Below are 56,189 nucleotides of genomic sequence, written 5' to 3'. Positions count from 1 at the left end.
AAACTTTCCGCCCAAGTGCGAGTTTTCGCCACCGGCAACGGCCGCAAAACCGACCCCGTCGACGCCCACTCGGTCGCGATGGCCGCACTGCACTCACCGAACCTGCGCAGAGTCGAACCCGATCCAGACCTGCTCCTGCTGAGCATGCTCGCCGATCGCCGCGACGAACTCGGACGTGCCCGCACCGACACCATCAACCGACTACACCGGTTCCTGCTCGAACTCTTCCCCGGCGGCGCCGAGAAATACTTGTCCGCCACAAAGGCACGCGCGCTGATCGCGACGATCAGACCACGCGATCCGCTCGGCAAAGCCCGACGCCGGCTGACCGTCGAGCTGATCGGTGAACTCGAAACCATCGACCGGAAAATCAAAGCCGCCGACAAGGAGTTGCGCCAGCTGGTCACCGACCGCGGCTCGACGTTGACCGAGTTGGTCGGCATCGGCCCCTCCAGCGCCGCACGGCTTCTCGCCGACACCGGCGATATTCACCGCTTCGGCAACCGGGACCGATTCGCCTCCTGGAACGGCACCGCACCCCTGGACGCCTCCTCCGGCGAGCAGCAGCGACATCGACTCTCCCGCGCCGGAAACCGGCGCATCAACCGCGTCCTGCACATCATGGCCGTGGTCCAACTCCGCCGTCCTACCCGAGGCCGCGTCTATTTCGACGCACGCAAAGCCGCAGGAAAGACCTCGATGGAATCGATGCGCTCGCTCAAACGGCGACTATCCAACGTCGTCTACGCCCAGATGCTCGCCGACCAGCGCCGATGTGAATTGGCGGGCCCGGGAGGGCAATCGGGGGCGACTACTGGCTCCAGCGCGACCGGCTCCAACCCGCATACCGATCCTTCGGACAAGCCACAACCCGGACCCACCCAACAGGCTAACCCCGCCCCCACGTCGACGGGTTGACAATAAAGGGGAGCCAGTTGAGTGCGTTCGCCGCAGTGCCGGCCCGGGCCCGCCGGACCGAGCGCTCAGCGGCATGTGCGGACGCTCGTGAAACCAGTCGACCCGCACCGACAGCGTTAGCCTACTAAGGCCGTATCACCCGTCCGGTAGTCGTCGCGTCGATGAGTCCGAGATAGGCGGCAACCACTTTCGACACCGGGGTGCCCGCAGCACCGTCACGTCCCATGGACTCGAGCGTCTCCGAAATCCAGCCCGGGCTGACCGAATTCACCCGAATTCCGCGCGGCATCTCCACCGCCGCCGCGGGCACGAACCCATCGAGCCCGCTATTGACCGCGGCAGCAAAGGACAGTCCCGCTTCGGAGGACGGCACGACACCACTCGTGATTGTGACGAACCCGCCATCGTTGACCCGCCGCGCAGCCTGGCGAACCAGGTGTATTTGCCCGAGATACTTGCTGTCGAGGCCGGTGAAGTACTCCACGTCAGAGGAGTCGGCAAGCCCGGCGAGGCGGCCACTGCCCGCGACCGCGATCACCCCATCGACATCGCCGACCGTAGCGAACAACGCCTGGATCGATTTCGGATCGGCCAAATCCACTTGGACCGCACCGCGCCGCGGCGCACGCACGACATCATGATCCGCCGCTAAAGCATCGGCGAGCGCGGCACCGATGGTTCCGGTGGCGCCGATCACAACAATCCTCATAGGTACTCTGTGAGCGCGTTCGCGACCACAGACACCTGAACGCACTCCCCTCGCGGTTATTCCGAGTCCCAGCACGCAGCTACCTCCGGATACGCACGCTCTTCGGCATGAGGTTGCGTCGAGAAGCGGTGTACGCCAAACGGTTTGGATAGCCGACAAACGCGCGGGTCGCGGCACTAGAGGACGCCGCCCTCGCTGTTGCGTGCTGGCCGAGGCGGTTCCGCCCCTGTGGTTGGCGCCGGAGTTTAGCCCCGCTGCTCAGTGTCAAACAATTTGGCGAAGAACTTCGTGATGCGACCCGGGTTCGTGTTTGGTGTACCCCATATACGCGTGGCCCCGCCGATGCCGAAAAGAATCTGCGCGATGACGTTTGTGACGGATAGGTAAAGCCAGCGCCTACCCGACACGGCCACGCCATCCGCGGCCAATGGCCAACTCGCGATATAGATCACGATTACGACTGATCCGCTGGTACCGCTCGAAACTGTCATTGTTCAATTCCATTGTCGCCCCAGGCCTTCTGGCGAACAGCGGCATTTTGGTCGGTGAGCAGTGACCAGAATTGGTCGATATCGAGGCGATCCGAAGACACACCGGCACAGTAGCTTCGAGCACCGACAATACTGTGGCCTTACCCCGTCCACGGGCGCGAGGCGCACGCCGCGACACCGCCCTGCCTTGCCCGCACACTGGTTCGACCAACACCAAACATCGTTCGAACTCCCGAAAAAGGGTGTTGTTGAAGAACTTCTGTCGGCGCCCTCTCGTACAGTCCAGTGCATGACCCTCGACCGGCGCCCGCGCTTACTCTCGACAGCGACTCCTGGATCCCACCGGCGTCGGCACTCCCTTCGGCCAGGCACGCGGTCCAACCACCTGCCAACTGCTCGACCCTCGACTTCACGCGCTCACCATGGCCGGACGCCCGAAGGACTTCCGGGCAGGAAAATCCAGTCGTGACGTCGAACCCGCACAGCTGGCCGAGCGTCTGATGTACCTACCTCCGCCGACACCTTGGTGGCGCCCCCGCGAGCTCATCATCGGTGGCGCCACCAGGGCTCCGGCCGCCGCGCGTGCCCGCAGGCACTCGGCTCGCCGCCAGGATAGACGCCGCGCAGATCGACCAAACCTGCGCGATGCTCATCCGCACATACCGGCAAACAACAACCCTCGGATCCCGACCACCGACAGGAGCGAAGACATGTGCCCCGGCGGCGGTCGCGCCCGAGACAGCACCTATCACAGCGCCGCCCCAAAGGACTGGCTATGACCGAAACCCCCAAGCCTCGGCTGAGCATATGGGATTGGGACGAACCCGCCGAGATCTCCATATCCGACGGCTCCAACATCACAGTGCACGTGCGGAACGGGCACGCCCGGTTGGCCGTGACAGACGCCAGTGGCACCACCGTCGAGGTTCCGCTTGACCGGATGACAGCCTCGAACCTGCGCTCGACGGTGGGATTCGCAGGCGCCGATTCGCGCAAAGCCCACAACCCCAGCCCCCCATGGGTTGAGCAAGTCACGGACGCCTCCCGCCCCGAGCCCGTGGATGATGAGCTGTTCGAAAAAATCGTGACAGCACTGGATAACGTGGTGGGCAACTTGGACGGCATCGACGCGGATCTACTGCGCGAACTGCGGGACCATCTCAGTGACGTCGGTGAGCACGTCGTGGCCGAAATCATGGCGCAAGAACGGGAGCGCGCCTTCCCATGGCCACCCCCAGCGGCCGAATAGAAACAGCCCCGTCACCGCGGCCCGGCAGAAAATGCGACACCCGTGGAATGTCGGCGCCCGATCAGCTCGGGAACGCTTGCCGCGGCATCTGATCTCGACCGTTACCTGAAGGACTGACCATGCCCGAGACCCCCGACCCATGGCTGACCATCTGGGATTGGGACAAACCCACCGAGGTCTGCCTGACCGACGGCTCCGGCGCCACAGTGATCGTGCAGAACGGCCACGTGCGCATGACCGTGACAGACACGGCCGGCACCACCGTCGAAGTCCCGCTCACCTACGTAGAAGCCGCGCTGCTCTGCGAGACACTAGCCGCCGCGGGCAGTGCTTCGTACCGCGCCGAGCATCGTTTGCTCCCGGGGGTTCACGTACGCATTGACGACTCGCTTCTCGACTCCACAGAGGACGAGCTGTTCAAAAGCCTGGTGGAAGTTCTCGACGACGCGATAGCCCGCTTGGGCGGCACCGCCGTCGGCCTGCTCCGCGAGTTCGAGAACCGCCTCGACGTCGCCCACGGGAACATCGCAGCCGAAATCACGCGACAAGACCGCAGGCGCCCCCTATCTGCTCGGTTCTACCAGGTCCGCCGTATCTGGGCTGTGCCGTCGCCCCGAACATGCCCCGACAGCCATCAGGTGGGAATGGAACTCGTCTCTTCGCTGCGTTGCGCAACGGTCGGTCATCACCGGATACATCTATGCCGTGAATGCGCAGCGTCGCAGTACACACCACCCATCACCGAGGCTTGTAAGCACTGAGAGGCTCTGCAAGCGACGAATTCTCCTCAGTCTGGGGGCAGCACGACAGTGCGGCGTGTTATCACGTACTCCGCGCACGGTCCGGTGAAGACGCTCGCCCCGCACGACCGCCGGCCGCGTAACGGCCGCCAGCTCGCGTCGGGCCGCTATAGCGTCCATGTCACCATCGTCGCCGCCGATCCGACCAACGAAGAAAGACACGCAGCAGCGGCCGCACGGTCGCACATCGCCCATTCCAACAGCGATACGGAGGATTGTCTGGCAGCCAGTCAACCGCAGGCCTCAGCGAACAGCAGTCCGCACCTGGCAACACACATACGGTGGCGCGCGCGTCAGGAAGCGCTGTTGGCCAACCTGTTTGGACGGCCGACCAACGCGCGGGTCGCGGCAGAAGAGTACGTCCGTCAGGCTCCACGATCAGGGTGTGCACCTTGGGCCGGGCGTGCGAAGGCTGCGTGCGACACCGCCTGTGTCATGGTGTCGTGAGGTCGTTGGCCAGGCTCGATAACGGGGTGGGTGCCTGGGGAAATCGGTGGCGGCCGAACAGAAGTCACCACGACCGGGTACCGACATACCGGCAGCTCCCACGGATTCGCGGCCGGAATGTGAAGCCTGCGAAGAGGTGATTGGGCCGCCCACGCAGTGTCGATACTCCGGGCATGGCGAATTTCCCGAACGGCCCATTCACCATCACCAACAACGACACCGGCCGCTGCCTGCGAGCCAGGCTCGGCCCCAGCCAAGAAGTCAGCGATCACAAGGAGGGACTGGAGTATCTGCAGACCATCACCTCCAAGCCGTGGCTGGAACTGGGCGAGGCGGACGGCAGCATCGCCACGGCGTGGTATTTCAACACCGTCTACGACCGCACCGAACGGCTCAACCTCGACCAGATAGCCAGCACCGCGGTGCGGGAGTTGCAGAACATCGGCAACTTCTGCGTCGCCGCCTTCACCAACCCCGATTCCTTCGAAGACCTCCACAAACGCCAAATGGCCGCGGCCGATGTCGCGAGGGGGAAGCGGTTGACCGAGGCCATGCCCGCTCAGTGGACCGGCACCCGCCAGGCGTGGGAAGAACTCGTCGAAGCGTCCTTGCCGCTGCTCGAGAAGAACCTGATGTACTTCGAACTCGAAAAACAGGAGCAGTACGAACTCGAGCAGGAACAGAAAGTGATCTCCAGCGCCCCGGCACAGTGGGTAGGCGCGAAAACCACACTGCCGGCGGCGATCCGTGCCTACGACGCAGAACTGGACAAGGGCGACCTGGTTCCCGACGGGGATCCCGATCCGTCCGCGGCGCAGTCGACCATGATGATGTTCGGCTGCGGGTGCGAGCGCGGTGCGGGCACCAACTATCGGTGGACCACCGACGCCACCCGGATCTGGGCTGCGGACAACTGTGAGTTTCTTCCCGCCGCGGGCAGTTACTGGACCGATGAGGGCACCCTGGTCGGGCGCGGCAGGAACAACTCAGCGGCCCAGACCTGGACACTCACACCCTGGACCCCACCCCCGGCGAGCAAGACCGACGGTGAAGCCCTGCTGCGCACCGGCCTGTTCGGCCCGCTCGGCGCAGTCCTGGGCCTCTGACACCAGATTTCAGGCGAGCGCAGGATTAGTCCGCAGAAGCCCGATGTCCTGAGCCTGAGCGGAACCGGCCGGCCGCCAGCCCCGGCTTGGCCGGTTCTGTCGGCGCGCACAGCGGAGATACCGGATGCCAAGCTACGCAGTCGATCTCGGTCCTCCGATCGTTTCTCGGACCTTGCGGCCGAAAGCCTCGCGGTCTTCCACGTAGAGGCGGGCAGCCTCCTCGTTGAGCGCGTCGTCAGGATTCGGGTCGCCGAGCAGCCCAATGAGGGCGACCAATGCCTTGTCGATCGTCAGTGCGGGACTCCACCCCGCCGTGAGGATGTCCAGGGACACTTTGCCCGCCGCGCTGATGTTGGGATGGTAGATCGGCGTCGTGAACGTGATCTTCGGCGCCGAGTAAGGGTAGGTATCGGCAAACTTGATGTTCAGCTCGAACCGGCCGTCTGAGTACCACGTGTCCGGCTGGCCGTTGATGACGCCGCGCCAGTCGAGCAGGTCGTACTCGATGGGCTCCGCCGAGTAGTCGGCTGACGGATTCTCTGCCATCACCTTCGCTTCTTTCAGCAGCCGCTTCTTGGTGGATTCGCTTGGGGCTGACATGGCTTCGCTCCTCCCTGTAGGTGATCTTGGCGTATCCACTGTATGCCCCGTTCAACCCCATTTTCACTCGGGCTGTCCGACGGGTCATATGGTCACCAAGAACACCTACTCGGTGAAAGCCCTTCTCTGACAGCCAGTCTCATCGCACAACAGCCGACACACTCGAAGCCGCGTCCACCACCTCACGGCCACCGAGTCGGCAGAAGCTCACGCACATCGGCAAAGGCGGATGTTCTGAGCTGCGCCTCGGATCCACCGGCCACCGCGGCATGGCCGCTTCTCTCGGCGCGCTCAGCGGCAGAATTGTGCGGTTGGCTCCCCCGTAGCCGTCACTGTAGGGGGAGATCTCCCCTCCGGCGCGCCGTCGACGAGCAGATGGCCCACCCAGCTTGAGTGAAGCATATGACTTCCAATAGAACCTTTCGAACAAAGTCACGGATCGTGGGCGTGGCGGCCGGTGTCACTCTGTTGTCAACTGGGGCCGCCATCGCGATCGGGGTGCTTCAGGCTGCTTCAACTGCCGCGGAACCCGTGTTCGGCATCCACCTCGCTCAGCAGAGCCGAAACCTGGAGAAGGACAGGTGGCCGGAGACGGTCGGCCTTCCCGCGGAAGAGGCCGTCAAGATCATCAAAAGCGAAAGGCCCGACGTCAAGGTTTTCGTCCTCCACGAAGGCACCCCCGTGACCAGGGACTACCGACCTGATCGAGTTCGGGTCTTCGTCGACGATGACGGCAAGGTAGCGGTGCCGCCCGAAATCGGGTAACAACCATCGATGCAGCCAGCTGCCCAGACCGCCCGGCCGATCGCACTCAATTCGGCATGATGGTGCGTTCTGCTGCCTTGAGGTCGCCACGGCCGGCCGGTCTTCCGCGGCTCTTAGGATCGCGCGCTCCGCGGCATGAGAGGACTTCAGCCAGCGGTTTCACGTTCTGTCAGGAATTGACCGAGCCGGTCAGCGATGCCGCAGTGGGTAGCGGTTGAGAAGTGGTGGCCTTCCTGGAGCACCCTGCCTGGTCAGTGTGAACAGAGCTCGAACGTGTCGTCGGGAACCCGTCGAGGTCACCTGCCACCGTCGACATCAGTGCTCGCACCGCGCTATCGAGGAACGCCTGGACTTGCGAAGTCGACGAAGCTCACCCCGTCTGTGTCCCACTCGATTCCCGCCCCCCATTCCGAGGAGAATGCATGCGTATCCGGACATCAAGGTTGATGCGTGCCACGGTCCGTGGTCTGGCGATCGCAGGCTTTGGCACCTTGATCGCCATGTTGCCCACCACAGTGACATCCGCGGCGCCTGAGCCCTCGACAAACCTCACACTGGCTATCGACGGCTTCGACGGAACGACGAGGTCGGTCACGCTGACCTGCAATCCGACCGGCGGCACCCATCCGCGCGCCGAAGCCGCCTGCCAGTACCTCGCAGACGGCGGCAAACTGCAACAGCCTCCCAATTCCATCCCGAAGAAATGCAATACCCTAAAGGTGGATTGCAAGTGCCCGGCCGGCGGTGAAGTCCTCCATCTTCACGTGAACGGAACCCTGAAGGGAAAGCGAGTTGTCGACGGCATGGTCAAGGGCGAACGACGACCTCGGTTCGAACCCGGGCGGGATTGCTGTGTCTGTACCTTCAACAAACCAGACACACCGTTGTGGGACTTTTGACCCACCATCAACGCTCGGCACCGCTGGCCGCCCCCAGCGCTCGCCTGCCGCCTGGCCCGTCCACTACGGGGCCGATAACCCATTGCGCTATAACGTCATTCGGTGCTGCACCCTCGATCCGGAAAACTGAGCACGCGATCGCAGGACCGGCCCGTTAACCCAAGACGTTTCCTCCCTGGGCGTGCCTTCGGTAGTGCACGCAACTCGGCAGATGCGGACATCTGAGCGGCAGTGCCTCTACTCAGCCGGCACTGCGGTGTGGCCGATGCTCCGAGCCCGCTCTGTGGCAGAAGGGGGTGTTTGATGCGTACTCGTAGACTGCCCAGATGCGTATTGAGTGGGCACCTTTCGAGCCGCCAACCTCGTTTTTTCCGTATCATTTCCGTGCTGGGTGCTCTTGCCGTCGGCGGGGCGATGTGGATGCCGATGTTCGGTGGAGACGGCCTCCGCGAAAAGGGCTACTCGATGATGTTCTTGCCGCCGTGGGGCGCGCAGGGGGTTACCGCGCTCGTTGTGGGGGCGGCATTGCTGGGCTTGGTAGGGCTCGCGCCGATACCGCAGCAGTACCTGTCGACTGTCCTGACATGGGCTCTGGCGTTGGCGTTCGTCGAATCGATCGCCGCCGCGGTGATTGTTGCGACCGGGCCGGGAGTAATCGACGACCGCTTCCTGGAGCGGTACAACGAGTCCGCTCCGGATGTCGACTTCCAGGTGGCTTTTGTTGTCCTGATCTGCGGGTTGGCTGCGATCATCACCGCAATACTGATCTGGCTGATACGAGAACTCGTCGACCGCTCAGTCCGCGATCTGCAACGGTCCACTGTGCGATAGCGGGAACAGCGAGGTAGAGACCGGCGACGGATCGTCAACCGTCACGATGGACTGCGGTGTTTGCGAACCGGGTAGCCGAGTTGCACGGAATCGGTGAATCCAGTTTGGGCTTTGTCGACCTCGATCCCCAAGGCTCCGGGGCCGACTCGCCAGGTCTGCAGTTGCTCGGGATTCGGCAATATCGTGCGTTCGCCGGCACCAGAGGGCTTCGGCCCGTCGATCTTCCACACGCCCGCTCAGGCCGGTGCAAACCGCGCGGGTCGCGGCAGGAGAGTACCTTCTGTGCGTGGGCGATTCGGAGGAGCCGTGGGAATACGATGGCCGCTATTACACGGTTACCGGATTCAGTGACGTCGACTGCCGAGACGGGTACGGCTGGGAGTTAGAAGACGTTGCCCCTCTGCCGAACCGAGGCTTGGTGTTGGAGGCGTTCCTGGACGGCACCTCTCTCGGCTTCACCTTCCGAGCCTTCACCGATCAACCATTGCCCCTAGCGTTGGTCCATCGGTTCGTCACCGAAGCAGCGAATGGGATCCCCCGCGCAACCTGATCGCATCGGCATTATGGTGCGTTCGGTCGGCCCCAGATCGACTCGGCCGGTTGATCTTCCGACGCGGCGCGCTGACCGCTTCTGCCAGCGCGCCATGCGGCATTCCCGGATGTTGGTGCGGGGCGCGGCGATCAGGTTAGGGCTCTGTCCAGCAGTCCGGCCAGCTGGGCCTTGCCGACCGCACCGATCTGCTCGCCCACCTTCTCGCCATCCTTAAAGACGATCACGTAGGGAAGCGAGCGCACGTGGTACTTGGCCGCCAGCGCACGATTGTCGTCGACATTGACCTTGGCGACCTTGGCGCGGCCCTCGTAAGCGTCGGCCAGTTCGTCCAGCGCGGGGGCAATCATCTTGGACGGGCCGCTCCACTCGGCCCAGAAATCAACCAGCACCGGCTCCTTGGAGTTCAGTACGGCGCTATCAAAGTCGGCATCGCCGATCTGGAGGACCTTGCCGCTCATCTTCTGCGAACCCCCTACTGGATCGTTTGGCGTGCGGATCAACACAAGACTACGGAGGGGGAGGGGTTACGGAAGGTCGATCCAGCGAAGTGACCGCAAATCGGCAGTTGAGTGCGTTCGCCGCAGTGCCGGCCCGGGCCCGCCGGACCGAGCGCTCAGCGGCAATGTAGTGCGTTCGGTGCTGTAGTAAAGGCCCTGTTGATGGGCTGTACGGCTCGGTTCAGTACGTGCGGGCCAATGTGCAGCCCTCACCAGTGACATCGCCCCACGTCGAAGTAGAGACCGTGACGGCTGTGCAGTCGTAGGTCTTCACGGGCTCGTCCGTCGCCGAGGTAATAGTTCCTGCGATGGCGACGCCGGGCGGCCAGTTTATGTTTGCGCGGTCGGCACAGTTCTGGCCCTTCAGAGTGTCGCCGTCGACGGAGACGGATTCGCAGAACATCTCCGGGACATTTTTGGCAGGCTTGGGGTATGCCTTGCGCGTGTCAGGGTAGTAGTAAGGAGGGGAAAGAGGGGCGCTGTCAGCAGGGGCGGCGAGGGCAGGAGCGGCTGCGGTGGCGGGGGCGGCGAGGAAAACCGCCGCAACGGCCGCGGCGATCAGATACGGAGTCGTTCGCATGCGCTATCTCCTCAGGGTCGAGTCGAACAGAAACGAATGAGATCGAATCCGTGGCCGGTGTGCTCGACGCGGCCTACGCATCCGATGTGGTTCGAGGCTCTGGCGTTTGTCAGCCTGGCATGAACAGATGGAGACCTACGGTAGTGACGGTTGCGAGTCTGGAGCCCCGATGAGGGCTTGACGGTCCAGTGAATTCACTTCCGCGGCCCGAGGCAGGCTGCGAGCTCGCTCATCGGCATTACAGCGCCTTAGACGACTTCGCGATGCCAACCTCTGGGGGGCTGAGGCCCTGGTCGTCCGTTCTCGGCCAGCACAGGACGACGCCCTTGAGCCTGACTCAAGACCCGGCGCGCCTTAGCGCCTCAGCTGGCCTGGATCACCGTATGCGTGCCACTGGTTCGCCAGCCCGACCGCAGAAGAACGCCCTCACAGACACGGTTTTCCGGCGCCGCTACCTCCTTCTTCGGTTGCTTCCGTACAGCGCATACCTCCAGGACACACCCCGCATCCGGGCGGGAAGGGATCGACTTCTCGCCGTCGGCGGCATGGTGTCGGCCTCTTCGGGCATTGTGGTGCAAGAACCGATCAACTAGTTCAGAGAGCCTCATGCCGACATCCTTGTCCGACAACCAGATCCAGCACATCGCAGCCGCTATCGAAGCCGGGCGGCCGACTCGGGTCTACTTCACCGCCGACGCGGTCGGGATGGAAGAAGGCCGTGCGGGAACCGTCGTCTCGATCGCTTCCCGCACCGAGCCGGACTACCTACACGTGCGTCCCGCCGGATCGAAGGACACCTTGGCGTTCTCGCCCGCCGAACTCACCCTCACGAAACCGCGCCGCCACCCCGCTGTCGGCGGTCCTCCGCATCGGGGCGACAGCGACCAGCGCTTGTTCTGACATTTCGCCAGCTCCACCAGAGTCCAGGCCGTTCAGAGACGGTTTCGTGCGGTGGACACGGGGCGAGGGCTACGACCAGGCTTGCATCGGACGCACCTTCGGTCGCATCTCGATCTTCGCGTTGACCACTGCAGTCGCTGTTCGACCAACAAGTGAATTTGCCCATATGCCGGCTGCCAAGTCCAACTCGGTACGGCCCCAACGAGTTCGATTTGTTCACCGGCGTAGTGACGTAGTCGTTGCTACTACAGCTGGGGCAGGCTTCCTGCAGCGGTGCCAGCGAATAACTCAGGTGCGGTGCGCCGCACTGCGGTGAGGGCCTTCGCGGTGCGTGTGGAGTCGATGCTGTGCAGGATCGGCAATGCTGGTCTCCACGTGTTCACGGCAGTCACATAGTCACCGCGCTTCCATTGCAAGCGACCGGCTTGCGCGGTCGACAGCGCCCACACGCGTGCATGGGTTTGCTTGTTCCACATGCTCGCCGCGAGTTCGTAGTGCACGACTGCGTTGGCTTGGTCTCCGAGGGTGAGGAAGGTCTTCGCGGCCTGGTCGACCAGGATCGCTTTGTTCGGTGCCCACATCGAGATCCAGCGGGGTTGCTCGCTGGTCAATTCGGTGCTCATGTACGGCTCGGCGGCACGCAGAGCAGCCAATGCCTCGCTGCGGCGGCCGGTTTCGGCGTAGCAGCGGGCCGCGGCGATCATCAGCAGCGCGGTGGCGTCGGGACCGAGATGGCCTCGGCCACGGTTGAGTGCTGCCTCGGCGAGGGCGGGGCTGAAGGTTGCCTTGTTGATGTCGGCTCCTTGCAGAGCGAGGATCCGCAGGATCCATGCGTCTTGGCCAGGGACCTGGGCGTGCTCGACCAATCCGAGCGCTTTGAGGTAGTAGCGCTGGCCGACCTGATCGGCACCGGCGTCGTGGGCCTTGAAACCGGCGATGTAGGCCAGTTCGGCCGCGGCGGAGAACGCGGCCGTGCGCACGGTCGGATCCGCGAATCGCGAACGCAGCAGTGTCGCCACGTCGGTGGCAAGGAACTCCGCGACCGCGGTGCGACCCATGCCGCCGCCACGCACCTCGTCGAAGCGCAGGAAGGCGTCGGTGACCGCACGAACAGCCTCGACTTCGGGCATCCCGACCACGTGGCTGTCGTTCAGCCCGACGATCCGGGCGACGGCTTCTTTCGGTAGTGCCAGCGCGGTGGCCGAGAGCGCCATCGAGTAGGTCGCGGTGGTCAGGAATGATCTGCGGTCCACGTCGGCCCTTCCCACTGCGGCCATCGACGTCACGGGGTCAGCGGCGAGGTGACCGAACAGTTCTTCGTAGAAGGTTATGACAGCCGCGGGCGGATTGCGGCGTCCGGTTTCGAAATGCCCCAGCGCGGACTTGCTCCACGAGGTCCTGACCGCCAAAGTTCCCAGCGTCATGCCCGCGGCCTCACGGGCCATACGCAGCCGTGCGCCCACCACCGCGGGCGGCAATGCGGTCATCCTTCGATGGTAGGAGCGGTTGTAGACGGCTGTAGCCGATTTCGGATAGCTGCGGCCACATCATCGAAAGCACACCACCTTCCTCAGGAGGCCTTCGATGAGCAGAGTTCTCGTCACCGGCGGCGCCGGTTTCATCGGCTCCCACTATGTTCGCCACCTTCTCGACGCCACAGACGTCGAGAAAGTCACCGTACTCGACGCTCTCACCTACGCCGGCCACGCCGAGAACCTCGGCGCAGCGCTGCTCTCACCGCGGGTTCGGCTGGTGGTCGGTTCCATCCTGGACTCGGACCTGGTGGCCGCGCTGGTGGGACAGCACGACCAGATCGTGCATCTGGCTGCAGAATCCCATGTCGACAATTCCCTGCGCGATGCCGGGCAGTTCGTCACGACCAACGTGGTCGGTACCCAGGTGTTGCTCGACGCGGCGCGCCAGCACGGGATAGGACGGTTCGTCCACGTCTCCACCGATGAGGTGTACGGCCCGCTGTTGGACGGGGTGGCCGCCGAGGACGCGCCCCTGCGCCCGACGGTGCCCTACGCCGCCTCCAAGGCGGCCTCGGATCTGCTGGCTTTGTCCTATCACTACACTCACGGTGTTCCGGTGTGTGTGACGCGCTCGAGCAACAACTTCGGCCCGCACCAGCACCCCGAGAAGATCATCCCGTCCCACATCACCCGACTCCTGCGCGGTGAGAAGGTGCTATTGCACGGCGACGGCGGGCATGTGCGTAACTGGCTGCACGTCGACGACCATTGCGCCGGAATCGATATCGTGCGACGAAACGGTCTCGCCGGCCAGGTTTACAACCTCGGTGGCGGTACCGATCTGACCAACACGGAACTGACCGGACTGCTGCTGGGAGCTTTCGGGGTCGGATGGGATCGGGTGGCGTCGATCCCGGATCGTCGATGCAACGACCGCCGTTATGCGATGAGTATCGACAAGGCCACCGCTCTGGGCTATCGGCCGCGCCGCGACATCCGCATCGAGATCGCCGCGACGATCGACTGGTACCGCCAGCGCCCGGATCGGTGGGCGCCGATGCTGGCCCACGCCTTGTCGGTGACTGCGTGAACGGCCACCGGGTGCTGGTCACCGGGATCGGCGGCCAGCCCGGCTTCGACACCGCGCGCCGACTGCTGGAGCTGGGGTGCGCGGTCGTCGGCGTCGATGCCGACCCCCACGCCAACGGACTGCATCTGCCTGGTGTCGAGGGCCGCGTCGGCCCGACCGCCGGGCATGGCTCCTACACACCGTGGCTACTGCGAACCTGCCAGGAAACGCAGGTGCGGTCACTGATATCGACGGTGGAATCCGAACTGCCGCAGCTGATCACGATCGAGGATGATCTGAAACAGGCGGGGGTGGCGACGTGGCTGCCGTCGCCGGGAACAGCGCTGACCTGCGCCGACAAGGCCCGATTCCATCAGCTCGTCTCCGCGGCCGGAGTGCCTACCCCCGCGTCGTGGCTACCCGAGCAGATCGAGCAGGTCCCCGAGCACACCGATCTGGTGGTCAAACCGCGCCGCAGCCAAGGCTCCCGGGACGTGATCTTCTGCCGCGGCCGCCGCCAAGCTCAGGCTGCGTGCCTGGTGGTGACCGACCCGATCGTGCAGTCCCGGGCGCGTGGGGTCGAGTTTACTGCGGACTGCCTGGTCGACCGGACCGGAAGGATCTCGGTCATCCTGCGCGAGCGCCTGCTCACCAAAGGGGGGCTCGCATTCGTCACCCGAACCATCGTCGACGTCCACGCCGACGCCGTCGTTCGGGCGGCACTGGGCGCAGTCCGGGCAACCGGACTGGTGTGCGTGCAAGGTTTCCGCGCCGAGCATCCCGCGGCCACACCGGTCCTGGTCACCGAGATCAACCATCGGCCCGCCGGAGCCTTTCTGGCTTCCGAGGCGGCCGGTGCCGATCTGATCGGCCAGATGCTGCACGGGCTGATCGGCGATCCGGTCGATCATTCACAACTGACCTACCGGCCTGGCGTGACGCTGACCAAATTCATCGACACCCTCCTCGTCACTGGAGTCGATCATGCTGTCCCCCAATGATTCCGCCCCCGCCTACAGTCGCAATGCGGCCCCGTTCCTGCACGGCCCCGAATCCGAGGCGATGATCCGGGCGGTCGAAGCCGGCCAGTACGGACACCACGACCAGACCGAACGTTTCGAGGCCGAGCTCGCCGAGTTCCTCGGCGTCGCCGATGTGGTGGCTGTGTCCCGCTGCACCGCTGCCATGCACCTGGCCCTGAGCGCGGCCGGAGTCGGGCGCGGTGACGAGGTCGTGGTCCCCTCCCAAACCTTCTGCGCCACCGTGCACGCCATCCGAGCAGCCGGCGCGGTGCCGCGCTTCGCCGACATCGACCCCGACACCCAGTGCGTCACCGCGCAGACCATCGCCGAGGCCATCACCGCCGATACCCGCGCCGTGCTGCCCGTGCACTACGGGGGTCGCGCGGTCGACCTGACCTCACTCAAACCACGGCTGGACGAGGAACGGATCGCGATCGTCGAGGACGCGGCACACTCCTTCGGATCCCGACACCTCGGCGGCAAACGAGTCGGCACCACCGCGGCGTTGACCTGTTTCAGCTTCGGGCCGATCAAAACCATCACCAGCATCGAAGGCGGGGCGATCGTGCCTCGGGACCCCCGCGAAGCCGAGCGACTTCGCACCGTGCGCCTGCTCGGCATCCGCCCCAAACAAGCCGAACGCATCCGCTCCACCCACTATCCGGTAGACGGCGTCGGACTGCCGTATCACCTCTCAGCGGTCCACGCCGCTGTCGGACGCGTGCAGCTGGCCCACTATCGCGTGGTCGCCGACCAACGCCGGATGCTGTGGCAAAGCTATTGCACCGCACTGGCCGACCTTGAGGGTGTTCGGCTGATCGATGTGGATATCGCCCGTACGGTCCCGTTCAACGCCGTGGTCCGCGTCCCTGACCGGGACAGGGTCTTCGCGCGGATGAAAGCCGCCGGGATCGGGGTGGGCGTGCACTACCCGCCCAACCACCTTCAACCGGCCTTCCGGGGCTGGACGCGACCACGGCCACTGCCGGCGACGGAAGCCACAGCGCGCGAGCTTCTGTCGCTCCCTTTCCATCCCGCGATGACCATCCACGACGTCACGGCGGTCGTCGAGGTCCTCGCCACCATGCTGTGATCCCTGCGTGGAGTATCAGCTGGACGCGCGGCCGGACGCGGCGGCAGTAACCACGCCTGCCAGTGCTTTTGCCGCGTCCGGTCGACCGAGCGCGGCAGCGTTGGCGGCGATGCCCCTACGGCGAGCGGGGTCCGACAGCAGGACCTCCAAGCCCGCTTGCACCGTTTCGGTAGTGATCGGCCCGTCCACCGTCACCGCGGCGTCGGCGCGCGCCATCAACTGTGCGGCCGTGGCTTGTTCGCCGCCGGCTGAGGATGCCAGCGGCAGCAGAAGCGCCGGACGCCCCACGGCCGTCAACTCCGCCAGCGTGCCTGCCCCGCTGCGACTGATCACCACATCGGCCAGCGCCAGGACGTCGGCGACGGAGTCGCCGGAGACGAAGCCGACAACCTGATAGCGGGCAGCCAGCTGGTCCGGCAGGCTCGCCGCGGCACGGTGCAACTCGTCCACGTTGGCGGGCCCGGCCTGATGAATGACGTTGGCGCGAACCAACATCCATTCGAGCAACTCGGCGACGACATCGTTGATCTGCTGAGAGCCTTGCGCTCCGCCGGTGATGTAGACCGTCGGCAACAGGGGATCGAAATCCCGACCGAATTCGCTCAAAGCCCGAGCGGGGTCACCGTCCATGATTGCCGCGCGAATAGGGTTGCCGGTGACGACAGCGCGGGCCCGCGCCCGCGAGGGCAGTTCCTCGATGCTTTCCTGGCTGGTCAACGCGACTGCGGTGGCCACCTTGGCCAAGACGCGATTGGCCAGGCCAAGCCCGACAGTCTGCTCGTGCACCACGAGCGGGATCCGCAGTAACCGCGCGGCCAACCCGACCGGCACGGCCACGAACCCGCCGGTCGCCAGTACGACATCAGGCTTGAACCGCGACAGCGCCCGCACAGCCTGCACCGCGCCAACCGGGACACGGACCATATCGATCACATTCGCGCGATTCAGCATCGCCAACGGATTGCGGCTGCGACGGATCTTTCCGACCTGCACCGAGGTGAACTCGATGCTGTCGCCGGCCGCGGTCCGCTGCTCCAGCGACGCGGCCTGTCCGATCCATAACAGCTCGACACCTGCGATGGTCTCGCGCAGCTGCCGAGCTGCGGCTAAGGCAGGAAAGACATGGCCGCCTGTTCCTCCGCCGGTGAGCACGGCACGCAGTTTGTCAGTCACCTCCGCGATGGTATTGCCTGCTCCGTCTCCTCGCCCGCAACACCTCGTTCACTCCACCCCGTTGCCCCGTTGCGCGGGCGGCACAGCAATCTGGATCGGCACAGCAATCTCGAGATTCGCGAACCTACGGAGCTCCCAAGATCGCGCGGTCAGCACCGCCGAGGCCAGCGGGGACCTGCTCGCTCACGCCGCAGCGCGGCGGGTGTGGGCGAACGCGCTACGCCGGGCCGGCACACCGACACCGCTCAGCAACTCGTTGTTGACACCCGGCGCGGGCCGGGCGGGCGAACTCAGCCACCACCCCGATCTCCGCCGTCGAGCACAGCGGCTAAGGATTTCGGGCGAGAATGTAGTAGTGGGCGATCGTCTCCCGCAACTGCCCCGATGGCGCGAAGCCACTCAGCTTAGTCCGCATATCTTTCTCGAATTCCGCTGCCCGCGACGGATTTTCCCGTAGGGGTGCGGTGTACGAAGTCGACCACAGGAAGCCCAGGAATTCGTCCACCGTCCAGGTATGTTGTGTCGGGAACTGATACTCGGTCACCTCGACGAACCCGGTGTCGCACAGTACGTCTTCGTGGGTTCGCCGCGCCCGGCCGCCAACGGGTGCAGCGCTGCTACTGGCCGGGCTTCCCGGCCCGCCGGCCCAGTGGGCGACAACGTCGACCGCGACGTGCTGCCACGGCTGGGAACCGCTCCAGGGTGTGCTGCTGCCCAGGACCGCTGAACACCCACCCGGAGAGAGCCATCCTCGCGCACGCTCGGCGATGAGCGGTCGGTCCAGCCGGTGGAAGGCGTTGCCGATCGTGACGAGGTCGACGGGTGCGGCGACCGCCAGGTCGGCCTTGCCGATACTCCATTCGATATTGCGCACGCCTGCTGCCGCCGCCTTCTGACGGCCCACCTCGACCATGTCGGGCTCGAGATCAACCGCTTGAACCCCGGCGAACCTCGAGGCCAGCGGGATCGCGATCTCGCCTGTGCCGCACGCGAGATCGATCAGGCGCCCGCCGTCGCCTGCGCGACGAATCAGGTCCGCGAACATGGCATCGGGGTAGGCGGGACGGTATTGGCTGTAGAACTCCGCAGTTCCACGAAACAGGTCCTGGCGATAGCTGTGCTGGATGGGCCAGCTCGGTGAGTTTGACGCAGACGACGAGGCCTCGGTCATACCCACACCCTTCCTCAGCTCTCTCCCACCAGCAAGTCACGGTGATCGGGTCGAACACAGGCACGTGCCCCGAGGGCGCGATGCGGTCCGCACCGCCGCGGCGGTGCGGACCCGTGGTTGTCGATCGCGGCAACGCTTGCGGTTCGCCGTCAGCCGGTGTGCGACAGCGCGACCTCGACAGCTTCCGCAGGCGTCGCCACTTCATGGGCAGCCATGACTGGATCGCCTTCGGCATCAAAGACTTTCCAGCCGCCGATACTGATCACCGGCACGCCTCCGCGCCTGTTGGCCAGCGCGAGTTCGGACAGCGTGCCCCACGAGCCGCCGACCACAATCACCGCTGAAGCCGACCACACCAAGATCGCGTTGCGCGCTTCACCCATGTTGGTAAAAAGGACGACCGAGAGGCCTTCGCAAACTCCGTCCGGATCGGTATCCGGACGGACACCGACGACGAGACCGCCCGCACTTGAGGCTCCTTCGGCGACAGCGGCCATTACGCCGTCCCCGCCGCCGCACAACACGACTGCTCCGCGTTCGGCCAGCAGGCGGCCGATCTCGCGGGCATTGTCGGAGTCGGCGGTGGTGCAGTGGCGCGGGCCGCACACCGCGATCTGGATCGGTAGCATAGCTACCTCCTGGACTGACTATTCTCGAGCCGCTTTATGACGTCTTCTGGTGCGAGCTCCCAGTTGTCTTTGTCGTCGATGAAGAGCTCGTACAGTCGCGCCGCCGCGGTCGCGAATTCGTCGGGCAGCCCGTTGATGTCGAGACTTTGAGCGACCTCGTGCAGTTCGGGGATCCATCGCCACGCGCGGGCTGCGACGCTCGGTAGCGCGCCGCGTTCTCCGAGGATGTCGGTGCCGACACGATCGGCCTCAGCGGTGAACGCCTCGGTGACGCCGTAGGAGCCCGCGAGACCGTGGGCGATGGCCGCCAGCAGTCGGGCGGGTCGCTGGTAGGAGATCAGCGCCATCTTGAGAGCGCTTGCGGCACCGATGGTTTCACTCAGCGCATCGACTGCGAACCTGGCTTCCTCGAGCAGCTCTGCCGCTACGCCGACGGCGTGATCTGGGCCAGCGAGGAAGAATTTGGGCGATGATTCGGCATCTGGCGGCGGGCCGGAGATCGTGGCATCGGCGACATCGGCACCGGCGCTGCCGACCAGATCGGCGATGTGCACCATCTGCTTGGGACTGATGGCGTTGGCGTCGATATACACACCGGCGTACTCGCAGCGCGCGACTTCCTCGGCGATGGAGAGCGCGGCCGCTGAGGGGCAGACAGAGAGGACGGTCGCGGCTTGGTTGAGCAGCTCAGTGAGGCTGTCGCATGTGGTCAGTCCGGCTCTGGTTGCCCGGTCCCGGGTTGCTTGGCTGCGGTGTGCGGGGTGCCAGAGCACGGTGTGCCCGCTGGATTTCAGGCGTGCGCCGATAGCTGCGCCCATGTTGCCGGGGTGAAGCAGACCGATGATCATTGCGACTTCCCTGGGGTGAGTGCGCGGACGCTGGCCACGGGTGATTCTTTGATCCGCTCGTTCAATGTCAACGCGAGCGAGGCGGTTTGAAAGTAGGGGCGTTCGAGCGCGATGCGAATTTGGTTGAGTCGTCTCCCGACGCTTTCGATTCGTCGGTTTCCTCCGGTTTCGAGGACCAATTCGATCTGGTGCGCGGCGCCGTCGAGATCTCGCCGGTGCAGACGCGCAACTGCGAGATCGAGTCTGGCCAGTGACATTTCGCCAAGTCGTCGCAGCTCAGGTGGGTCGGCGAGGTAGAGCTGGAGCGACTCGCTGGCCAATCGTTCGGCTTCGACCAAGTTGGCATCGCCACCCACCCACAGTAGTGCGTTGGCAGAGGAGTACGCCTGTTTGGCGACGGGGAAGGCCAGCATGCCTGCGAGTTCGTCGGGTCGTCGAATTCGTTCACGGGCCTGCTCTGCGCGAGCGAGAGCGTCCCTGACGCCTCGCTCGTCGCGCAGGCGTGCCCGTGCTCGGGCCTCGATGGAAGCCAGGCGGACCCGCGCTGTACCGGCCTCGGGTACGTAGTGCCATCCCTGCTCGGCGTAGTCCGCGGCCTCGCGGTAGCGGTCGTCCCAGTAGGCAATAAGGGCTTGTAGGCCGCGCACCCACGCTCGCAGTCCGTTGTGCTGGGCGATTTCACCACACAACATCGCGGTCCGAGCCTGCGTTTTCGCGGCTGGAAGTGATCCGAGGTCGAAGCTGGCGTTGGCCAGGACCGCGCAGGCGGTTCCCGCGATCACGTAGAGATCGATAGTGAGATTGGGCGGCTGGTGGCCTTCGAGGAGAGTGAAGGCGCGATTGCGCAGTGCACGCAACTCGCTGAAGAGCGGGCCGATCGGTCGATTGGGGTACTCGGTGACAATACGCTCCAGATCTGCCATCAGTTGCTCGATCGTAACCGGACCAACGTTGGATTGCTCAGCGAAGGCTCCGAAAGCGGCGGACTCGGCTGCCGCCATTCTGGTCATCTCCTCCATGTCGGTGGGTCCATCCGAGCTCTCTGCCCGGACAGCCTGAGCGGGTAGACACAAGAGCGCCGTCACCTCCTGCCCAAGCAGTTCAGGCGGGCCGGGATCCGAAACGGCCGGCGGTCCGAACAGCTCTTCTGCTGTCACTCGGTGTTCTTGGAACATCACTTCCAGGACGCGGCAGGCGATTGGCTGCGGCAAGCTGGTCTCGCCCTTGAGCCACCGTCGCGCTTGCGGCCAGGAAATGTCTGTTTGTTTGGCTGCCTCGCCGCGTTCGACCATGGCGGCGGAGGTCTCCCTGAAGGCTTTGACGAATTCGGTGGTGGTAAACCTCTTCCGCGCCAACAGCTGACCGAGAAGGTTATGGGCCTGACTTTCCACCCTGGTCACGTCCTCTCCATCACCCACACTGCCCCGAAGTGATGGCTCCAGGCTACGGACGCTCCCGCGCTGTCAGTCCGTGATGCGCACCAGATGCGAACCGGTGCAGACCAGATGATCACCCCGTGATCGGGACCGCTCTACCAGGATTTGAAGCCTCATCTGAACCCGCCCCGCCGGGTTAAGGAGGCTCGATGACGGTCGAAAAGCCCGAACGGCTGATGACCACCGACCAGGCGAATCACCAGGCCCTCAACGGGTACTGCACCTTGTGGCAGACGTCCATGCACCCGCGCCGCCGCGAAGGCTTCCGCGATCAGGCTGAGGAGCGGATGCGCACAGCCGATCGCAATGACGCCCTGCTGGACTCGATCACGCCCTACCTCAAGGGGCTCGACCTGACAGATGCTGAGCAGCTGGAATGGAACTCTGCCCCAGCGCTGTTCGACATCTGCGCGCCTGTTCTGTGCTCAGCTGCCGCCGAGCGCCTTCAAATGGTCGGCGAAGCCGGCAGCCAGACTTTCCAGTGCTGCGCGGCCTTTGGCGGCAGTGGCCGCGGACGGGTTGCCGATGATGCCGCTGGTCGTGTATTCGCCCATGCCGGTGATCAGCAGATACCGGCGATCGACCGCGTCATGATCAGCAGTGCACCAGCTTTCACCCACGAGGTCGGGGCGGGCGTACAGCAGGATCGAGGTTTCGAGTTCGCCCCCGTGCATGTCGTCGTGGGCGTTGGTGGCCATCCCCGCATACTCGCGAGCGGTATTCCACTCCTCCTTGCCCGGGAACACCGCGACGTGCCGGCCGTGCACATTGGCCTGCAAGGCGATGTTCGACAGCACGTAGTTGCCACCGTGGGCGTTGACCAACACCAGTTTGTCCACGCCGGAGCGTTGCAACGATGCGCGGATGTCGTCGATCATGGCGATCAGGGTGGCCGCGCTGATGCTGACGGTGCCGGGGAAGCTTTCGTGTTCGTGCGAGCACGACATTGTGATCGGCGGCAGCAGCATCAACTCGTAGGTCTCGGCCAGGCGTTGGGCGATCAAGCAGGCGATCGCGGTGTCGGTGAACAGCGGCAGGTGATCACCGTGCTGCTCGAAGCTACCGACGGGCAGGACAGCGACCTTCGCGGCCCGGCTCGCTACGTCGGTGGAGGTCGCGGTCGTGATCAGGTCCACTCCATACTCCTTGTCGGTGCGGGTTTGCGCAGGATCTGTGCCAGCGCATGGCCGAGTTCGCTGGCGTGGCCGCGATACCCGAGTGCCTCCAGTCTGCCCGCAGCGATTCGCAGTTGCCGGACGGTGCGCGCCGACCCGGTGTCGATGAGGATATTCAGCGCGTGTCCGGCCACGGTCAGCGCTTCGTCGGGTTGGCCGAGGCCGGCATGAGCGAGCACCAGACGCGCCATTCCCACTCCGAGATCTCGACGACTATCGGGGCGCCAGTTCGCCAGACCGTTCTGCAAGGTTTCCAACGCAAGAGCGGGTTTGCCCAGCTCGACCCAGCAATGAGCTGCTTCCATCGCGACGAAGCCGGTGGTGCAGTAGGCGGCCATGTCGGTCGACGGATGCTCGTCGCCGACCTCGGCGGCCAACTCGTATGCCCGATCCAGTGCCCTCGCACAGGAGACCGGGTCGCCGCTGGATGCGTGACCGTAGGCCTGCTGACGCAGCGCCACGGCACGAACCCGAGGCGTCAGCAGGTCTGGGTCCGAGAGCGCGTCGGTGGCCAGGGCGATCGCCAGCCGGGGATTGCCGGCGTCGCTGGCGATGTTGCTCTTGCGCATCTTCACATACGACAGAAATCGTGGGTCGCCGAACTCCTCGACTTTGTCGAGCGCGGTGTTCGACCACGACATCGCGGCGTTCAAGTCACCTGTGTCTTGGCGCAGCCATCCCATGAATTCCGCGTAACGCGCCGAGACATACAGCAGCCGGTCTCGCCCGCGTCCCGAGCTGCTCGCCAGCAACTGATCGAGGAACACCATCTGCTGTTCGATTACCGGTATCAGCGAGCGCGGACCACAGAGCATGTCAGTGGTCACGTACTGCTCGAGCTGGGCCAGCAGCGAATCGGCGATCGGCACCTGGACAGAGGCGCTCGCCGCGGGCACCGCGCGCCCGCCGGGCAGCCGGACGAGCTCGGGGGGCTGCTCGCGCTGCGGCACTGCAGGTACCTCGCCCAGGTCGAACCACAGCAGCGTGGCAGGAATTCCCAAGCAGCGCGCATAGTGGATGAGGGTGTCGAGATCACGAATCCTGTTGTGCCCGTTCTCGATGCGACTGAGTTGGGCTTGGGTGATGTGCAGCCAACGCGCGAGCCGCACCTGGGGAAGCGGCCGTGGGCCGTGGAACGTGTGGTGGCGGTAGGCGCGCACGACTGCGGCCATGTCACGGGACGCGAGCGCATCCCGCAACCGGCCCTCGCGCCATGCCGAGCGTGGCAGGACCGGGGCATGGTTGCTTCCACTGCACCGTGTGCAGCGCGTTTCGGAGCTGCCGTGAGCCATCCGCGCCCCGCATTCGACGCAATACCGCGCTCGAGGCCCGGACTTTCGGGCCTCTGTCCGATCCTGGGGCTGACGTCGGGCGCTACCGCCGTTCATACCAGCAGGTTAGTCCGCGGCTGGCCGATCACCGCGCGAATATACGCGTCACGTATAGAACTCACACCTGTGACCAGGGGCAACGGCTCCATGTCCGGGCCTACGGTGACTGTCAATCACACCTTCTTCCGACGACCAACAAGCCGCACAGCTGGGCCGGACGCTAAGCCGATGGTCGTAAAGCAGAGGGGTGCAACGCTTTTGAGCGATTCGACTAAAGGGTGGTCCCGATGACCGTCACAGTATCGGCACATCTGATCAGCAGCGATCTGACGAGCCATTACGCCAGCTATTGGGGCTGTGGGTGGTGGGCGGCTTCGATTCTGCCGGGCCGGAAGGTCAGTGCCGAGAACGCCGAATTTCTGATAGGTGCGGCCGATGAGCTCGCGATACTCCTGGACAAGATCGCCCCGTGCGCCGAAGAGGTCGGCCTGACCAACCGCGAACTGCTGGGCCTCATCGCGCGCATGGATACCGACCCGAACCGGCCGCGCGCCGACACGAAGCATTCCAGCAGGTGGTGGCGGCGCGCGGCATGAGATCGCCACACCAGACACATACCTACATCGCCACTCTGCGGTGTCCTACCAACCCTCCCCCACATCTGAAGGGCGAGTTTCGATGAGCAAAAGACGGTCTGCGATCGGCTACCTCCGAACAGACATCAGCCGCGACAACCAGCGCTGGGACGAGGCCCAGATGCGCAGCGCCGCCGCCGACCACGGCTACAACCTGCGCAAGACCATGGCCGTCTCCAGTGAGTCCGAGGCGTCGATGCAGGCCCTGGTCGGCATGGTGAAACGCGTCGGCGCCAGCGCCGTCGTCACCCCGGCCTTGAACCACTTCGCCCGCCGAGAGTTTCCCGCGAACCTGACCGTCGGCATTCTCGCCGCTGACTCCGGCCAGATCTACGACCCGACAACCGGTGGCGTGCTCCGCCGAAGCGCGGGTGAGCACCCATGATCCCGACGCCAGCGTGCCGCCGCCCTAACCCGCGACTGCCTCAACGCTTCCCCTGCCATGTGCGTGTCGATTCCGGCGGTGGCCGACCCTGCCCGCGCGGTCACTACTCCATCACTGCCCCTCAGCTGCAACGTCTTCTCGTCGCCCTCAGGCAGTGGTGATCGCCGTGCCCCAAACAGTCACTCCACCAAAACATCCGACCACCGAGCATCCCGGAGGTGTTGAGGGCGAACCGATCGAAACTCGGTTCCTGAGCTTGACGGGCCTGTGCATCACGGTCGGCATCGACTACTTCAGCCTGTGCCAGCGCAAGTACAACAAGACGCTGTGGGTGCCCGAACCCGACATCAGGATCGGAATACGCCTGGGCTTTTCCAAATATGTTGCCCAGCTGTGGATTCCGGGCGAGCCGCCTTTCGAACGGCCGTCCACCGTCGACTACCTCGGCACCCAAACAGATGGCGCGCCTGCGCGATATCTCGGCGGCGCGCTGGTGGGAACTGGTCCACGTCGGCGAGGTCGTCGGCCCCGCCGTGGGGATCGTCGACGACCTCGACGATCCCGACGCCACCGAAATCTCCGGTTGGGAACCGCCCTCAACCCAGCCCAGCACCGGGAGCCTGCCGTGAACCACAGGACTGAGTCTTACGACCTCGACCAGCAGGCCCCGCAGTGGCTGGCCTGGCGAGCACGCATCGAAAGCGAGGTAACCGATTTCGTGCGCCGGGAGATGCCGGCCTACGCGTCGAATCCGTGGTGCCGCGAGGGCCTGCTGCGTGCGGAAGAGATCGCGCTGCACCACTTCCCGACAGCGCAGTCGCTGTGGCTCCCGCAGCGCCGGGAGATCACCGATCAGCTGAGCATGTACCTCGGAGAGGCACTGCGCCGCACCTTCTGTGGCGAGTGGTCCAACCGCTCCCACCGGGCGCGGTGGCACGACGACCTCGGCCCGACTATCGGGTTCCCGTTCACCACCCTGTTGTGCGAGATCCGCGATGACCTCGAGGTAGCCGTCCAGGACCGAACCGGCCACCACTGGGCGGCGGTGTGGGACGGCTACCTCGGCTACGCACGCGAATGGCGCAAATACGGCTCGCCTCCCCCGGAGCAATGGGAGTTGGCGGGGTGGGAGCCACCCGAGGACAAGGAATCGCGTCGCGACAGCGACGACCAGCAGACACCCGGTGCCTGAACTCCCCCAACGCCTCTACTACGTCGACGCTCCCCTGACCCCGCGCGCGCATTGATGCCCATGGCCGGGCGCTCCGCTTCATGAGTGGGTCGGTATTCGTGCGCGCCGACAGTGCTCACACCGACCATTCACAACCCCTCGAACAGGACAAGACCGTGACTCACATCAGCACCTACACCAGCTGCGCGGGCGGCTTGGCGCCCTTGCAGGCCAGCCTGCTCGACCTCGAGGCCAGCACCGTGCTGCAGCGAACCTACAACCCGCACCTGGTCACCGGATTACTGCAAACCCGCGCCTACGCCACCGCGGTCTTCTCCGCCTGCGTCGACGTGCTCGACGTGCCCGATGACATCGAGCAGGCCGTCACCGCGCGCCTGGCACGTCAGCGCCTGCTGGGAAACCCCGATCACCAGTTCTGTCTCCTGATCGGCGAGGCGGCTCTGCTGCGCACGGTCGGCGGCCCCGAGGTCATGGCCGAGCAAATCCGCCATCTCCAAGCTGTGCTCACCCACGCCGGGCCCAACGTGGAGATCGGGATCGTGCCCGTGGACGCCCCGTTGGTCGCTCCGGGCGCGAATTTCGTTCTCCGCGAGCACAGCGTGGACATCGAGACCGTCATCGGCGTCACCACCTCGACCGATGCGCGCGAACTCGCTTTGGCGACCCGGACTTTCGACCGCCTCTGCCAGATCGCCGCCTACCGCGCCGACGCGCACGCCATCCTGGCCGGCGCTCTGTGCAGCCACACCAGCGAGCCAGAAGGTCCTCTCGACCTGAGCTGACAGACCACCCCGAGATACCGACTCCGCACCAGGAAGAAGCCATTCTTGCTTGCAGCACTCTCCGCGACGCCGGCGGCGACCGACACCGCGGTCGACGAGCGCGCGGTGATCGTCGACACCGACATCTTCCACGATCCCGATGACGCGATCATGCTCATCACCGCGGCCCGCACCGTCGAGTCCCTGATCGTGGTCACCGCCGACGAGGTCCCCGCCCCCGACAGCGGCGACGGCTTACGGGCCCGCGCCGCCCGCCTCCTTCTCGACGGCCTCGGCCGCCACGATGTCCCGGTCATCACCGGCGCAAGTCTCGGTGGGCACCGGATCTCGCTGAGCCACGCACTGCTCACCGAGTTGCCGCGTGCACCTCGTTTCGACCTCGACGACTTGCTCGATCGGCTGCGCGCGCGGATCGAGCAGACGACCCAGCCGGTGCGCTGGCTCGGGTGCGGGACGATGACCAATCTGGCCGAATTGCTGCTGGCCGCACCGCATCTGGCCGAGCAGATCGAGCTGGTGCAGATGGGAGGCTGGCTCGACCCGGACCGCGACCGCCATCCCGGTCGGGCCAGCCATAACCTCTCTCTCGATCCGACCTCGGCCGGGACCGTGCTGCGGATGCTGCCCAAGGTGCGGTTGGTGCTCAGCGAGCACACCGCCGCCGAGCAGATCCGGGTCGGCCCGCAGTGGCCGCTCTACCAGCGCCTCACCGGCCCCAACGCGCCCGGCTGGGCCCAGCTGCCGGGCGCGAACATCGCGATCTGGTGCCTCACACGGTCCGGGTCCTGGATGCACGGCCCGCTGACTCTCAGTGCAGCACTGGATCTGGGATTCGTGAGGTTCCGGCCCGAACGGATCCGCATCGCCGAGGACGCGCACCTCTCCACCGACCCGGCCGGGCGGGCAGTCCAGGTCAGCGACTCGGTCGACTACGACAGCTTCCTGGACTGGCTGGAATCGGAGACCGCGACCACACCGGCCACGCCGGCCGAACCGGCGCACGGGGCAAAGAACACCGACCCCCGCACCAAGCAGCACCGTCGCCATGAGTCGGTGCTGCCACGTATCGGAGCTCGGTCGTGACCTACTCCGTGCCCGCATCGGGCTATCCGCCACCAGCTACACCGCCCGATACCGGCGGCCCACGTATCGCCCTCTACTCCGAGGCCTACGCCGCCGACCCTCAGCGCATCCACGCCGAAATGCGCGCCAGACATCCCTCGCTGGCCGCAGTCGAACTCGCGCCAGGGATTCCCGCGACCTTGGTCATCGCCTACGACACCGCCCGCGCGATCCTGCACGACCCGGACCGCTTCCCCGCCGACCCACGGCGCTGGCAACGCTCGATCCCGCCGCAGTGCCCGATCCTGCCGATGACGGAATGGCGGCCGAACGCGCTGCGCAGCAGCGGATTCGATCACTACCACTACCGCCAACCCACGACCGCCGCCCTGGCCGGGATCGACATGTTCGCCCTGCACGCGAGCGTGGAAACGATCGCGATGGGACTGATCGAGACCTTCGGCGAGCAGGGCGAGGCCGATCTCATCGGCGACTACGCGCACCCGCTGGCCTTCGCCGTGCTCAACTCCCTACTCGGATGTCCGCCCGAGATCGGGCAGCAGGTCGCCGCCGGCGTCCGGGCGATGTTCGACGCAGGCGCCGACGCGGGGCACGGCTCGGCGCTGTTCGAACGGGCCCTGGCCGATCTGGTCGCTCTCAAACGCGTCACCCCGAACGACGACGTCACCTCCCGGATGCTCGCCCATCCTGTCGAGCTGACCGACACCGCGGTGGCCCAGCAGCTGGCAACCATCTACGCCGCCGGGATCGAACCGCTGGTCTATCTGATCGCCAACACGCTGTTGCTGATGCTGACCGACGAGCGTTTCGGCGGGCATCTGCTCGGCGGCAGCCTCCTGACCAGGAACGCCCTCGACGAGGTGCTGTTCCGCAATCCGCCCTTGGCGAACTACTGCATCTCCTATCCACGCCACCCCGTCTTGATCGAGGGCGTGTTGCTGCCCGCCAACCAGCCGGTGGTGATCAGCATGGCGGCCTGCAACGCCGACCCGGCGATCAGCTCCGGCGGGGACTACAGCGCCAACGCCTCGCATTTGGCCTTCAGCGCCGGACCGCACCGCTGCCCAGCGGCCGACGTGTCCTACCTGATCGCCGTCGACGCCATCGACCAGCTCCTCGACGCCCTCCCCGATATGCGACTGCGCGGCACGCCCGGCGAATTACGTTGGCGCCCAGGCCCTTTCCACCGCGCACTGACCGAACTGCCCGTCATCTTCCCCGAGCTCACACCCGTTCCACAGAAATAACAGGAGTACCTGATGGACACCACGATCACGCCCTACGTACTCAACCCCGAGGGCGTCGACATCACCGGCGAAGCCGCGAAACTGCGGGCCCGGGGAGAACTCACCGTCGTCGAGCTACCCGGCGCGGTTCCCGCCTGGTCGATCACCCACCCCGACCTGGCGAGACTGCTGCTGAATCATCCGAAGGTCTCCAAGAACTCCCGCCATTGGCCGGCGTTCGTCAACGGGGAGATCGGTCCGGACTGGCCGCTGTGGCTGTGGGTCGCGGTGAACAACATGTTCACCGCCGACGGCGCCGAGCACCGCAGGCTGCGCAAGCTGCTCTCCCCGGCGTTCACCCGTGACCGTATCGCCGCCCTGCGCCCGCGGATCGAGGCCATCACCTCAGACCTGCTGGACGACCTCGCCACCACACCCACGGGTGAGCCGGCCGATGTGCGGGAACGTTTCGCCTACCCGCTGCCGATCCGGGTCATCGCCGAGTTGATGGGCGTGCCCGAACACCTCTGCAAGGATCTGCGCGCCGCCGTCGACGGGTTGTTCGCCACCGACCTGACTCCCGAGGACGCCGCGACCAGCCACACCCTGATGTACACCGTGCTCAGCGAGCTCGTCGCCCACTGCCGCCGCCATCCCGGCCCCGAGGACCTGACCCGGCTGCTGATCGGCTACACCGACCCCGCCAACCAGCAACTCGACGAACAACAACTCCTCGACACCCTGCTCATGGTGATCAGCGCCGGCCACGAAACCACCGTCAACCTCCTCGACCAAGCCATCCTCGCCCTCCTCGACCACCCCGACCAGTACGCGGCCGTACGCGCAGGCCAAGCCGACTGGTCGGAGGTCATCGAGGAAGCGCTGCGGTTCCGGCCGCCGGTCGCCCACGTGCCGCTGCGGTATGCCGTGGACGACATCCACCTCGACGGCACCACCATCGAACGGGGTGACCCGATCCTGATCTCCTACGCCGCTCTCGCCCTGGACCCCGTCTACGGCCACCAGCCCGATCGGTTCGATCTCACCCGAAAAAACCTGGCGCACTTGTCGTTCGGGTACGGCCCGCACCTGTGCCTCGGCGTGGGTTTGGCCCGCCTCGAGGCCGCTGTCGCCTTGCCCGCCCTGTTCCAGCGCTTCCCCACCATGCGACTAGCCGTGACACCTGAGGAGCTGGGCACCATCCCCAGCTTCATCTCCAACGGACACCGCGCACTGCCCCTCCACCTGACCTAGCCGAAGACGGCCGGCGTCCCGGAACAGCTTGAGGCGCAACGCAACCCGCGCGCAGTGCTGGACCGCGCGGCCTCCCCGATCACGAACGGAGAAACGACGATGACCCCCATCCCGGCCGCCGCAGCGGGCCTTGCCGAGCGCACCCCTGTGCGCGCGGCCAGACCGCTGGGCCGGCTGCCAACCATCGTGTGCACCGACGCCGGACATGACCCCGACAGCCTGCTCGCCCTGGTCGTCGCGGCCATCACCATGCCGTTGCGGCTCGTGGTCACCTGCGACGAATTCGGTGGCGGGCAACGCGCCCGCCTGGTCCGGCACGTGCTGAACCTGTGCGGTCGCACCGGCGTGATCGTGCTCGCCGGCCCGGACGCGCCGGGCGCGGGCGCGCGGTGGGTGTGCGACGGGCTCGTACCCGACGCGGTCCCCACCGAGGCGGGGTTGTCGACGCGCTCGCTCGCCGCGGAAGTTCATGCGGTCCTGGGCGCGACCTCGCGGGCGGTGTGGATCGGGCACGGCCCGATGACCAACCTCGCGCACCTGCTCGCCGTCGCACCGAAGCTGGCCGACCGGCTGGTGATCACCCAAACCGGCGGCACCATGACCGACCGCGAACCCGGCCGCTGCACCCGCCACCTGCGCCTGGACCCCCACAGCGCCACTGCGGCCCTACAGGCGGGCCTGGATATGTCGCTGGTCGCCTCGGAAATGGTCCTGGCGCCGGAGATGCAGGTGCACACTGACAGCGAGGTCTACCAACTACTCGCCGCGCCACACGCACCCCGATGGGCGCGCGCCGTCGCCGAGAACTACGCACGCTTTTTCACCCGCACCCGCCACCACACCTCCCAGGCCGCCGGCGTGCTGGCCGTCGCTACCGCCGCGGGCCTCGATTTCGCCGAGACCGGCGACAAGCGCCTCGACGCCAGTCCCGAGGCGCGAATACGGCTGGCAGCCCGAGGGATTCGGCTCGCTGTCACGACCTCGGTCGACTATCCGGTGTTCTGGTCGTGGGTGGCCACGGTGCTGGGTCATGGGGTGAGCGCGGGAGCGGGCTACGAGCCGTCGCTGACGACCCGCTGGGCCGGTCTCGACCGGACGCCGGGGATCGGGGTGTGGCGGTGAGTGGCTCCTATTTCGATCGCCGAAGCCATCAGCACATGCTGGCTTCGGCCGAGTTGTGGGATTGCCACACCGATCCCGGCCCGCTGACCGCCGAACAGCGAGCGCGTGCCCGCAAGCTGCACCCCGACTGCGGACCCGGCTGCCGCGTGCGACCGCACTGGGACACCCCGACCGCGCCGGCACCCAACCCGGGTGGTGCTGGGTGAGCAAGCAACCCGACCAGACCGCTGTCGTGGCGGCCCTGCCTGACCCGAGCCGCCCACACAGCGGACGCATCCACGACTTCCTGCTGGACGGGAAGGACTATTACTCCGCCGATTCCACGGTGGGCGTGGAATTGGTCGGTGCTGCCAGCGGATTCCGGAATGTCGCGCGAGAGGCGCGAGCATTCCTACTCCGCGCGGTCGGCTACACCGTGCAGCAGGGCGTCACCCAAATCCTGGAACTCGGCAGCGGCTATCCGTGCGAACCGAACGTCCACGAAACCGCGCAGCAGATCAACCCCGAGGCACGCACCCTCTACATCGACAACGACCCGATCGTCGCCGCCCACGGACGAGCGATGCTGGCCGACAAACGAACCCAGGTCGTCGACGCCGATATCACCGACGCCACCGCCATCATCGACGCGATCGAGGAGGCGCTGGATCCCCGAGCTCCGATCACGATGTGCTGCTCGTTCGTGCTCGAATTCGTCGAATCCGCCCAGGTGGTACAGACGCTGATCAAGACGCTACCTGCCGGGTCGGCGGTCGTACTCAGCCATATCACCGCCGACCTCGACGGCGAGATCGCCACCCGCGCGGCACAGGTCTATGCCGCCCACGGCATCGATTTCTATCCCCGCAGCCGTCGAGAGATCGCCGACCTCCTGACGGGATGCGATCTCGCCGAGCCGGGCTTGGTAGCTCCGCAAATGTGGCGTCCCCTGGATGAACTCGCGCGGTGGAAAGACGAGCAATGGCAGCGAACCAACGAGACCGGGCAATGCTGCTACGCCGCGGTCGGGTGGGTCAGGTGAGCATGTGGGGGGACGGAGCGTGACAACTGACAAGCCTCGGTTGCGGCTGGTCGATGCCGTGGGCGATCACACTTCGCGCGCCCCAGCCCCACTGACCGCGGCACAGCGTAGAGCGCGGCCTGCTGTGCCCGCGGATCGATGGCTGCCGCCGGAGCTGGCGGCGAGAGAGGATGAGGCATGAGCGAGCCCACGCCAGCCCGGCTGTCTTCTAGTTCGCTTCGATGGCCGCAGTGAGAGCCTGCGCCTGCACCTCGGGCACCTCGATCTCGAAGCACGGTGCGCTGTTGAGTGCGTGGTCCCAGAGGTCGTTCGGGACGACCAGGGCGTAGGTGTCGGTTCCGGCGTTGTCCCATGCGCCGTTCTCGCGCAGGAACTGCTCGACGGCATCGGTCTCGATCGCGGGCGCGTACTCGGCGGCAGGCCCCCATTCCATTCCGTCGGCCGTGGTGGTGGTGTCGAGGACGACGACGCTCAGGGTGCTCATGATGTTGTTCTCCTGCCCGACTTGTACATCCGGTCCTTCCACCGCCGCCGCCACGCCACGATCTCCCCGTCACCTACCCCAAGCAACGCCTCCACCACCCGTACCGGCAAGCCGTGATCCGCGAAAGCCACATGCAAGCTCTTCACCAGCTCGAACGCCGCATCCTCGTCGCCGTCCAGCACCCGCTTCCATGCCCTCGCGATCGACTCCAGCAGATCCTCGGGCACCTCCGACACCGCTCCACAGCGGCCGACCAAGCGAGGCGGAACGTAGGGAATCGCGCGCCCGGACGGCACCGGTGCAGTCCTCACGGTGCGGTACTGCACCGCCGCAGGACTGATCCCCAGCGGCTCAGCCAGATGCGACAAGGGCCATCCCGCCTGCCGTGCCCGCCGCAGAACCTCGTTCAGCGCGCGCCCCTGGCTGGTGACATACAGCTCCTGCATGTAGGCGACCAGATCCGGCGGCAATTTCAGCACTCCGCCGCGATCACCTCCGCGCATCCCGTAGTCGCGCATGATCTGGGCGACGACCCCCTCGGAGACCGGGACATCGCGGCGAGCCAGCTCGGCCGCGACCCTGCCCGCGCCCCACAGGTGCTGCGCGTGTATCTCCTGCACCAGCTCGACCAGCTCCACGCGCGGCACCGGCAGCCTTTTCGCGTGCAGTCCCTCCCGGCGCATGACCCGGGCGACAGCGGACTTGCTGGCCGGAAAGCCGTCAGCGGTCAACGCCGCGGCGATGCGCGCCGCGCCGACACGGCCGTGCCCGGCAGCGAACGCCTCCGATACCCGGCGCGCGAGTTCGTCGTGGCGGGCAAGGATTTCGCGGCGAGGGACCATGCGCGGCCTTCCGGTCGGTGAGGTCCCCTCGCAGGGGCGATGGTCCGGCATGTGATCCACCGGTCAATCCACGATACCGCGGCACCGGATTCCCTGTCAGGATCTGCCGGCACCTGAACCAAGATCGGCTGACCCCAGGGGCGACTGCCCCGCGAGGGCGGGAACTCGCCCGCCCTCGCGGCAGATCAGCAGGCCCTGCGGGGCACTACTGGATGTAGATATTGATTCGCACCCGCCGCGGCATCGCCATGACCGTCGCCCTGGCCGCCAGCATCACCGCCAGCAATGACCCGGACAGCAGCAGGAGATTGCCTACCGCCTCCCAGGTCGGAGAGGGTTCGAAGACGAACTGGATTGCCGCGCAACTGATCAAGTGCACCCCCAGTACTGCCATGGCCCAGCCATGGCGGTATTTCAAAAACCGCCCGTGATCAGCACGGAACCCACCCTGATTGTTACGGTGTATCTTCATTCATGTCCTCGTTTCTCAATTTGCGAACTTGGAACGGAGACACACCACGCGGTCCGGGATCCCTGGATGGCTCCAATCATTTCGGGACCCGTACCGCGCGGTGGCTCCAGGGGATAGCTTACGTCGATCCCGCATTCTTCCGGTTCGGCGTGTCGAAGAGAGACACGCCGGAATTCGTAATCCGGAGTAGCGCTTGCGAATACACGCTTTCAGCGCGCTCGCAGATGGATTCTTCGAAAGTTCATAAACAGCGCCCGAATTCGCCGGAATCGGTGACCGCCCGAATCCCGGCGCGGAGCGCCGTCGTTCCGCCTGGCAAGCTCGCCCGGGTGAGCGAGTGGCGAGTCGTGGTGGTGGACAACGCGACTGCGGCCGGACCGGCCTACCGGCTGCTGCTGGAGCAGCTACAGGCGTCACATCCCCTGCGAGACAGCAGATTCGACCGCTGGCTCACCAAACCCCGCCGACGGGACGGATAGCTACGCCTGGTCGCGGCCCATGACCGGTCGCTGGCGGGGTTTCTGGCCGGGTCTGCCCGATCAAGGCCATATCGCGCTGCTCGAGTCGCTGGTCGCGCGCCAGGACGGCGGCCCGGCGCTGCTGAAGCGGTTCGGCGAGCACGCCGCCGCGGCCGGCGCGGGCGCGCAGCGATCTGCTCTATCAGCAAAGCCAGCTGGTTATCGCCCCGCAGAAGCAAGCCCCAGGCCTCGCTTAGACGCCTGAGAGACTAGGCCAGCTTTGGGCAATGGCGGCCGAGGATGTGCGCAGCCCAGCGGCCGACGCTGAACAGACCTCATGGGATCCCTACCGTGAACTTCCGAGTTCACCGTACTCGGCTTCAGCCGCGTGTCAGCGCAGGAGAATTGAGCGGTGTCGCCCCTCAATCTCTGCCAGGAGCCGGGGCGACAACCAATCTTTCGTCGGATAGGAAAGATGCAGCTTGCGCTGCGCTGTCAGCCTAGCAAGCCCTCCGTCCTCCAGCCACTCTCCAGCTGCCCCTTCCTGGTCGCTCGCTGAGCTGGCCGGGCCTGGCCGCCAGATCCGCTCGGGTACTGATGGCGATCGCACCGATCCCCCCTGGGTTGTCAGCCCGGTTTCCGTACGTCGGGCTCCGCGCGATGGCATGCGCTTCGGCGGTCGACATACGTGACTACCTCGGGTGAAAGGACTCGGCGACCGGGTGGCGCAGGAACCGTTCGAATTGGCGTACCGATCCCGGCCAGGGGTTGGTCACCGCGCCGGACACGTGCCGGTACCAGCTTCTGCGCACGGTGCCGAAAACCGTGTGCGCAAGCGCTTGCTGGATACGCCAGTCGTATTCTTGTGCGATGTCGGTGTCGACTTCGATTGCGGTCGCGCCGGTTTCGTCGCGCCAGCGCAGGCACTTCGTGATGTAGGCGATCTGGGCTTCCTTCATTTCCGGGTTGCTGCCCGCGGGGTTGAAAGTGTTGGGGCCGGCGATCAGGTAGAGGTTGGGAAAGCCCGGCACCGCCAAGCCAGCGAAGGCCGAGGCGCCATCTCGCCATTGCTCAGCCAGAAGCACTCCATCACGACCGCGAACAGATAGTCCAGATAAGAACTCGCTGGCGCGGAATCCGGTCGCCCACACCACGACTTCGGCGTGGTGATGTTCGCCGTCGACGGTGCGGATGCCCTCGCGGGTCATGTCCTGGATCGGTGCGGTCACGAGCGAGACGTGCGGCTGACTCAAGGCCGAGTAGAAGTCGTTGTCGAGGATGATGCGTTTGGCGCCGATCGGATAGCTGGGGGTGAGGCGCGCGCGTAGTTGCGGGTCCGGTACCTGGCGGCGCAAGTGCGTGCGCGCGATCCATTCAGCGGGGCGCGCGGACCAGCCACGGCGCATGATCGGCGACAGCGCCAGGTCCGCGCCGTGATGCAGGCCGGCCCGGTAGGCGCGGTGGGCTCCAGGTAATCGCAGCGCGCCGCTGGTGACGGGCCCGAATCGCAGGGCAGGCTTGGGCAGCACCCAGTGCGGGTTGCGTTGGAAGACCTCGATGTGGCGGGCGGTCGCGGCCAGGTAGGGCAGGATCTGGGCGGCGCTCGAGCCGGTGCCGATGACCGCTACGGCGCGGTCGGTGAGGTCTTGGTTGTGGTCCCAGCGTGCGGTGTGGAACGCCGCGCCCTCGAACGCGTGGCGTCCGCGGATATCGGGGATGTTTGGCCGGTGCAGTTGGCCGACCGCGAACACGACGGAATCAGTCAGGATCCGGTGGCCGGTGTCGGTCGTCAGGGCCCACCGTCCCTGAGCCTCGAGGTAGGTGGCTTCCCGGATGCCGGTGCCCAGACGCAGGTGCGGTTCGAGTCCTTCGTCTTCGGCGATCCGGCGCAGGTATTCCAGGATCGCCTGCTGTCCTGGGTATCTGGTGTGGCGGTCGCGGTAGGGGGCGAAGGAGAAGGAATAGAGGTGGGCCGGGACATCGCAATTGCAGCCGGGGTAGGTGTTGTCTCGCCACACCCCGCCCAGGTCGCTGGCTTTCTCGAAGATCGCGAAGTTGTCGATCCCGGCGCGTCGCAACGCGACGGCCATGCCGATTCCGCCGAACCCGGCGCCGATGACCGCGACCTCGAGGTCGACAGGGGCACGGCGGGGCGGTAGTCGGCTGCCGGGTCTGTGCCGGTGTTCGGTTGTGCTGGAGTCGGTTTCGGTCATGCGCGGGTTCCGTTTCGTGTCTGGTGTGATGGCGGCTGGTCCGGTGAGCCGGTGGTGTGGTGGCGGTATCTGCTGATCAGTGCCCGATATCGGCGACGGTTGCGTGACAGTGGCGCGTCGGTGACCGCGGCGGGCAGCAGGCGAAACGAGCACCGGAGCACGAAGACCAGGACCGCAGCGCTCACCTGGTGGCGGCGGGTCCAGGCCATCGGCACGAGCGCCCGCACCTGCGGGTGCATGATCGACAAACCCAGCGTGGCCGCCAGCTGGCCCACGATTGGCCGGATCACCCGCCATGCCGGTTCGGCGGCGGCGGGCAGCAACGGCGGAGGCGGCGCTGCGCGCAGCAGGGTCTCGGTGGCGGTGTCGAGGGTCGGTGTCCGCGCCAGCGTGTCGCCGATCATGCGCTCGTAGTGGGCGGTGATTTCCTCGTAGCGGTCGGCGAGCCTGGCTCGGCCGGGCAGGTCCAGTCCCGCGGTCTTGACGCGGTAGTGCTGCCAGAGAACTTGTTGCTCGCTTGTGTCGGGGTGGTGGCCGGTCAGTGCGGTGTAGGCGGCCAGCTGCATGCGGAAGGTGGAGATCAGCACCCAGTGCCACGCCTGGGGCGCGAACGCCGAGTAGCGCAGGCCGGTCGGGGTGACGCCGCGGATGTGCCGGTGCAGACGCAGTAGTCGCTGTGATTCGAGCAGCCGGTCTGCGGGGTGGCCGGCGGTCATGATCTGCGCGGAGGCGGCGGTGGCGACCGCGCGCTGCCACGGTTCGTGCGCGAGCCGGCCGGTGTCTTCCAAGGCCGCGCTGATGGTCGGGAGCATCGCCTGATCGAGCAGGGCGGGCGCGAACAGTTTGATCAGGCGCGACCCGGTCACCCGTTCGAACCGTGCCACGAGCGCGGCGTGCTCGGAGGTCGATATGGCCGACGAGCGACTGTGCCTCAACGCTTTCCGGCGCCACCAGGGAAATGGTGGCCATCGGTGTCGCTGTGCTGACATCCTCATCGCCGCCAGCGGGTTCGCGCGGACTGGAGTGCTCGACGTGTCCGGTAGTCGAGTTCGGCGCGCACGAGATGGGCGATCAACCACGCCGCGGCGCGCCACGTCGGGAGGTCGGTGACCACGCCGGGGTAGCCGATCGGGTGCCGGTGGATTCTGCCGGCACTAGTTGGTATCGCCCTGTTCGGTTGGATTCCTGAGACGCCGATTCGGCGGGTGACGCGTTCGGGGCGGTCGAACCCGTGGGGTCGAGGTGGGTGCATGTCTTCTCCTGACGTGGTGGGGCCGTTGAGGCGACGCCGGGGGCGGAGCGCGGTTATGGCGGTTCGGCGGTGAGCGTTTCGGGGCCGATCGCACGCTGGCTCTCGACGGTCGCGGCGGCGGTTTCGCCGGTGTCGGTCGCGGGCTCCCAGGCCAGGGCCGCGGATTCGCTCAGTCCGGCCGAGATCGCGGCCTCGATCGCCGCGCCACTGCCGGCTTCGGGGCCGGTTGTGATTGCCGCGGCGAGTGCTTGGTGTGCTTGCTCGAGCAGGTTCTCGCTGGCCGGGATCAACGTGTGGTTGCGGTCGGTGTCGCCCGCGGCAGCGCGTAGGTTCTTGATCGACTTGCGCAGGTCCGAACCCATAGCGCGGCTGGTCAGTGGCCACCACAGCGCCTCGAGGTCGGCGAGAGAGTAGGTCAGGTATTGACCGATCTCACCCTCGAGCAGAGCGTTGACTCCTGCGAAGGCGTGGAGGACTTTCGAGGCCGACACCGCAGGTGAAGCCGCGATCGCTGCGGCACGATTGCGCAGAGCATCGAGATTGCGTGTGAAGCGTTGCACCGCAGCGGGATCGGCTTCGACAGTCAGCCCGGCGTTCGCGCGCAGATGGTTGCGGACCGTGTGCACCGCAGCCATGTAGGCCAGCCGTTCGGCGTCGGAGGCGAGCCGATGCGGGGTCCGCCATCCCGGTGCCCGGCTTGTCGGTGGCAGGAGCTGATCGCCGGTCAGGTCCCTGCCTTCGATGCCGCGCATTCGTGCCAGCTCGATCCATTGCGGCGCGAGGCCGTGCTCGCGTGCGGTGATTTCGGTGAGCTCGCGTTGGCGGTGGATTTTGTCCAGGCGTTCGTGCAGGTGGACCCAGTCGGTGACCTGTCGCTCGGTGACTGGTATCTCTCGCCGCAGACGTGCGGATTCGGCTGCCAGGGCGTGGATCTCGTGCAGCATCCGCGCCTTTTCGGGCTCGATGTCGCCCAGCTGGACCGACCGCGTCGCGGGTGAGGTCACCGCTCTGGTCCGATCTCGGGAGCGGCCTGGACGACGGCGTTATCGGGTCCGTCGCCGTCGGTGCTGGGTTCCCAGTCCAGGGCTGCCGGATCCCAGATGGCCGCAGAGATCGCAGTCTCGATCGCCGCGCCGGACCCGAACTCGGGGGTATCGACCGCGACCAGCGCGTGCCGGGCGTGATCGAGCAGAGCTTTGGCGCTGGGGACCCCGTTCGCGCCGGGGCTGTTCGCGGTGGCCGACGGTGAGGCGCGCACGTGCCTGATCGATCTGGCGACCTCGATCAAGATGGCGCTGTCGGTGAGCGGTAGGTAGAGGGCATCCAAAGCTGTGAGGTCGTAGGTGAGGTATTGGTCGATGTGGAAGTTGAGGTGGCGATTGGCGGCGGCGAAGGCGATCGCTGTTTCCCACCGGCCCATCCCGGTCGAGGCGGCGATGACTTCGACGCCCCGCCGGACAGCTTCGAAGTTTCGCCGGAAGCGATGCGCCGCAGCACGATCGGCATCGGTGCCGACGATGCCTGCGGCGGTGCGGAGGTGTTTGCGGACAACGCCTATTGCCGCCATGTGGGCCAGGCGTTGCGCTTCGGCTGCGACCTTTCGGGTGGTCCGTAGCCCTCCTGTCCTTGCCGGGGCCAGCAGCTGATTTGCTGTCCAGGTTTGGCCTTCGGCGCCGTGGGAGCGAGCGGCTTTGATCCAGGGCTCGGGGATGCCTTGGGCGCGCGCGGAGGCTTCGACCGTGCGGCGCTCGCGGTGGATCAAGTCCAGACGCTCACCCAGCCGTTTCCACTGGGCGACCTCACGTCCAGAGCTCGGGGCCGCCAGTCGCATCCGGGTGGATTCGGCGGCGAGTTCATGGACTCTGCGCAGCAGCGCCGCGTGCTCGGGCGCGATGTCTCCGACGCGGACCTGCCGCCTCGCTGGCTCGGTCATAGGTCCACCTCGCGCGCGGCGGCGCGGAATTCCGGGGCCGCCACGGTGTCCGCCTCGTAGACGAGGACTGACTCGGGTGGGTCGGCGGCGCTGAAAACTAGTTCGGCCGAAGTGCGGTCTGCTTCGGCGGCCTCGACTGCGGCGCTGATGTCGGCACCGTTACGGGGGTGATGGAACAAGGACGGTTGCCCCAGGGTGAGCACGCCCAAGCGCGCGGTCAGCAGGTCGTGGTCCGGTAACGCCACCGAGGTGAGGATTTTGATGCGTGCCTGGGCCAAGGTTGTCGCCTGCCAGGCCAGCGATTCCGTGTCGACGCGCGCGGCGGTTTCCCAGCGCTGGATGATCGATTCGGCCGGGTGGTCGGCCAGCAATTGGTAGCCGGTTTCGACCCAGTCGCTAATGGTTCCCCAGAGTTGTTCGCCGTCGCCGGGATTGAGGTCGAGCAGGTTCACCACCCCGGTGAGACGGGACCGCAGCGCGTGGAGGTTGCGGTCGAATGCCTCGCCGGTTTTGGCCGGTACCGGCCCGAGTTGCCGGCGGGCGGTATCGAGGGCGGTCCATTCGCAGAGCTGTCGGGCCTGTGCGGTGAGGTCGCTGAAGACTCGATCCCATTTGGGCGCCGCGGGTTTCGCGAACTCGACCTCGGCCCAGGCGATGCCGCGTTCACCGGCGTCGCGGGCGTGGCCGATCCATTGCGGAGGTACTGCTGCGGCGTGGGCGGCCGAGGTGAGGGCTTCGTGCAGGATGGCGTACTGGTGGTAGCGGTCGAACCATTCTCGGCCTGGAGTCGATCCTGTGGTTTCGCGTTGCTGCTGGGCTTCGCGTGTCAGCTGGCCGAGCTCGGTGGCGTAGGCGTGTAAGCCTTGCAGGACCCGGGTTTGTGCGCGGGTGGGTTTCTTCATGATTGGTCACCGCCAAGTGCCGTGCCCAGGGCGCGGAAGTCGGGTCCGAAGCCCAGCCGCTCGATCGGTGTCTTCTCCCCGGGTGCGCCGAACCAGGCCAGCGGCACGGGTGTCGCGGGCAGGCCCGTCAGGTCGACGTGCTGGCTGGTCGAGCAGCGGTGCAGTGGGCCGTTGGCGGCGTCGAGGATGGCGCGCAGGTGCGGGTCGATGTGGCGGACGAACAGTGTGCTCATCGCCGACTTGTCCTCGGCGCGGCGGGCGGCTTCGAACACCGCGTGCACCGCGGCCAAACGGACGCAGACCTCGTGATGGGTCCACCACTGCCGGCACCAGCTGTAGGTGCCTTCGCGGGCGTTCGAGGTGATCCGGACCGCGGTGACCGGGAGCAGCCAGTGCTCGACCCAGTCGTACCAGCGCTCGAACACCGGGCGCGGCTTCTCCTTCTCGCCTTCCTCGGGTGCGGGGGCGGGTTTGGCCGGTGCCGGGAACCAGCCCTGCGGCACCGGGTCGGCGGTCAGTGCGGCCAGGGCGGTGTGCTGGGTGCGCGAGCAGCGGTGCAGGGGCCCGTTGGCGGCGTCGAGGATGATGCGCAGATGCGGGTCGAAGTGGTTGAGCAGAAACGAGCTCAGCGAATTGCCCGCCTTGGTGCGTCGTGAGGCTTCGAAGGCGTTGTGCAGGTGCGCGATCCGGACCGCGACCGGGCGGTGGCGCCACCATTGACGGCACCAGGTGTAGGTGTTCTCACGCTGGGACTCGGCCAGGCGCACATTGATTCCGGGTAGCAGCCACTTGTGTGTGAACTCGACGAAGTCTCGATACTTCGGAGGCTGGGGAGCTTTCTTCGAGCTGCTCGGCGGCGGCGCGGGGGTGGGGTTGGGAGTGCTCATCGTCGCGGCTCCGCCCCGCCGCCGGTGCCCGGGTCGCCGATTGCCAGGGTCGGCGCACCGTCGTGCTCGAAGTGCGCCAGCGAGCGTGTGACCATGGGCGCGAATTCGGGGTTTTCGAACCATGGGACCTTGCGCAGCAACAGCGGGGCGTAGCCGGGCAGCCGGATCAACGCGCGGTCTTTCGGCAGCGCGCTGAGTTCGGCGACGTCGAGGATGGCCTCGGTACGCCAGGTCATGGAGCGGCTCGGCCCGCCGGGCTGGATACCGCGGGTGCGGTCGGCGACTTCGTGCTGGCCGATGGTGCGTGACCAGTGCTCGAGGTAGTCCAGTTCGGCGATGTTGCCGCCGTAGATCTCGATCGACTGGGCGCGAATGATCGCCAACCCCTTGGCACCCCAGAGGTTTTCGCCCTGTTCGAGCACCTGAACGATCGTCATCAGCAAGATGCCGCAACCACCGCAGTAGGTGTAGTAGTCCGGCAGCTCGGTGATACGGGCGGTGTTGGCGGCCTCGTCCAGCACCGCGAGCAATGGGACTTTCAATCGCCCGTCCGGGCGCGCGCGGGCGACCTCGAGGGCTGCTTCGACGATTTGGCCGACCAGTGCCGAGGTCAGCGGGGTGGCCGAGTCTGCTCCGGCCATCGACAACGCGTAGAGGGTGTCGTTGCTCTCGACGAAGGCGCGCGGGTCGAACTGCGGCAGCGTGTGGGTGATCGGGCCCGCGGTGTTGTGAACGGTGATGCTGCCGTCACGTGCTTCGCTGGCCTTGATCGTTTGCCGCGATGGTGGGGTGATCACCGCGGCGTAGCCCTTGTGGGTGAGGACGTCGAGGTGGCGGCGGGCCATGTCGTAGAGGCCGTCGCGCTGGCGGGCGTAGAGGGCTTGGGCTTCCATGATTCGGCCCGCCGCGCGGGGATGGCCGTGGTGGCGCAGGATCATCGCCGGGGTCGGGTCCTGGTCGCGGCCGAGCCATTCGGTCGTGTGGAGCAGGTCTCCGCCTGCCGCTGCGGCCGCGAAAAGGTAGAGGGCCAGCAGCTCTCGGGCTCCGCCCTCGAAATAGGCGTCCTGTTTGGCGTTTTCGTCCTCGCTGGAGATGAAGAAGCTGGCGAGTTTGCGGGCGGAGGGCAGATGGGCGACCTGGGCGAGCAGGTCGACCCAGAAGCCGATCTCGATGCGGCCGGTGACCGCTTGCAGGTCACACACCCACACCTGGCTGCCCTGCTCGGCGCGGGCGTGCGCGGTCGCGCGATACAGGTCGGGTTTGTTGGAGGTCGCCAGGACACAGCCCCAGGCGGACAGGACCGCGGGGATCGCCCAGGCGACCGTCTTGCCCGAGCGTTGCCCGGCCGCGATGAACACGCCCATCTCCGCAGGCAGATGCAGCCACGTGCCAGTGAGCACGGTGCGGCCCAGCGGCGGGCCTTTCATCGCCTGGACTGCGGCGGGTGCGTCTTTGAGCAGGCGCTGCGCGGCGGCGGCGTTGTCGGCCACGCGTGCGATCTCGAGTTCACCGGGGCGCTGCATGGTGCGTGCGGCGGCGTCGATGCGTCGCCGACCGCGCGCCAGACGGCGTGCGGTCCACGCCGCAGTGGCCACTGGTGCGCACAGCAGCACGACGACCGGCGTGGACTGCCAGGGCCATTGTTGTTGTCCGGTAACGACTTCCAACAACGCGAGAAACGGATGGAGCGTGACGGGTTGTCCGGTCCACCAGCGGCCGATGCTCAACGCCGCCCAGGCCAGCACGACCAGTCCCACCACGCCGCCGAACAGCAGCAGTGCGCTGAATTCGGGCCCGAGGCCCCCGACGCGGCGGCGGCGCGCTTCCCGGGTGCCGGTCATCGCCGTTCACCCGGCCTGGCGTCGTCGGCGGTGCTTCGGCCGCTCACAGGCGGAAGGTTCGGAGTGGTCATCGGTTCAGCTCCTCGCTCGGAAACAGGTGGGGTGAATGCGCCGGGGCCGGCGCGGGGTCTGGGGTTTGGCCGTCCCATCCCGGGGCGGGCTCGTCGGGTAGTGCGGCGTCGATGGCCGCGCCGATCTCGTGGCCGCTCGCGGTGGCCAGGCCCGGATCCGGGTCGTGGGCAGGGACGGGGTCGACGTCTATCGGGACCGAGTCGCGTCCGGCGCGGTAGGCGGCGCTGATCGCCGCGTCCTGGACTCCGGCCGACGCGGCGGAGCGGCGCGCCCCGCGCAGGAGGTTGTTCAGCTCCTCGAGGCGTTCGATCCGGGCGTGGGCGTAGTCGGGATCGGGATCCCAGGCTGCGTTCAGGCGGGCGTGCTGGGCGGCCAGGTCGTATACCTGGGCCAGCAGGTACGCGTGTCGGCTTTGCCGCTCGGCAAGGGCTGCGGCGGCGTCGACTGTGTTCTCTCGCAGCGGATTCGGTGCTCGCGTGGTCTGTCGATCGGTGCCGGGGTCGAGGTCACCTGTTAGTTCCTCGTGGTTCAACAAGGCGTCGGTGTCGGCGATCGTTTTCTCGACCGCGGTCATGTCCAGCAGCCGCAAATCCCGCGGGGCCCCGAGGGCGCGGTCGGCGGCACCGCGGGTTGTCTCGGTGCCGCTGTCGGGGACCGCCCGCAGATGGCGGCCAGGTGTCCTCGCGACGGTGTTGTCGGCGTTGGTGATCGCGCGTAGTTGCGGGCCGGGCAGCCACCAGCCGGCGCGGGCGGAGGGAGAGGAGAGGCCGCCGGTGTGGCCGGTGAGCTCGCGGGCTTGGTGCAGGGTGCGCCAGGCCAGCTCGTCGACGCCGGGCTGACCGGCCTCGCGCGCCTGGGCGAGATCGTCGTAGAGCGCGCGGGTGCGGTCGGGATCGATCTCCCACTGGGTCGCCTCGATGTCGAGCTGGCGCCACAGCCACCGCCAACGGACCTCGGGATGGTTTTCCCAGGGGTGGCTGATCTCGTAGGCGGCGGCGTTGCGTTCGGCGATCCGGTCCGGTGTGTCGGCTTCGGGCTCGATCTCACCCAGCAGATGGAATCGCGCGAACGCCGCGCGCAACTCGCGCTCGGTGTCGGAGGCCGCGTCGGCGTAATACGCCGGGTCCGTGAAGTCGCGGGGCGGGTCCTGCCAGCTCATCGCGGCGCTTCCCCGGCGGGCACGGCGCGGTGTTCAACAGCCGCGTCAATGACTTCACGACGGGCAGAAGGGGTTTCGCGGGATCGCGGGAGGTAGGTGTTGGACATCGTGACCTTGTCGGCAAGCCGCCCGCGGGAATGGTTTTCCTGCTGGGCGGTGGTTTGCTGATGTCCCCGATGGGTTGTTGCCTCCTGGACGGCTGGCACCTACAGCCGACGAGAAGACCTGCACGCGTGTGGGTCTCGGCTACGCGTTCAGGGGCCCGGGCCGGCTCCGAGCTCCGGTGTGGCGCCCTGCACGGTGAGATCGGTGTGTGTGGATGTGGCCGAGCGATCCGCCAACTCGGCAGCGGGTAGGGCGCTTTCGATCGCCTCGGCCGCGGCACGTCCTCCCTCGAGGTCTGCGACGGCGTGGTCGATGAAGTGGGCGCGGATGGCGGCGTAGGCGTCGGCGATCATGGCCTCCGGCGGCGGTGGCCCGGCCTGCGCACCGGTCCTCGCCTCGAAGTCGGCGACCCCGGGCGGGAGCGTCGCGGCTGGATCATCGGTCATGTAGCGGCGCATCTCGCCGACCAACCCCATTTCGTCGTGAGCGCTGACGTAGCTGATATGCAGGGCTTGCCAGCCGGCCGGGCTCGGGCCCCACCACCGCTCGCCTTCGGCGGCGGTGATCCCCGCGCCACGCGCCAGGGCGCTCGCGCGCTCATGGTGGGCGAGCATCCTGTTCCCGAATCGCCCGAGCTGAGCCGGGGTGAAAGTGATGCTCGAACGGCCCGTCGCCACCCGGTCCTGATAGGCCGCCACCAGGAACGACATACGTTGTAAATGCCACACATCCACGCTCATCTTGTCCGCCATGAACTGCTGGTAGGCGGTCGCGGCCGGGGTCGTTGCAGGCGCCGACTCGGGCATACGCGTCATGGGGTCGGTGCGGTGGCCGAGCTCTCGGATGTCCTCGATCCAGGCCGGCTCGAGCCCGGACTCGAGCGCGAGCTCTTCGGCGGTGTCGAGTTGGGCTTGCACCGCGTCCAGTTGGGCAGCCCATTCCTGGGTGGGTCCGATATCGGTGCCGTCGTAGCCGTCGGCCCCGAGTGCGGTGAGGCGGGTGTGCTCGGCGGCCCAGTGCTGGATTCGCCGTAACAGCTCGGCCTGCCACTTCGGGTCCGGCTGCCGGTCCGGTTGCTGGCGTGGTACCGAAAACAGCTGTGCCTGCAGCACTTCGACGCGGTTGTTGTCTGTGCCGATGATGGCGATCGGCTCGGTGGGCGCTTCGTCCATGCTGGGCTCCTCTCAGGGGTCCAGGCCCGGCGGCGTCGGCCCGGCGTCGGTGGATGGGTCGGTGGGATCGGCGGTGCCGAGTTCGGTCGCTTCGGTGCCGGGGTCGGCGGCCTCGATCGCTGAGCTGATCTCGGATCCCCCCGCGGCGGGTTCGAGGTTCGCCTCGCTGCCACGTATCGATAGGCTGGGGCCGAGGGCGTTGATCAGCTCGTCGGGGGTGGGCGGGGACTGCCCGCTCGCGGCGATCGCTGTGCGGGTGATGCCCGCCTCGCGCAACGGTTGCCCGAGCTGGGATTCGCGGTGCCAGATCGCGCCGTTGGCCGTCGTGTCCCAGCGATCGAGCAGGGCTGATTCGGCGCCGTCGAGGTAGTGGGTGGTCAGGGTCTTCACGACATAGTCCGAGTGCCCCCACAGGTATGTCTTCTCGTCAGGGCTCAGGTGCAGTGCGTAGGCGACCGCGCCGATCCGTTGGTGCAACGCGTCCAAGGTGCCTCGGTGATACATCCCCGAATTGCCTTCGGGGGCACCGAAACGCTCCACATAGGCGCGGTGCACGGCGGCCATGTTGTTGTAGCGATGCACCTGATCCAGCAGCCGATCGATCAGCTGACGCCGTTCGACGGTCTTCGTGCGCGGCAGCGGCTGGTTGCGCTGCCATCGTTTTCCCGTCTCTCCGCGCATCATCGCGGCGTCGACCGCGGGCGCTGGTACTCCGATCGCGGCGGCGGAGTCGGTGACGATCTCGCGCAGGTGGGTCAGTCCGAGGACCTGGCGCTGCCAATCCCATTCGTATCGGGCGTCACCGGTCAGCGCGTAACGGCTGTGATCCAGGCGTTGCTGCACGGCATGGCGGTCAGCGCTGAGGTTCTGGAGAGTTTTGAGCAGGTATTCCTGGATCGCGGCGATCGAAGGACGCCGTAGCTCGGGGTCATGCATGATCGCTGCCGGCCGCAGGAGCGTCGGTCGGGCCATGGCCAGACCGGTCTGTGCGGGTGTCGTCGTTCATCGTTGTCCTTTCCGCCTGATCGCGTGTGCGAGGGGGCTTGATCGCGGTCATTTCCAGTCACTCCGGATCGGGGCCGTGTGGCTCGACGTGGGTGCCGGGCTCGTTGCCTGGGCCGGGTTCGAGGTCCGGGCCGGTGTATTCGATGGCGCGGGGGTCTGTGCCGATTCCGGCGGCCTCGATCGCGCGCCCGATCGCCGTCCCCGCCTCGCTGGCGGGGATCGTCGTCGCGCCCGGGTCGCGCAGGTTCGGGGCTTCGAGTTCGGTGGGCCCGGTCCTCATCAGCTCCTCCGCGGTCGGGGGCAGCGCTCCAGCGGCCGCACTGACATCGACGCTGGCTCCGGCGCGATCGAGCACCTCGGCGGCCACGTGCTCGCCCATCACCGCGATCGCGGTCGTTCGCGCCTCCCACAGCTCGACCAGAGTGCGGTCGCCGAGACTGCGGTAGCCCGCGGCGAGGACGTTGATGTCGCGGTCGGCCTGGCCCCACAACCCGGCGCGCTCACCGGCGGTGAGGTCGAGCGCGAAAGCGAGCGCGCCGATGCGCTCGCGCAGCGCGCTCATCACCTCCCGGCAGAACAGCTCGGCACGCGAATCGGGTGGACCGAACCGCTCGACAAAAACCGTCCGTAGCGCGGCGATCTCGTTGAGGCGGGCGACCTGCCCGGACAATCCGGCCAGCAGGTCGGTGCGGTCGACACCGGCGGCGTCGGGCATCCTCTGGCCCGCTCGCCATTCCAATCCTTTGTCACCGAGATCGCGCACGTGATCGATCCACGCCTGCGGGACGCCGATCGCGGCGGCCTGTTCGGCGAAGGCTTGCGCGGCCAGGCTCTGGCCGCTCAGTTGCTCCTGCCAGGCCCGGGTAGAGCCGAGTCGTTCACTCTGCCAACCGAATTGCGCATTCTCGGCGGTTTCTTTCATCCGCACGTGCATGTTCTGCAGCGAACTGAGCAGTTCGCGGGCCAGCAGCGGATTCGGTATCGGCGCGCTCATGGCTGCGTTCCTGCCTCGATGCCCGCACCAGGGCTCAGCCCCGGTGCGGGTACCCCTGGTTCGGGGTCCAGCCCGATCCCGACCTCGCCGGTCAAGCCGGCGTCGTGGATGGCCTCGCCGATCCGGGCACCGGGTTCGCTGCTCGCGTCCTGCTCGCTACGGGTCGGGGCGTCGTGGTCGGCGTGGGCCAGGGTGGTCAGGTCCTCGATGAGACCGGCGACCGCGTGCAGGGAGGCGAGCAGGTCAGGGTCGGTGATGATCTCGGCGTCGACCACATCCAGCAGCGCTGCCGGAGCAGGTGCCTGCGGTGCGGCGCCGACGATTTCGGCGTCGATGATCTCCGGACCGGTGTTGCTGGCCTTGTGGCGGATCTCGGTGTCGAGATCGTCGAGGATGTCCTCGGCGTCCAGGCCGGTGTCGGCGGTGAAACGCTCGCGATAGGCCTGGGCGTGGGCGGCGTGATCGCCGGACAGATCGGCGGTGTACTCCGCGGCGGCGAACCCGGCGGCGGCCTTCATCGCCTCGGCGTCCACGCGCCCCGCGGCGCCCAGGTCGTCGGCAAAACCGGCAGCGCGACGCCGGATTTCGATCAGCATCTCCTTGTACTTGACATCGAGTTTGTGCACTTCGGCGCTCTGCTCGGCGCGGGTCTGGTAGCCCTGGATCTTCTCGGTGTGGACCTCGCTGTGTCGTTGCTGCTCGCGCAGGAATTCGGCGTCGCGGCGTGCCAGGTCGTGGTTGCCGCGCCGGATCTGCTCGCTTTTGACCTTCAGTTCCGCCTCGTGTTCGGCTTGGCCCCACTGTTTGCGGTTGTCGTAGCCCTCGACTTGGCGCTCGTGCAGCGTCTGCTTGCGTTGGCCGTCACCGAGTTTGAGTTTCTCGTCGAGTTCGAACAGGCGCTGGCCTTGCCACCGGCGGTCGCTGTAACCCTGCAACTTCGCCCATTGGATTTGCTGTTCGCGGATCCCGCGGTCGGCGGAGTCCTGCATACGCTGAAGATGTTCGGTCGCCGACCGGGCCTCCCCGGCCCGGCGCTGCAAGAAGTTGGCCGCCATCGCACCGGTCTGGAACGCTTGGATGAAGCCTTGACGGACCGCCTGACCGCCTTCTTCGACCGGGTCGCCGCCGCTCATCCCAGCACCTCGATCCCGCTCAACCGCCACGCCGTAGCGCGGTCGGTACGGCCGGCGGTGACGTAGGCGGTGAAGGTCAGGGGCGCGCTCGCGTCGCTGGGCCGTAGCTTCAGGGCCATGACGCGATGGACCTCGGTGCCGGTGTCGACCGGGTGGTCATCACCGGTGAGGCGGACCTCGGCGTCCACCGAGACCGCGGCGCTCTGCCACTGCTGCCAGGTCGCGACGGTGATGGGCAGGATCACCGGGGCCGCCGACCTCCCGCGCGCGGCGTAGTCGGGTGTCAGCAACGGCGCGGCGGCGGTGAACGCCACCTGCTGGTCGGATTCGGTGGCCGGGGTGTAGGAGAACATCGCCACCAGCGCGGCGACCAGCACCGCTTCCGCGGAGCAGGGATCGACCGCGGTGAACGGCGGCACGAATCGTGGCGCTGTGCAGGATGTCTCGACGGCTACGGGCGCGGGCTGGTCTCGCACGCAACCGGCGATCCCTCCGACGCCGACGACGAACAGGGCGCTGGCGATGCGGTGGTTCATGTCGGGATCCGGCGCGCGAGTTGTAGGTCGGTCAGCCCGAGGTTGGGGTGCCAGTCCACCGCGGTGGTGTCCGCGCAGGCGGCCATGGCCGGGTTGCCCGCCGGGTCGGCGAGGATCTCCAGGCTCAGCCCGAGGCCGTAGGCGTGGCGGTGCAGGCGCTCGTGCAGGGCGCGGCGCCGCCGGTCCATGACCAAGCGCAGCGTCGCTGCCTCGGCCCCCCATTCCAGGCGAGCCCGACCAGCGATCCAGATCGCGTGGCGCGCGACAGCGTCTATCGCATCCAGGGTGGTCACGACCCGCACATCCGGCAGGTCAGCAAAACGCCGGCGCCAGACCACGCGACCGTCGGGGCGGCAGATCGCGGCCTGCTCGCTGGTGGCCGCGCACGACAGCAGCAGCTGCGGGCCCCGCGCGCTCCGCGCGGCCAGCTCGGCGCGGGCCCGCGCGCGCTCGAGGTTGTCCTGGTGCTCGAATGCGCGCTGACGGGCCGGATGGCTGATGATCGCCGCCATTGCTGCGAGAATGGTTGGCGCGTCCAGCTTTTCATGCAATGCTGGTGCGAGCGAGAGCGTCATAACAGCCCCTTCCTGAGATGGCCGTGGATGTCTGCGAAGCCGCCGCTAGCCCGTGTCCGGGCCGCTGGAATCGGTCCGGTCAAACGACGGCCGGTGGTTGCACCCCGCCCGGCTCGGGGGTGGGTTCTTGTAGGTTCTCGTCCTTGTTTGCGGCGGCCCCGGCGGTGAGCTGGGCGGATCGTGTTGTTTGCCATCGGTTTTGCGTCGCGGTTTCTCATTGGTTTGCGGTCCGCGGGGTGAGCAAAGTAGGTGCGGCGTCTGCCAGGCAGTCGATGAGCAATCGGTCTTCGCCGTGGTCGGTTGTGAGAGGCTTTGGCGTGATTTCGGTGCAGATGAATGACGCAGCGGCCGACGCCCTGGGCGCGCATACGGCGCGCATTGTTGCTGGTGCGCTCGACGGATTGCTTCCTGAGTTGCGCGAGCTGGCGCAAGCTGGTGTCGTGCGCTGTGGTGAGGTTGTTGTATTTGCCGATCAGGTCGACCGCGCTTCGCGGTCGTTGGGCAACTTCTTCGATCTGGCCCAATGGGAGGTCGACATCAGCACCTTCCATCTGGATGATCTGGTGCCTGTGGCCAAGGACGTCCGGGATGAGCTGGGAGTGCCGGTGATTTCCGAGGTTGATCAGCGTTGGATGTTGGTTCAGGGCTTCATGCTGGCGCTGCACATCGCTCGATGTGGGCACGTGCTGGACGACCCTGTCGAGCTTCGGTGCATCGTCGCTACGAACAGCAGCAGTGGAACCTTCCGGTTCCATCGAGTTCGGACCGGCGAGCAGTGGCACAGCTCGGACCTGGACGGCTACGCCGACGCCGAAAAAGAGAAGGTGATTGTGGTGGAAACCGTTGCCAGGCTTCGGTGATTTAGACGCGACGTAGCCTCGCCGCAGGGTTCTCACCGATCTTGCGTAAACGCAAGACCAACGCAAAACCAATGAGAAGACGCAATTAAGCATGGGAACCTACAGTTCTGGCGGGGAGTAGCGCCGGACCGCCAATTCCTCGCCGTCCCACGCTGATAGCGGTGTGATGGTGACGGTTTGCCCTGTTTGCGGGGCATGCAGGAGCAGGTCCCGGCCTTGCTCGTCGCGCCCGTAATAGATCCCGACATGATGGGAGTCGCGGTCGCCCGGGGCGGTCATGAAGATCAGGTCGCCCGGTGCGCGCTCGGCGAAGGGCACGATCGTCGCGGTGGGGTGGTCTTGCTGGGCTTGGGTGTAGTGCGGCAACAGGATTCGGCCACCGGAGGCGTGGAAGGTCGCATACAACGTGAGGCCCGAGCAATCGAATCCGCCTTTGGTGGGCCCGGTTTGGTCTCCCCCGCCCCACACATACGGCGTGCCGATCCAGCGTTGGGCGGCATCGATCACCGCCTGACCGAACGGGCCCGCCGGAGTAACCGGGGCACCCGAACCGGTGGAGCCACACCCGCCCGGCAACTCCCCTGCCTGTGGCGCGGGCATCGTGGCCGGGGCGATGTCGGCGAACATCGCGTACACCTGCCGGGCGAGCTCCATTTGGCCGGCGTAGGCATTCGGTGCCGACCGCTCCACCGCCTGAGCCAGCTGCGGCGGTGTCATCTGGTCCGCACCAGACAATTTCGCTGCTTGGTCGTAGAACCAGTTGATCTGATAGATCGGGTCCATCAGCGTCGCGAGACCGACCGAGCCCCAGACACTGACGCGCATCTGGTGTGGGCCGACCGAGTCGTGGTCGTGGCCCACCCCGTCGTTGGCGTAGGACAGTGATTCCGGCACATTGGAGTTCGCGAGATTGCGGAAGGTGCTCTCGGTGGCTTGGGCGACCAGTTCGGCCAGGATCACCGTTTCGCTCGCCCCGCGCTGTTTGCCGATCGCGACACCGTTGCGCGCCAACTCCAGCTGTCGTGCGTTCAACCCCGTCGCGCCGGGCTCTGGCACCTGCTCGGGTGATTCCCCGGTCGCTCCCGGTGCGAGGGTGCTCGCGCAGGAGGCGGCTGGTTCGGTACCGACGAAGACCACGAGCAGCATCAGGATCAGCGCCAGTGGCAGCGTCAACGCGCCGACCGCCAGGGTTTTCGAGGAGTTCATCGGTACTCATGCCAGGACTTCCCGCAGGCCAAGGCATACCAGCGCCCGCGAGCCGGATACGAGCGGATTGGGGTCCATCGGGACCTCGCTTTCTAGGTTGGTTTGCGGAGTGGCTTCCTAGGCGCCTAGGCCAAGTCAGGACCGAGGGTGGTGGGATCGGTTCCCGGCTGCGTGATGTCGGGCGCGGGGTAATCGAGTTGCACCTGATCCGAGGCGGCTCCGCTTAGTGCGGCACCGATGGCCGCAGCGATCTCTGTCGGCTTCTGGCCCGACTCGGTGCCCTCAGCGGGATCGGGGTCGTTGCCTAGTGCGCGCATCGGATCGGCCCTCGCGGTGGCATCCACGGCCGGAGCGGAGGTGACGGTGCCGCCGGCGGCGATGACCACCTCGTCGACCCGCGCGCGCACGTCCTCGGCGAACGGTTGGCAGACCCACTTAGGGTCTCCGCGGGTGGTCAGAACGATCGGCCCCATCCACCCGTCCGGGTCGCGGTGGCCGAGAGCGGTGAGGATCGGTTCGCTGAGGGGGTTCGGTTCCGATCCTGCGTGGGTGTACCAGATCTGGATCGGATCAATGCCGGCAGAGGCCAGGCTCATGCTGTCTACGTCGACGGCGTCCATCATGGCTTCGATGTCACCGCGGCCGTAGACCGCTGTGCGGTCCATCCCCAGCACCACGAAATCAGCGGGTTCGTTCATCGGATTCCTTCCATGTCGCGGGCGAAGTACGAGCAGGTGGCCGTGTGGGCTGGAGGGCCACCCCGCAACCCGATGTAGGTGAGAACGCGGTCTCGACGCACTGAGGTCGCGTGGCCGCTAGGATGGGCAAAGAAGCTGAGTGACTTACGTTTTGCAGTCGCCGCCGGTCAGAGATCATGCGCATCCGCTTCGGTTTCGGTGTCGAAGGTGAAGCGCCGGTTCGTGTTATGGATGTCGGCATCGCGCTCACTCGGGGTGAAAACCATGCGGAACGGGATTCCGGGTTCACCGCTTTCTCCGGTCTTGAGCAGAAAGCAACCAGTCCCGGGTGGAGCTTCCCGCGCCGAGGTGGTGTCGTCGTCGCTGGGCGGGCGCGGCGCGGCCCAGGAGGTGACCAGCAATTTCTCGGTTTCGGTGATGCCGACCGCGCGCCGGATCCGCTCGATTTCCTCCGGCCCGACCGGGCCGATGATTTTCGCGCGGGCGCGTTCGAAGAATCCGAGCGCTTTAGCCTGGGAGGCAACGGATTCGAACGCTGTCAGGTCCTTGACGGTGTGGCTGCACATGATCAACCCCGCCCCCAGCGGACGATTGAGGCGGGTCAGAGCGTCGACGCGATCGACCATGTACTCCCCGACACCGAGCACGCGCCAGATCTCATCCATCACGACCTCGTAGAGGCGCGCGGGCCCAAGCCCGGCATCAGCGAGGGCATGAGCCGCGGCGATCGCGCCGAACCCCTGAGACCAGCACACCATCAGCACCGCAGCCAGGAGTTTGTTGTCGCCTTCGGGGATCCGGGAGACATCAACACAGATCGCTGGGCTGTCCAAGTTCAACGCTGTGGTGGTGTGGCCGTCGAAGATCGCGCCCATCGGGCCCTCGACGAGCGCGCGCAGGGAACGGCGCAAGGTTTTCGTGCTCGCCCGGTAGGCCGGGGTGTCGTCCTCTTCGGCGAACTGACGCAGCTGCTCGCCGCCGTCGGAGATCACCGCCAGCAGATCCGAGAGCAGCGGCGGATGCTCAGCGTCGAATTCGCTTGTTTCGCTGTAGAGTTCGCGCAGGCCCGCCGCGATGAGCGTCTCTTCGTAGTCGGCGACCCGTGCGCCGCGCACGATCTCGATCAGGCCCGCGACGATGTTGACCTGGCCGGCTTCGACTCGGGCGGCGACTTGGCGGCGCTGATCAGGGTCGGATAGACGGTCCAGGACTGATCCCAGTGCACCGACGTCGAGGGGATTGAGGCAGCCGAAGCCGTAGCCGATGTCGATGGCTTGCCCGCCTAAGCGCACGACGAGATCGCGGTAGTCGGGTTTGGTGTCGCCCATGCACAACACGGTTTCCCCGGCCGCGACCGCGCCGGTGACGATGCGCCGGATCAGCGAGGACTTCCCGAAACCATTCAGTGCCAGCACATACAGGATCGGGGCCGTCATGAACCCACGCAGAAACCACGACATCGGATCGAAATGCACCGGCGCGCCGGTGATGTAGTGGACCCCGACCGGGGTTCCGACGATCGGGGAGCTGGCCCCGATCGCGAAGGGCCACAGCCCGGCGACCTGGACGGTGGTGGCACGCCACTCCGGGGTCGAGGCCACCGCCGCGGCGCGGCCTCCACCGGGTCCGGCGTAGCCGCGGGCGGTGAGCTTGGCCAGTTTTCTCACGAAGCCACCGTCGCGGGCCAGATCGGCCAGCCGGTGTTCGGCGTTGGCCCGCCGGTGATCATCGCTGGAAAGCGCCAACCGTGCTCGTGCTCCCCGCCACCCTGGGCGGGTGGAGTCGGCTTCGACCTGTGCTCGCACCTGCGCGGTGAGCACTCGGATTCCGGCGACGGTCTGTGTTCTCGGCGCGCGTCGCCGGGTGCGGCGGTTCGGTGTGTTCATGCCGAAACTCGCTTGGTGACCGAGGCGTGCTCGGGCAGGATCAGTCCGATTCCCAGCGAGGCGGCGAAGCTCGCGGCTTGGGAGCCGTAGCAGCGCCGCACATCCAGCCGTGCTGCCGCCGACATGCCCTGCACGCTGGCTTCGATACCGGGCATGTCCGCGTCCACGGTGTCGGTGACGGTGATCAGGACACCGAACCTTGTCAGCCCGGCGCCTTGGGCGTGTTCCTGACGGGCGGCGTTGGTGTTGCCGACTCGCAGAGACGCTGAGGCGGAGGCGATTCCGCGTTCGGTTTGTTCGGCGGCGAGGGCGTCGCGGAAGTCTGAGTCGACGAGTTTGGTGGCTTCGGCCGCCGAGTGCAGGCGGTAGACGATCGCGACGCGTTTGCGCGGGACGTCCGCGCGGGGCCGCAGGAGTTCCTCGAGGCCGGTTTCGGTGACCGCGCCCCGGGGTGCGCCGTCCATTTCCCAGGTGATCGAGCGGGCACCGTCGTGCAGGTAGTGGTCCCAGCGGTCCTCATGCGCCAAAGGCCCTGCCTTGTCCCAGGATTGGGTGTCGGCCAGCGCCGGGCCGGCGGCCTCGATATCGCGTTGGGCGGCCAGGTCGTAGCGGGCACGCACGAGCCCGATCACCTCCCACGCGTGCAGTGGTGTCGCTGGCAGTCCGGCACGCGCGAGCTGGGACAGCACTCCTTGCAGGCGCTGGCCGATCTCGCGGGCTTGTTCTTCGGGGTCGCGGCGGATGCGGCCTTTGCCGATCGCGCGGTAGGTCAGGGTGATGCGGGCTTCGATGCGTGCGCCGGTGCCGCCGCTGTCGGCGGCGGCCTCGCGCATCACCGCGGCCGCGAAGTCCGGGGCGACCGGGCGCACGAGCCGCGCCACTTCGCGGCGCTGCTTGAGCCGGGTCTCCACGACGCTTTCCAGCACTGCGGTCACCGCGATCACCTCACCGCCACGGCTCTGGGCGGCCAGGAACTGGCCGTAACCCTCCACCCACGAATCGATCTGGGCCTGGTCGACGAGCTCTTTGCCGCGGGG

General features: G+C 66.6%; 57 protein-coding genes (1 of these 57 running past the window's edge). 24 read left to right on the top strand and 33 right to left on the bottom strand.

The window, feature by feature from the left end:
• A protein-coding gene (locus AB0I43_RS39745; protein WP_357434047.1) for an IS110 family transposase crosses the window boundary here: on the top strand, positions 1-918 show its 3' portion. The gene continues 243 nt to the left of window position 1, outside the view; 918 of the gene's 1,161 nt are visible here — the last part of the coding sequence; its start codon lies beyond the left edge, outside the window; the stop codon is at positions 916-918.
• A 124-nt stretch (positions 919-1,042) separates the two neighbouring features.
• Here the strand turns inward: AB0I43_RS39745 and AB0I43_RS39740 are convergent, their stop codons facing one another.
• Entirely contained in the window at positions 1,043-1,627 is a 585-nt protein-coding gene (locus tag AB0I43_RS39740; RefSeq protein WP_357434045.1) for a short chain dehydrogenase, read from the bottom strand.
• A 1,266-nt stretch (positions 1,628-2,893) separates the two neighbouring features.
• Between AB0I43_RS39740 and AB0I43_RS39735 the strand changes: the two genes are divergently transcribed.
• The 3 genes from AB0I43_RS39735 to AB0I43_RS39725 all read left to right on the top strand — a co-directional run bounded on the left by AB0I43_RS39735 (position 2,894) and on the right by AB0I43_RS39725 (position 5,720).
• Complete coding sequence (locus AB0I43_RS39735) at positions 2,894-3,367, top strand: hypothetical protein (protein ID WP_357434043.1); 474 nt, start codon at positions 2,894-2,896, stop codon at positions 3,365-3,367.
• A 119-nt stretch (positions 3,368-3,486) separates the two neighbouring features.
• Positions 3,487-4,128, top strand: a complete 642-nt coding sequence (locus tag AB0I43_RS39730; RefSeq protein WP_357434041.1) for a hypothetical protein — start codon at positions 3,487-3,489, stop codon at positions 4,126-4,128.
• A 659-nt stretch (positions 4,129-4,787) separates the two neighbouring features.
• A complete protein-coding gene (locus tag AB0I43_RS39725) occupies positions 4,788-5,720 on the top strand; it encodes a hypothetical protein (protein WP_357434039.1) in 933 nt (310 codons plus the stop codon).
• 132 nt (positions 5,721-5,852) lie between these two features.
• Here AB0I43_RS39725 and AB0I43_RS39720 read toward each other — a convergent pair whose 3' ends face one another.
• Positions 5,853-6,320 (bottom strand): ubiquitin-conjugating enzyme E2, encoded by a 468-nt coding sequence (locus AB0I43_RS39720; protein WP_357434037.1) that lies wholly within the window; start codon positions 6,318-6,320, stop codon positions 5,853-5,855.
• Between the two features lie 441 nt (positions 6,321-6,761).
• On the opposite strand from AB0I43_RS39720, the gene AB0I43_RS39715 reads away from it, so the two are divergent.
• From AB0I43_RS39715 to AB0I43_RS39700, 4 genes are all read left to right on the top strand, one after another.
• Positions 6,762-7,085 carry a serine protease inhibitor gene (locus AB0I43_RS39715; protein WP_357434035.1) on the top strand — a complete coding sequence of 108 codons (324 nt, stop codon included), beginning with the start codon at positions 6,762-6,764 and terminating at the stop codon, positions 7,083-7,085.
• Between the two features lie 422 nt (positions 7,086-7,507).
• A complete protein-coding gene (locus tag AB0I43_RS39710; RefSeq protein WP_357434033.1) occupies positions 7,508-7,984 on the top strand; it encodes an SSI family serine proteinase inhibitor in 477 nt (158 codons plus the stop codon).
• A gap of 384 nt (positions 7,985-8,368) precedes the next feature.
• Entirely contained in the window at positions 8,369-8,815 is a 447-nt protein-coding gene (locus tag AB0I43_RS39705; RefSeq protein ID WP_357434031.1) for a hypothetical protein, read from the top strand.
• 286 nt (positions 8,816-9,101) lie between these two features.
• On the top strand, positions 9,102-9,365 hold the full coding sequence (locus AB0I43_RS39700) for a hypothetical protein (protein ID WP_357434029.1): 264 nt from the start codon (positions 9,102-9,104) through the stop codon (positions 9,363-9,365).
• Between the two features lie 131 nt (positions 9,366-9,496).
• Here the strand turns inward: AB0I43_RS39700 and trxA are convergent, their stop codons facing one another.
• A complete protein-coding gene (gene trxA, locus AB0I43_RS39695) occupies positions 9,497-9,826 on the bottom strand; it encodes a thioredoxin (protein WP_357434027.1) in 330 nt (109 codons plus the stop codon).
• A 220-nt stretch (positions 9,827-10,046) separates the two neighbouring features.
• Positions 10,047-10,445 carry a hypothetical protein gene (locus AB0I43_RS39690; RefSeq protein ID WP_357434025.1) on the bottom strand — a complete coding sequence of 133 codons (399 nt, stop codon included), beginning with the start codon at positions 10,443-10,445 and terminating at the stop codon, positions 10,047-10,049.
• Between the two features lie 606 nt (positions 10,446-11,051).
• On the opposite strand from AB0I43_RS39690, the gene AB0I43_RS39685 reads away from it, so the two are divergent.
• Positions 11,052-11,345: a hypothetical protein gene (locus AB0I43_RS39685; RefSeq protein ID WP_357434024.1), complete on the top strand. Its 294-nt coding sequence runs from the start codon at positions 11,052-11,054 to the stop codon at positions 11,343-11,345.
• Between the two features lie 245 nt (positions 11,346-11,590).
• Here AB0I43_RS39685 and AB0I43_RS39680 read toward each other — a convergent pair whose 3' ends face one another.
• Positions 11,591-12,832, bottom strand: a complete 1,242-nt coding sequence (locus tag AB0I43_RS39680; protein ID WP_357434022.1) for a helix-turn-helix transcriptional regulator — start codon at positions 12,830-12,832, stop codon at positions 11,591-11,593.
• Positions 12,833-12,929: 97 nt separating this feature from the next.
• Here AB0I43_RS39680 and AB0I43_RS39675 point away from each other — a divergent pair, with 97 nt between their 5' ends.
• The 3 genes from AB0I43_RS39675 to AB0I43_RS39665 are packed head-to-tail and all read left to right on the top strand — an operon-like array spanning position 12,930 to position 16,004.
• Positions 12,930-13,910 (top strand): dTDP-glucose 4,6-dehydratase, encoded by a 981-nt coding sequence (locus tag AB0I43_RS39675; RefSeq protein ID WP_357434020.1) that lies wholly within the window; start codon positions 12,930-12,932, stop codon positions 13,908-13,910.
• A complete protein-coding gene (locus AB0I43_RS39670) occupies positions 13,907-14,890 on the top strand; it encodes an ATP-grasp domain-containing protein (protein ID WP_357434018.1) in 984 nt (327 codons plus the stop codon). Before AB0I43_RS39675 ends, AB0I43_RS39670 begins: the two co-directional genes overlap by 4 nt.
• A complete protein-coding gene (locus AB0I43_RS39665) occupies positions 14,874-16,004 on the top strand; it encodes a DegT/DnrJ/EryC1/StrS family aminotransferase (protein ID WP_357434016.1) in 1,131 nt (376 codons plus the stop codon). Before AB0I43_RS39670 ends, AB0I43_RS39665 begins: the two co-directional genes overlap by 17 nt.
• A 15-nt stretch (positions 16,005-16,019) precedes the next feature.
• Here the strand turns inward: AB0I43_RS39665 and AB0I43_RS39660 are convergent, their stop codons facing one another.
• The 7 genes from AB0I43_RS39660 to AB0I43_RS39630 form a co-directional block, all read right to left on the bottom strand.
• A complete protein-coding gene (locus AB0I43_RS39660) occupies positions 16,020-17,177 on the bottom strand; it encodes a UDP-N-acetylglucosamine--N-acetylmuramyl-(pentapeptide) pyrophosphoryl-undecaprenol N-acetylglucosamine transferase (protein WP_357434014.1) in 1,158 nt (385 codons plus the stop codon).
• Positions 17,178-17,505: 328 nt separating this feature from the next.
• Complete coding sequence (locus AB0I43_RS39655) at positions 17,506-18,348, bottom strand: methyltransferase domain-containing protein (RefSeq protein ID WP_357434012.1); 843 nt, start codon at positions 18,346-18,348, stop codon at positions 17,506-17,508.
• A 149-nt stretch (positions 18,349-18,497) separates the two neighbouring features.
• Positions 18,498-18,977, bottom strand: a complete 480-nt coding sequence (locus AB0I43_RS39650) for a dethiobiotin synthetase (protein ID WP_357434010.1) — start codon at positions 18,975-18,977, stop codon at positions 18,498-18,500.
• A 2-nt stretch (positions 18,978-18,979) separates the two neighbouring features.
• A complete protein-coding gene (locus AB0I43_RS39645; RefSeq protein WP_357434008.1) occupies positions 18,980-19,825 on the bottom strand; it encodes an NAD(P)-binding domain-containing protein in 846 nt (281 codons plus the stop codon).
• Positions 19,822-21,225 (bottom strand): hypothetical protein, encoded by a 1,404-nt coding sequence (locus tag AB0I43_RS39640; protein ID WP_357434006.1) that lies wholly within the window; start codon positions 21,223-21,225, stop codon positions 19,822-19,824. Before AB0I43_RS39640 ends, AB0I43_RS39645 begins: the two co-directional genes overlap by 4 nt.
• A 461-nt stretch (positions 21,226-21,686) precedes the next feature.
• Positions 21,687-22,397, bottom strand: coding sequence for a creatininase family protein (locus AB0I43_RS39635; protein ID WP_357434004.1), 711 nt, complete (start codon positions 22,395-22,397; stop codon positions 21,687-21,689).
• The gene (locus AB0I43_RS39630; RefSeq protein ID WP_357434002.1) at positions 22,388-23,608 is read right to left on the bottom strand and encodes an XRE family transcriptional regulator; all 1,221 of its coding nucleotides are present in this window, start codon (positions 23,606-23,608) and stop codon (positions 22,388-22,390) included. Before AB0I43_RS39630 ends, AB0I43_RS39635 begins: the two co-directional genes overlap by 10 nt.
• Positions 23,609-24,054: 446 nt before the next feature.
• On the opposite strand from AB0I43_RS39630, the gene AB0I43_RS39625 reads away from it, so the two are divergent.
• The 10 genes from AB0I43_RS39625 (at position 24,055) to AB0I43_RS39580 (ending at position 32,467) form a co-directional block, all read left to right on the top strand.
• Complete coding sequence (locus tag AB0I43_RS39625) at positions 24,055-24,363, top strand: hypothetical protein (protein ID WP_357434000.1); 309 nt, start codon at positions 24,055-24,057, stop codon at positions 24,361-24,363.
• An 82-nt stretch (positions 24,364-24,445) separates the two neighbouring features.
• On the top strand, positions 24,446-24,787 hold the full coding sequence (locus tag AB0I43_RS39620; protein ID WP_357433998.1) for a hypothetical protein: 342 nt from the start codon (positions 24,446-24,448) through the stop codon (positions 24,785-24,787).
• 458 nt (positions 24,788-25,245) lie between these two features.
• Entirely contained in the window at positions 25,246-25,416 is a 171-nt protein-coding gene (locus AB0I43_RS39615; RefSeq protein WP_357433996.1) for a hypothetical protein, read from the top strand.
• Complete coding sequence (locus AB0I43_RS39610; RefSeq protein WP_357433994.1) at positions 25,413-25,979, top strand: hypothetical protein; 567 nt, start codon at positions 25,413-25,415, stop codon at positions 25,977-25,979. The genes AB0I43_RS39615 and AB0I43_RS39610 overlap by 4 nt, the downstream gene beginning before the upstream one ends.
• 155 nt (positions 25,980-26,134) lie before the next feature.
• Positions 26,135-26,761: a DUF5753 domain-containing protein gene (locus AB0I43_RS39605; protein ID WP_357433992.1), complete on the top strand. Its 627-nt coding sequence runs from the start codon at positions 26,135-26,137 to the stop codon at positions 26,759-26,761.
• Positions 26,762-26,806: 45 nt separating this feature from the next.
• Positions 26,807-27,844 carry a nucleoside hydrolase gene (locus tag AB0I43_RS39600; protein ID WP_357433990.1) on the top strand — a complete coding sequence of 346 codons (1,038 nt, stop codon included), beginning with the start codon at positions 26,807-26,809 and terminating at the stop codon, positions 27,842-27,844.
• Positions 27,841-29,091, top strand: a complete 1,251-nt coding sequence (locus tag AB0I43_RS39595) for a cytochrome P450 (RefSeq protein ID WP_357433988.1) — start codon at positions 27,841-27,843, stop codon at positions 29,089-29,091. The genes AB0I43_RS39600 and AB0I43_RS39595 overlap by 4 nt, the downstream gene beginning before the upstream one ends.
• A gap of 12 nt (positions 29,092-29,103) precedes the next feature.
• Positions 29,104-30,324, top strand: coding sequence for a cytochrome P450 (locus AB0I43_RS39590; protein ID WP_357433986.1), 1,221 nt, complete (start codon positions 29,104-29,106; stop codon positions 30,322-30,324).
• Between the two features lie 99 nt (positions 30,325-30,423).
• Positions 30,424-31,446: a nucleoside hydrolase gene (locus tag AB0I43_RS39585; protein WP_357433984.1), complete on the top strand. Its 1,023-nt coding sequence runs from the start codon at positions 30,424-30,426 to the stop codon at positions 31,444-31,446.
• 202 nt (positions 31,447-31,648) lie between these two features.
• Positions 31,649-32,467 carry an SAM-dependent methyltransferase gene (locus tag AB0I43_RS39580; protein ID WP_357433982.1) on the top strand — a complete coding sequence of 273 codons (819 nt, stop codon included), beginning with the start codon at positions 31,649-31,651 and terminating at the stop codon, positions 32,465-32,467.
• 208 nt (positions 32,468-32,675) lie between these two features.
• On the opposite strand, the gene AB0I43_RS39575 is transcribed toward AB0I43_RS39580, so the two are convergent.
• From AB0I43_RS39575 to AB0I43_RS39565, 3 genes are all read right to left on the bottom strand, one after another.
• Positions 32,676-32,951 (bottom strand): hypothetical protein, encoded by a 276-nt coding sequence (locus AB0I43_RS39575; protein ID WP_357433980.1) that lies wholly within the window; start codon positions 32,949-32,951, stop codon positions 32,676-32,678.
• Positions 32,948-33,844 (bottom strand): IS3 family transposase, encoded by an 897-nt coding sequence (locus tag AB0I43_RS39570; protein ID WP_357434065.1) that lies wholly within the window; start codon positions 33,842-33,844, stop codon positions 32,948-32,950. The genes AB0I43_RS39575 and AB0I43_RS39570 overlap by 4 nt, the downstream gene beginning before the upstream one ends.
• A 154-nt stretch (positions 33,845-33,998) precedes the next feature.
• Complete coding sequence (locus AB0I43_RS39565) at positions 33,999-34,265, bottom strand: hypothetical protein (RefSeq protein WP_357433978.1); 267 nt, start codon at positions 34,263-34,265, stop codon at positions 33,999-34,001.
• Positions 34,266-34,594: 329 nt separating this feature from the next.
• Between AB0I43_RS39565 and AB0I43_RS39560 the strand changes: the two genes are divergently transcribed.
• Positions 34,595-34,744 carry a hypothetical protein gene (locus AB0I43_RS39560; RefSeq protein WP_357433976.1) on the top strand — a complete coding sequence of 50 codons (150 nt, stop codon included), beginning with the start codon at positions 34,595-34,597 and terminating at the stop codon, positions 34,742-34,744.
• A 671-nt stretch (positions 34,745-35,415) separates the two neighbouring features.
• On the opposite strand, the gene AB0I43_RS39555 is transcribed toward AB0I43_RS39560, so the two are convergent.
• The 14 genes from AB0I43_RS39555 to AB0I43_RS39490 all read right to left on the bottom strand — a co-directional run bounded on the left by AB0I43_RS39555 (position 35,416) and on the right by AB0I43_RS39490 (position 50,502).
• Positions 35,416-36,936, bottom strand: a complete 1,521-nt coding sequence (locus AB0I43_RS39555) for an NAD(P)/FAD-dependent oxidoreductase (protein WP_357433974.1) — start codon at positions 36,934-36,936, stop codon at positions 35,416-35,418.
• Positions 36,933-37,820, bottom strand: coding sequence for an oxygenase MpaB family protein (locus AB0I43_RS39550; protein ID WP_357433972.1), 888 nt, complete (start codon positions 37,818-37,820; stop codon positions 36,933-36,935). The genes AB0I43_RS39555 and AB0I43_RS39550 overlap by 4 nt, the downstream gene beginning before the upstream one ends.
• A gap of 421 nt (positions 37,821-38,241) precedes the next feature.
• The gene (locus tag AB0I43_RS39545; protein WP_357433970.1) at positions 38,242-39,132 is read right to left on the bottom strand and encodes a hypothetical protein; all 891 of its coding nucleotides are present in this window, start codon (positions 39,130-39,132) and stop codon (positions 38,242-38,244) included.
• 56 nt (positions 39,133-39,188) lie between these two features.
• Positions 39,189-40,121, bottom strand: a complete 933-nt coding sequence (locus AB0I43_RS39540) for a hypothetical protein (RefSeq protein ID WP_357433968.1) — start codon at positions 40,119-40,121, stop codon at positions 39,189-39,191.
• A complete protein-coding gene (locus AB0I43_RS39535; protein WP_357433966.1) occupies positions 40,118-41,023 on the bottom strand; it encodes a hypothetical protein in 906 nt (301 codons plus the stop codon). Before AB0I43_RS39535 ends, AB0I43_RS39540 begins: the two co-directional genes overlap by 4 nt.
• Entirely contained in the window at positions 41,020-41,910 is an 891-nt protein-coding gene (locus AB0I43_RS39530) for a DUF4913 domain-containing protein (protein WP_357433964.1), read from the bottom strand. Before AB0I43_RS39530 ends, AB0I43_RS39535 begins: the two co-directional genes overlap by 4 nt.
• Positions 41,907-43,751, bottom strand: a complete 1,845-nt coding sequence (locus tag AB0I43_RS39525) for a type IV secretory system conjugative DNA transfer family protein (RefSeq protein WP_357433961.1) — start codon at positions 43,749-43,751, stop codon at positions 41,907-41,909. The genes AB0I43_RS39530 and AB0I43_RS39525 overlap by 4 nt, the downstream gene beginning before the upstream one ends.
• Positions 43,752-43,818: 67 nt before the next feature.
• Positions 43,819-44,982, bottom strand: a complete 1,164-nt coding sequence (locus AB0I43_RS39520; protein WP_357433959.1) for a hypothetical protein — start codon at positions 44,980-44,982, stop codon at positions 43,819-43,821.
• Between the two features lie 254 nt (positions 44,983-45,236).
• Positions 45,237-46,259 carry a hypothetical protein gene (locus AB0I43_RS39515; protein ID WP_357433957.1) on the bottom strand — a complete coding sequence of 341 codons (1,023 nt, stop codon included), beginning with the start codon at positions 46,257-46,259 and terminating at the stop codon, positions 45,237-45,239.
• 12 nt (positions 46,260-46,271) lie between these two features.
• On the bottom strand, positions 46,272-47,195 hold the full coding sequence (locus AB0I43_RS39510) for a hypothetical protein (RefSeq protein ID WP_357433955.1): 924 nt from the start codon (positions 47,193-47,195) through the stop codon (positions 46,272-46,274).
• Between the two features lie 127 nt (positions 47,196-47,322).
• Positions 47,323-48,258, bottom strand: coding sequence for a hypothetical protein (locus AB0I43_RS39505; protein WP_357433953.1), 936 nt, complete (start codon positions 48,256-48,258; stop codon positions 47,323-47,325).
• Positions 48,255-49,391 carry a hypothetical protein gene (locus tag AB0I43_RS39500; protein WP_357433951.1) on the bottom strand — a complete coding sequence of 379 codons (1,137 nt, stop codon included), beginning with the start codon at positions 49,389-49,391 and terminating at the stop codon, positions 48,255-48,257. The genes AB0I43_RS39505 and AB0I43_RS39500 overlap by 4 nt, the downstream gene beginning before the upstream one ends.
• Positions 49,388-49,927 (bottom strand): hypothetical protein, encoded by a 540-nt coding sequence (locus tag AB0I43_RS39495; RefSeq protein WP_357433949.1) that lies wholly within the window; start codon positions 49,925-49,927, stop codon positions 49,388-49,390. Before AB0I43_RS39495 ends, AB0I43_RS39500 begins: the two co-directional genes overlap by 4 nt.
• Entirely contained in the window at positions 49,924-50,502 is a 579-nt protein-coding gene (locus tag AB0I43_RS39490; protein WP_357433947.1) for a hypothetical protein, read from the bottom strand. Before AB0I43_RS39490 ends, AB0I43_RS39495 begins: the two co-directional genes overlap by 4 nt.
• Before the next feature lie 317 nt (positions 50,503-50,819).
• Here AB0I43_RS39490 and AB0I43_RS39485 point away from each other — a divergent pair, with 317 nt between their 5' ends.
• Positions 50,820-51,362, top strand: a complete 543-nt coding sequence (locus AB0I43_RS39485) for a hypothetical protein (RefSeq protein WP_357433945.1) — start codon at positions 50,820-50,822, stop codon at positions 51,360-51,362.
• Between the two features lie 99 nt (positions 51,363-51,461).
• Here AB0I43_RS39485 and AB0I43_RS39480 read toward each other — a convergent pair whose 3' ends face one another.
• The 4 genes from AB0I43_RS39480 to AB0I43_RS39465 all read right to left on the bottom strand — a co-directional run.
• Complete coding sequence (locus AB0I43_RS39480; RefSeq protein WP_357433943.1) at positions 51,462-52,568, bottom strand: C40 family peptidase; 1,107 nt, start codon at positions 52,566-52,568, stop codon at positions 51,462-51,464.
• A 125-nt stretch (positions 52,569-52,693) separates the two neighbouring features.
• Complete coding sequence (locus AB0I43_RS39475) at positions 52,694-53,233, bottom strand: hypothetical protein (protein WP_357433941.1); 540 nt, start codon at positions 53,231-53,233, stop codon at positions 52,694-52,696.
• A 200-nt stretch (positions 53,234-53,433) separates the two neighbouring features.
• A complete protein-coding gene (locus tag AB0I43_RS39470) occupies positions 53,434-55,152 on the bottom strand; it encodes a hypothetical protein (RefSeq protein ID WP_357433938.1) in 1,719 nt (572 codons plus the stop codon).
• Positions 55,149-56,189, bottom strand: a 1,041-nt coding sequence (locus AB0I43_RS39465) for an SCO6880 family protein (protein WP_357433936.1), incomplete at its 5' end; no start/stop codon positions are given. The genes AB0I43_RS39470 and AB0I43_RS39465, both read right to left, overlap by 4 nt.

It is taken from the genome of Nocardia sp. NPDC050435 (assembly GCF_040655395.1).
GTDB lineage: Bacteria > Actinomycetota > Actinomycetes > Mycobacteriales > Mycobacteriaceae > Nocardia.
This window is presented reverse-complemented; position numbering and strand designations above follow the sequence as displayed.

Excerpts from the sequence above, each read along its gene's own strand:
- AB0I43_RS39740 (WP_357434045.1), bottom strand. The coding sequence starts at position 1,627 with ATGAGGATTGTTGTGATCGGCGCCACCGGAACCATCGGTGCCGCGCTC.
- AB0I43_RS39735 (WP_357434043.1), top strand. The coding sequence starts at position 2,894 with ATGACCGAAACCCCCAAGCCTCGGCTGAGCATATGGGATTGGGACGAA.
- AB0I43_RS39730 (WP_357434041.1), top strand. The coding sequence starts at position 3,487 with ATGCCCGAGACCCCCGACCCATGGCTGACCATCTGGGATTGGGACAAA.
- AB0I43_RS39725 (WP_357434039.1), top strand. The coding sequence starts at position 4,788 with ATGGCGAATTTCCCGAACGGCCCATTCACCATCACCAACAACGACACC.
- AB0I43_RS39720 (WP_357434037.1), bottom strand. The coding sequence starts at position 6,320 with ATGTCAGCCCCAAGCGAATCCACCAAGAAGCGGCTGCTGAAAGAAGCG.
- AB0I43_RS39710 (WP_357434033.1), top strand. The coding sequence starts at position 7,508 with ATGCGTATCCGGACATCAAGGTTGATGCGTGCCACGGTCCGTGGTCTG.
- trxA (WP_357434027.1), bottom strand. The coding sequence starts at position 9,826 with ATGAGCGGCAAGGTCCTCCAGATCGGCGATGCCGACTTTGATAGCGCC.
- AB0I43_RS39690 (WP_357434025.1), bottom strand. The coding sequence starts at position 10,445 with ATGCGAACGACTCCGTATCTGATCGCCGCGGCCGTTGCGGCGGTTTTC.
- AB0I43_RS39685 (WP_357434024.1), top strand. The coding sequence starts at position 11,052 with ATGCCGACATCCTTGTCCGACAACCAGATCCAGCACATCGCAGCCGCT.
- AB0I43_RS39680 (WP_357434022.1), bottom strand. The coding sequence starts at position 12,832 with ATGACCGCATTGCCGCCCGCGGTGGTGGGCGCACGGCTGCGTATGGCC.
- AB0I43_RS39675 (WP_357434020.1), top strand. The coding sequence starts at position 12,930 with ATGAGCAGAGTTCTCGTCACCGGCGGCGCCGGTTTCATCGGCTCCCAC.
- AB0I43_RS39665 (WP_357434016.1), top strand. The coding sequence starts at position 14,874 with ATGCTGTCCCCCAATGATTCCGCCCCCGCCTACAGTCGCAATGCGGCC.
- AB0I43_RS39655 (WP_357434012.1), bottom strand. The coding sequence starts at position 18,348 with ATGACCGAGGCCTCGTCGTCTGCGTCAAACTCACCGAGCTGGCCCATC.
- AB0I43_RS39650 (WP_357434010.1), bottom strand. The coding sequence starts at position 18,977 with ATGCTACCGATCCAGATCGCGGTGTGCGGCCCGCGCCACTGCACCACC.
- AB0I43_RS39645 (WP_357434008.1), bottom strand. The coding sequence starts at position 19,825 with ATGATCATCGGTCTGCTTCACCCCGGCAACATGGGCGCAGCTATCGGC.
- AB0I43_RS39630 (WP_357434002.1), bottom strand. The coding sequence starts at position 23,608 with ATGGCCGCAGTCGTGCGCGCCTACCGCCACCACACGTTCCACGGCCCA.
- AB0I43_RS39625 (WP_357434000.1), top strand. The coding sequence starts at position 24,055 with ATGACCGTCACAGTATCGGCACATCTGATCAGCAGCGATCTGACGAGC.
- AB0I43_RS39620 (WP_357433998.1), top strand. The coding sequence starts at position 24,446 with ATGAGCAAAAGACGGTCTGCGATCGGCTACCTCCGAACAGACATCAGC.
- AB0I43_RS39615 (WP_357433996.1), top strand. The coding sequence starts at position 25,246 with ATGGCGCGCCTGCGCGATATCTCGGCGGCGCGCTGGTGGGAACTGGTC.
- AB0I43_RS39590 (WP_357433986.1), top strand. The coding sequence starts at position 29,104 with ATGGACACCACGATCACGCCCTACGTACTCAACCCCGAGGGCGTCGAC.
- AB0I43_RS39585 (WP_357433984.1), top strand. The coding sequence starts at position 30,424 with ATGACCCCCATCCCGGCCGCCGCAGCGGGCCTTGCCGAGCGCACCCCT.
- AB0I43_RS39575 (WP_357433980.1), bottom strand. The coding sequence starts at position 32,951 with ATGAGCACCCTGAGCGTCGTCGTCCTCGACACCACCACCACGGCCGAC.
- AB0I43_RS39570 (WP_357434065.1), bottom strand. The coding sequence starts at position 33,844 with ATGCCGGACCATCGCCCCTGCGAGGGGACCTCACCGACCGGAAGGCCG.
- AB0I43_RS39565 (WP_357433978.1), bottom strand. The coding sequence starts at position 34,265 with ATGAAGATACACCGTAACAATCAGGGTGGGTTCCGTGCTGATCACGGG.
- AB0I43_RS39555 (WP_357433974.1), bottom strand. The coding sequence starts at position 36,936 with ATGACCGAAACCGACTCCAGCACAACCGAACACCGGCACAGACCCGGC.
- AB0I43_RS39545 (WP_357433970.1), bottom strand. The coding sequence starts at position 39,132 with ATGCTGCACGAGATCCACGCCCTGGCAGCCGAATCCGCACGTCTGCGG.
- AB0I43_RS39540 (WP_357433968.1), bottom strand. The coding sequence starts at position 40,121 with ATGACCGAGCCAGCGAGGCGGCAGGTCCGCGTCGGAGACATCGCGCCC.
- AB0I43_RS39535 (WP_357433966.1), bottom strand. The coding sequence starts at position 41,023 with ATGAAGAAACCCACCCGCGCACAAACCCGGGTCCTGCAAGGCTTACAC.
- AB0I43_RS39530 (WP_357433964.1), bottom strand. The coding sequence starts at position 41,910 with ATGAGCACTCCCAACCCCACCCCCGCGCCGCCGCCGAGCAGCTCGAAG.
- AB0I43_RS39525 (WP_357433961.1), bottom strand. The coding sequence starts at position 43,751 with ATGACCGGCACCCGGGAAGCGCGCCGCCGCCGCGTCGGGGGCCTCGGG.
- AB0I43_RS39520 (WP_357433959.1), bottom strand. The coding sequence starts at position 44,982 with ATGAGCTGGCAGGACCCGCCCCGCGACTTCACGGACCCGGCGTATTAC.
- AB0I43_RS39515 (WP_357433957.1), bottom strand. The coding sequence starts at position 46,259 with ATGGACGAAGCGCCCACCGAGCCGATCGCCATCATCGGCACAGACAAC.
- AB0I43_RS39510 (WP_357433955.1), bottom strand. The coding sequence starts at position 47,195 with ATGCATGACCCCGAGCTACGGCGTCCTTCGATCGCCGCGATCCAGGAA.
- AB0I43_RS39505 (WP_357433953.1), bottom strand. The coding sequence starts at position 48,258 with ATGAGCGCGCCGATACCGAATCCGCTGCTGGCCCGCGAACTGCTCAGT.
- AB0I43_RS39500 (WP_357433951.1), bottom strand. The coding sequence starts at position 49,391 with ATGAGCGGCGGCGACCCGGTCGAAGAAGGCGGTCAGGCGGTCCGTCAA.
- AB0I43_RS39495 (WP_357433949.1), bottom strand. The coding sequence starts at position 49,927 with ATGAACCACCGCATCGCCAGCGCCCTGTTCGTCGTCGGCGTCGGAGGG.
- AB0I43_RS39490 (WP_357433947.1), bottom strand. The coding sequence starts at position 50,502 with ATGACGCTCTCGCTCGCACCAGCATTGCATGAAAAGCTGGACGCGCCA.
- AB0I43_RS39480 (WP_357433943.1), bottom strand. The coding sequence starts at position 52,568 with ATGAACTCCTCGAAAACCCTGGCGGTCGGCGCGTTGACGCTGCCACTG.
- AB0I43_RS39475 (WP_357433941.1), bottom strand. The coding sequence starts at position 53,233 with ATGGACCGCACAGCGGTCTACGGCCGCGGTGACATCGAAGCCATGATG.
- AB0I43_RS39470 (WP_357433938.1), bottom strand. The coding sequence starts at position 55,152 with ATGAACACACCGAACCGCCGCACCCGGCGACGCGCGCCGAGAACACAG.